The following is a 57,231-nucleotide window of genomic DNA, read 5'->3' as shown; positions in this document are numbered from 1 at the left end:
GTTTTCGATTATGATTGTTATTATAGTCTTGATAGCGTTTAGTTTGTTTACGCTCATAAGTGTCATTAGTTTGATAGCGGTTGTTATTTTTACGTTTATGATTGTTATAACGATTATTATTGTTATAACGGGTCTCTTGTCTACGGTCATAATCATTCTGTTTTTTGTAGCGGCGATCTTGCTGCGTCGTATAATTCTTATTTTGCTGATAACGCGTATTATAGTTACGGTCATACGCGTTATTCTTTTTATAGTTTGTATTAGACTGACGAGAATATTCTCTATAGTCATTTGTATTTCCATTCGTACGAATCGTGACAGGGGATGAGTAAGGGCTGACGTGTTGTTGCTGTGAAGGGATGCAGCCTGTTGTTATTAATAAACAAAAGCTGATCGCGATGAGGTGTTTAATTGTGCGATTCATAGTCGTTTCCAATAAATTACTTAGACACTAAAGAATAACGAAAAAAAACAGAATAAGCTATGAGTTTAGTCTATTTTTCTTTACTTTTTACCCAAGTCCTTATTTTTCTCATTCGTTGCTTGCTGATTGGGGGATTATCTGGCAAAATCTACACCCTTTGTCTGACGTTTTTTTACAGACATTTCCAATTTTCTTCTCGTTATCATTAATAGAGGCTCACAAATGGCAGGTCGTAATCATTTATCTATCCCCGGTCCTACAAACGTTCCCCATGAAATTTTAAGCGCGATGCACGTTCCGATGGAAGATCACCGTTCACCTGATTTTCCTAAGTTATTTAAGCCTGTTTTAGACGCATTAAAACAAGTCTTTAGAACAGAAACAGGACAAGCGTTTGTTTTTCCTGCAACAGGGACTGCAGGCTGGGAAATTGCATTGACCAATACGTTGAATCCCGGTGATAAAGTAATTATTTATCGTTTTGGTCAATTTGGACACTTGTGGATGAGTATGGCGAAACGGTTAGGCTTTGATGTCGAAGTGCATGAAGTTGAATGGGGGAAAGGCATCCCTGTTGACCATTTAGAAGCGCGTTTAAAAGAAGACAGTCAACATGAAATTAAAGCGGTTTTAGCCACCCATAATGAAACTTCAACAGGCGTAACCAGTGATATAGGTGGGGTTCGCCTTGCGATGAATGCCGCTAATCATCCCGCCTTATTATTTGTCGATGGCGTAAGTTCCATTGCCAGTATTGAATTTAAAATGGATGACTGGGGCATTGATGGGGCCATTAGTGGCTCACAAAAAGGCTTTATGCTTCCAGCAGGGGCGGCGATTCTTGCGTTTAGTCAAAAAGCGTTAGCGATGACGAAAACCTCAACCTATCCACGTTGCTTTTTAGATTTAGGCGATCAAATGGCGCAAAATGCTAATGGGTATACGCCTTATACGCCATCAACGCCAATGATTCACGGATTGAAAAAATCATTAGAATTATTATTAGACGAAGGCATGGAAGCGGTTTATGCGCGTCATCATCGTTTAGGGGAAGGCTGTCGTCGAGCGATTGCCGCATGGGGTTTAAAGCTTTGCGCTCATGAGGGTTTTGAATCGGATACAGTTTCAGCCATTGTGGTTCCTGAAGATAAAAATGCCGCCGATGTAATTGGGGTTGCTTATAATAAGTATAATATTTCATTAGGCGCGGGTTTAACGGAAGTCGCTGGAAAAGTTTTTCGGATTGGACATATGGGGGATATGAATGATGTTTCAATGCTAGGAACCATTGCGGGCGTGGAAATGGCGTTATTAGATTGTGGTTACGAGTTGACCGCAGGAAGCGGTGTGGCCGCCGCCCTTGAGTATTATCGTTCAACGGCGGGCTAGTTTTGCGTAGGGTGCATAAGCGATGCGTCATGCACCTTGCTTATAATTTCACTTGATTTTATATAGATACGATATTATTTTTTTTAAAGATCATTAGGTGCATGACGCTTCGCTTATGCACCCTGCAAAATTTCCATTACTAATCCAGTCAAGAGAACCGTGTGAAAAAACGTTTTTATACCCTTTTAATAGCATTACTTCCCTTATCATCAGTTTACGCCGATGATTTAATGACTATTTATCGTCAAGCGTTGTACGCTGACCCCAATTTAAAAACGGCTCAGTTGCAAGTGGGTGTAGGGGAGGCACAGCATTGGCAAGCAGGGGGGGAATTATTACCTCAAGTGAGTGTATCAGCAAACTTATCATTAATTGATCAACGGAATGTTAAAACGAAAGCCGAAGATTCCTTTAAAGGGGAGCGTTATACTTTAAATTTAACCCAGTCTTTAATTGATGTCCCTAAAGTTTTAAACTGGATTCGCTCCAATAAAGTGGTTGACCAGTATAAGCAAGCCAATGTCGAAGCGGAACAAAATTTAATGCTGTTAACGGTTGAGCGTTATTTTGCGGTTTTAGCCGCTCGTGATAATTTAGGGTTAATTGAAAATGAAGTTGCGTTATCAACCCGGCAATTAGAACAATTAACGCGCCAATTTGAAAAGCAGTTGGTTAAAATTACCGATGTGTATGAAATGGAGGCGAAGCTTGATTTATTGGTGGCGGATCAAGTGGATGCGAAGACACAGTTGGATGTTGCACGGCAAGAAGTTTCAGAATTAACAGGCACGGTATTTGATTCATTAGTAGGGTTGCGTGATACGGTTGATTTTGTAGCGTTGTCGGGAACGCTCGATCAACGAATACTCCAAGCACGGGAATTGAACGCGGGCTTAAAAGCTCAAGAAAAAGCGATTGAAGCGGCGGATTATGCGGTTTCTATGGAGCATTCACGGCATTTGCCTGTCGTTGATTTACAATTCAGTTATTTTCGATCCAATACAGGCTTTAATGATACCCAATCGAATGAGACGGATACGAAAGTGGGGTCGATTAATATTAATATTCCTCTTTTTCCGGGGGGGACAACCTTAGCGCGTGCCGATGAGGCCTCTAAGAATCGTGAAATTAGCCGACAAAAGAAAATTGCACTTTTACGGGGGGTTATTAAAGAAACCCGTGAAGCTTTTTTAAGTACGAATGCCAGTGTTCGACGGATTGAAGCGGCTTCTAAAGCAGTCAAATCAGCGATTAAAGCGAATGATGCTATGCAAAAAGGGTTTCGTTACGGGGTTCAAACGATTGGGGATGTTTTGGTCTCTCAGCAACGGGTATTTGAAGCACGCAAAGGGTTATTGGACGTTCGTTATGTGTATATAACCCATTGGATTCGTTTCCAAAAAATAACGGGTGTCATTACGATGGATTCATTAGCGACTATTAATCAATGGTTAGGGAAAAATGTTTTGTGATTAAGCCTACAAAATGCGCTGTTATGTTTTGTTTTGAGGAAGTGCTATGGTATTATTCACTCTAACGATAGCTAACTCTTATGACGGCTTTTTCGTTATTTGATTTTAATTTTTGTTTATTTTTTTATTTTTTTAGGAGTTTACAATGGCTACAACAGCACAGAAAGCAAGTATTTTAGAGATGTACACGGCCTCTTTTGGGCGTGCGGCAGATCCAGTAGGATTTAATTTTTGGGTGGGTCAGTTTGATACCGCATTTCCAACGGCAACGGGGGCAGATGATGCGGCTAAAACAACAGGATTAATTTCATTACTCTCGGTCGCCATTACAGAAGCACCAGAGTACATTGCACTTTATCCTGCTACGCAGTCAAATCTTGAATTTGTTCAAGCGATTTATAAAAACATTCTAAATCGTGTTCTTCCAGCTGATGATGCAGGCGTTGTTTTTTGGTTGGACAAACTTGATACTAACGCGGGAACTAGAGCTGACGCGATTCCTGCTATTCTTGAAGCGGTTAAAGCAGCGAGTACGCCAGAAGGGTTATTAGATAAAGCACTAGTTGAGAATAAAACAACCGTTTCGCAATTTTTTGTTGATAGTTTTTCAGGGCTTTCTGAGGTGGACGCTCTGGCTAAAGCTAAGACTGCATTTGATACAGTAACCTCTGATGTTGCCACCGTTGAAACAGCGAAAACTGCATTGGGTCCGCCTGCAACAGGTACAGCAGGTACTACTTTTGTTTTAACAACGGGTGATGATTCATTCATTGGTACGGCAGATAACGATACATTCGATAGTGCGGATGGTACATTAAAATCAGCAGATTCTTTGATTGATACCACAACAACAGATGCGGATGTTGCAAATCTTACTTCATTAATTTATGACTCAACTGCTGCACCATTAATTAAAAATGTTGAAACGATTAATGTTAATGCGACTACAAACTCTGTAGGCTTAAATTTAAAATCTGTTTCAGGTGCTAAAACGTTAAATTTGAACACAACTGCAACCTCAGGAACAGCGACTGTTATTGAGGCATCTTCAGCAACGGCTGAAATTGTTGCAGGTGATAATATTTCTACGTTAAATGTGACGACTACTGCAACGGGAACAGCTGGATCACTTAGTGTGAAAGCAGGTAAAGCAACATCTGTTACATTAACGGGTGGAGCTAAAGATGACGTAGTGGTTATTGATACACCTGCAGATGTAAAATCACTTTACCTAAAAGGTGGTACTGGGGCAGATGATTTTAAAGTCAACCTAACAGGCACTATAGCAACAGGTGCAGCATTTGAAATTGCAAATGGAACTGCAACTGCAGGTGAAATAGAAGCATTAACACTAAATCTTTCTACAGGACCTTCAGTATTAAACCTTGTAGATGTTGATCAAGTTGTAGGGACTGCAACAGGTGATAAGGTTATTATTTTAGGTGATCAGGATATTACTTTTGTCGGTAATCCTGTTGCTTTTAATGGGACAACAGTCGTTTCTGCGATTGGTGCTAAAACATCTGCTTTTCATGTTGAAACGTCATCAACTGCAAATTTAAGTGCTGCAGCTTTTAATGTGATTGATGTAATTAAACCTATTGTTGTTTCTGCGTTAACAGTTCATAAAGATAGTGTTATTAAATTATCAGTTGCAAATACTAATACTGTTAATTTTGCGGGCGCAGCAACTGATACAATAAAAATTGATTTGGGAGCAAGTCAATCGAATATAACAATAGCAACGGCTACTAAAGTAGCTTTAACTAATGTGACTGCTGATACAACGATTACTACCTATAATCCTATTGCAGCATCTGATACAACCGTCACAGGCGATAAAGCATTAACTATTGGTGGTTCTGCTATTACAGGTAAATTTGATGCATCTGCATTGACGGGCGTGTTAACGGGTACTTTTAGTTCCACAGCAGATGTTATTGGTGGCACTGGTAATGATAAGCTAACAATTACGGGGGCTGGTACGCTTGATGGTGGAGCAGGTGATGATACACTTACAACAATGACAACTGTTGCCACTAAGCTAACAGGTGGAGCGGGTAAAGATATATTTGTTATTAAAAAGACAGGGGCTGTCATTAGTGATTTTGTTGTAGCCGATGATACGGTTCACTTGTCTGTGACGGAATTAATTGCTGCGTCTTCTAAAATAATAGATGGTGGGGCTGTAGCTATTACTACTACTAATATTACGACAAATATTTTTAAAGTTAAACAAATTACAGCAGCAACAACAATTGCTGCAGGTGATGCTATTGTTGGCTTATCTGGAGAGTTTGCAGATAAAGCAGCAATGGAATTGGCTATTGAAGCTTCGGGTACACATGCGCTAACGCTAACTGCACCAACTGCAAGTGATGATATTCTTATCTTATGGAATAAAACAGGTGGGGATGCAATATTGTCAACATACGATGTTACTAATAGTGCTGTTACACCAGTTTCAACTGGAACTTCAACAAATTTCTTAACTTTAACAGGGGTTGATTCTACAACATTAACATCTGCTGATTTTAGTTTTGTTGCATAGTTTTATGCTAACTAAGCCAAGTAGAGGTGGATGATACCAACTTTACTTGGGTTTTACGGCTTAAACAAAACCACCTTTTAGGAAACTGAAAGGTGGTTTTTAACTTAAAGGGGTCAGAACTTAAAGGAAACTAAAGGGGTCAGATACTGTCTTAAAAAGCAACTCTATTTTACTTTTATTTATTAAAAATTAAGCTTATTTTGATTTACTCTTTAAAACCCTAGCTCTTAATTTGGTAATTTATATCAAATGGTTTTTCTGACTTTAAGACACCATAGGACAAAATTAATAATTTTCTCATGACAGCGATTATCGCTACTTTTTTAGGCTTACCATTATTAACTAAACGCTCATAAACAAGCTTCAGCATTGGGTTGTATCGAATAGCGACAAGTGCTGGCATATAAAGCGATTTACGCAATCGTTTATGCCCAAGCTTAGATAAGGATGATTTATCAATGCTTGTACCTGACTGTATGATCTTAGGCGTTAATCCCGCATAACTGGCAATTTGTTTTGAACTTGAAAAGAAATTAATATCACCAATATACGCTAAAATACTCCATGCAGTACGCTCACCAATACCGTTAATGCTTGTTAATAATTTGACTTGCTGACTGAGACATTCGTTTTTTTTAACAATGTCCGCAATGTGTTTTTTAACCCGATCAATTTCATTATTAATCGCTTTTTGTAATCGTTTGATAGAACGCGATGTCTGTTTATTTACACTAGCTTCTAAATGATTATTTTCTTGTGTTTTAGACTTTTCTAATTGGTCACAGCGAGTGACTAAGCGTTGTATTGCTTCATAGTCTTTGCCTTTAGGTTGGTATGATTTCTTTTTGTAATCACCTGTTGAAACAGCATATTCACAATATCTGGCAATAAGCTGAGCATCTGCTTTATCTGTTTTATTACGATTTAATTCCATCTTAAAAAAAGCATGAGTAACCATTGGATTAACAACCATCACGTTTATTTTTTTCTGGGATAAATATTCCGCTAAATGAAAGCTATAAACACCTGTTGCTTCGAGACAGGTATAAATCTTTTCGTTACTTTTATTCACCCATAAAAGAAATGCTTCAAACCCTTTGGTGCTATTAGAAAACTGTTTGTGAAGAGTGCGTGAATTAAGATTATAAGCCGCATCAAAGGTAAGTTTAGAAATATCAATTCCAATAAAAATCATCGTATTATCCCCAGTTAAGTGTAAACTAAAGATTGGATAAAATAACGTCATGGCATTCTTGTAACTATTCGTGCTCTTGCTTAGTTGCAGGCACAAGATACTGTTCGCATTTGAAGGCGTTATTAAAGAGAGGTAGGCACTAATCTGACCCACGATTTTTCTAATCAAGAGTACTTACAGTGTCTCTATCTCTCATCCAACCGTCATTGGATAGTGCCATTTATTTAACTAAATTAACACTGGAATCTAAGATACAAGTGTTAATAAAACTAAAGGGGTCAGTGTCAATTAAGTGTGATTGCTTTTTTATTTCTACACTTAATTGACACTGACCCCTTTAGTTGACCCCTTTAGTTGGACCCCTTTAGTTTCACCCCTTTAGTTTAATGTGGTTAAAGTTTTAGCAAAACCTGTTAAGCAATCGGTATTATTTGGTTTATGTCAACGCATATTCACGCAAACTTTAGATATAAAAACCGTTAAAGAACCTGCTGTGAAAACGGCTGATGATAAACCTTTAGCGAATATTAAAATATTAGTTGCGGAAGATCATGAAATTAATCAAGTCGTGATTGTAAATATGCTTGAAATTTTAGGGGCATCAGTAAAATGTGTTGATAATGGGCTTCAAGTCTTAAACGCATTAGATAAAGAGGACTATGATGTTATTTTAATGGATTGTCACATGCCTAAAATGGATGGTTTTCAAGCCACTACGGCGATTCGTGCGCGTGAGTCTAAAGATGCCCACATACCGATTATTGCTGTGACAGCAGATGCCATGAAAGAGGATCAGCAGAAATGTCTAAAAATAGGAATGGATGCTTATATTCCCAAACCCTTTAAGAGTAAAGATTTATCAACAACCCTATTATCGTTACTTAATAATGAAAATATTTCAACGATAAACGTGCCGTCCGTTGAGAACACAGAAATATCAACGACCATCATTAATCAAGATTTTTTTAATACACAGAAAAAAACAATTGGTAAAAATTTTGATGGCATTGTAGAAAAATATATAAACTCACTTCCTAACTCTATTGGCGAAATAAAACAAGCAGTTGCTGAACGTGACTGGGCGCAAGTCAGACATTATTGTCATAAATTAAGAGGGGCTTCGGGAATATTTGGAGCCGAACCCTTAGTTGAAAATTTAAGATTGATTGGGGAAATGCTTAAAAATAAGCAAATAATTACTCATGATTTAATTATAGAACTGGAACGTATTGCTGAAATAACAACGACGGATTTATTAAACCAATTAAAAATAAAATAATTTGAAAGAGTTTTATTTTAGAAATGAATCGGTCAGTTCATTTTGGGTCTAAGTTTTTAACCAAAGTCATGTTTTCTTGCTAAAAAACAGGCCAGCTATCGGGTATATTCACATCAATTAAGTATTTCATGGGAATATTTTTAAGCCGCAATAGAATGGGTTTACCATTGCATTTTTCAGGGTCTATGCTGATACGATTTGTTAGTGGCTTTGTGACGTTCATCGGGATACCTTATAAAATAGAGTATGGAAGATAGGTAAGCACCTAAGCAAAAGTTATCGTATATTTTTTACCAAAGCTATTTAGTATTTTCAGTACGGACTCTTTTGAAAATTATTAAGTCCTTATCCCTTAAATAACATGCACAACTTGATAATTGGAGTCCAAGAGCTTTAGCTCTTGGACTCCAACATATTCCTAATGATAAAAAAATGGATTTTAAACAACTTTTTCACAGCTTTCAGCTACTTTAGGTGATAAACTTAATTTAAAAACATTGGGCGAAAAAAGTCAGTCACTATTATGGATAATTTTGATAGTGCTGAACGCTTAAACTGAATAAAATCTACTGACGTTAGTCATACTTTACAAAATGAATTACAAAAAAAGAAGTAGGGCGGCGATACCAACCGACGAAAGTAGGTTTTTATAAAAATTACCGACGTGAAAAACAACCTAAATCTATTATTATGAGCATTATTAAAACGATCATTAAAAGTTTCCTATTAATATTTTTTTTAGGACTCGTCGAAATGGCGTGTACCAGTACGCCAACCGTTCCAACATCGGAACCTTTGAAAGTCTCTTCTAAACCACCACTTTCAAAAACGAATACGCCAAAAATACCGAATGTTAAGAAAATTAAGAAACCTCATAAAGTTAAGCCTAATGTTCGATTAAAGGCAGCGTTAACGTATCTTCCTGATGATATTATGGCCTTATTACGTGCAAAAAAAAATAAGCGGTAAAGGGATGAGTGCATATATTCATGCAGTGTCTAATCCCGCGCCTTTATTGACGTTTAATGCTGATATTTCAAGAAACCCCGCATCAGTAATGAAATTAATTACCACTTATGCGGCTTTAGGTGTTTTAGGGGCAAATTATCATTGGCCCATTGAACTTTATAAGACTGGTGTGGTTTCCAAGGGGATTTTACAGGGTGATTTATATTTAAAAGGTTATGGTTATCCTAATTTTAAGCCTAACGATTTGCGGTTATTATTAAGAGGGCTGCGGACACAGGGAATCACAAAAATAACGGGAAATTTAGTACTTGATAATACCTATTTCTCACCTAATACAAAATCGCCGGGGGATTTTGATGGTAAAACGTATGCGAAGTACAACGCGTTACCTGATGCTCTGCTATATAACGAAGGCATTAGTGATATTTTCCTAACGCCAAAATCAAAATCTATTAGCATCATGTCATTGTATCCTGATGACAATGTGACCTTTGTTAATAATGTAAAACTGAAAAATGTAAAGTGTCGAGGCCGTTATGCGAGTCCTGCGATGCGTGTTAAATTGAAGGCGCGAAAAAAAGTAATCCACTTTAATGGTTCACTCTCAAGCCGTTGTGGGCAGCGTCACTATTCCCTTGCTATTTCTAAAGCCGTTAATATGCTGAACGGAAGTTTTAGACGAATATGGACAACGGAGATGGGCGGTATCATTGAAGGGACGAAGTTAGTGGTTGCTGAAACCCCGAAGAATGCTAATTTGATTTACAAAATTAAAGGTAAGGCGGTGAAAGATATATTGCCTTTGGTGAATAAAAAAAGTAATAATGTGATGGCTAGACAGTTATTTTTGAGCGTGGCGGCAAAAGCAGGAACGCCAGCAACGCTTAAACAAGGCGGTCAAAAAATAAGACAGTGGTATCAAAGTCGAGGATTAGATTTTTCAAAACTACAGATTGAGAATGGTTCAGGTCTCAGTCGAACAGGTCGTGTTTCCGCGCGAAATATCGGTGAGTTATTGTTAGATGCTTATAAAAGTCCTAATCGAAGCCATTTATTAGCTTCGTTACCGATTATGGGCGTAGATGGAACGTTAAGACGGAGAATGCGAGGAACGGTTGCCGCTAAGAGTAGTTATATGAAAACGGGGACATTACGCGATGCCCGTGGAATTGCAGGGTATGTCAAAGCCAAAGATGGTCAATTTTATGTGGTCGCTATTTTACATAATGGTAAACATGCGAAAGGAAAAGTATTAGCGATACATAATAAATTAATTGAGTGGACGGCTACGCGGGGGATGAATGCTGAAATTCCTAAAGAAGACACCCAAGTGGCTATTATCAATCAGGCTCATGAGAATTAATGTTTAGGTAACTTCCCAAAGTTTATATTGCGTAGGATGGACTAAGCCCTTCCTACGCAAGTTTTATTATAATTAAGCTTGTAGTTTAGAAATATCGGCAATTTGTAAAAATTGTTGCGCTAATAAATTTAATAAGGCTAAACGATTCGCACGTAGACTTACATCGTCACAATTCACCATGACATTATCAAAGAAATTATCGACAGGCTCTTTGAGTTGCGCTAATCGAGATAAAGCCGCCTCATAATTATGAGTCTCTAATAGAGGCTTAATATCTATGGCAGATTGCTTTGCCACGGTTAATAATGCTAACTCTTGTGTTTCTACCAGTTCACCGACTTCTGATGCAGGTTTTGTTTTCGATTTTTTTAAAATATTGCCAATACGTTTATTCGCCGCAGCAAGACTAGCCGCTTCGGGTAAGGTTCTAAAGCGTTTCACCGCCTGTAAACGATTAATAAAATCTAACGGGTGCGTGGGTTTAATACGCATCACCGCATCAAATTCATCAATTTTAAATCCTTGTTCTAAACAATAGCCTTTTAAACGTTCAAAGACAAAATCAGTGACTAACTGTTGTGTTTTGAGTCGATCAAACTCATGAGAATACTGTTTTAATGCGGTTTTAATGAGTTCAACAATATTCAAGGATAATTTATTTTCGATGATAATTCGTAAAATTCCTAAGCTTGCACGGCGAAGAGCATAAGGATCTTTATCCCCTGTTGGAATTAACCCTGCACTAAAAATACCCGTTAAGGTATCGAGTTTATCGGCTAACGATAAAATCTGCCCTGTAATGGTTTGCGGGGTCGCTGTTCCTGATTGTTTTGGAAAATATTGCTCTTCTAAAGCCTGTGCAACTTCAACAGGTTCGTTATCGGCTAAGGCATAATAACGTCCGACAACCCCTTGCAATGAGGCAAACTCCCCGACCATATCGGTCATTAAATCGGTTTTAGCCAATAAGGCCGCTCGATTTGCCAGTGTTTTATCTGCATTAAGCTCGGTAGCAATCACGTCTGCCAAAGCTTGTAAGCGTTTAGTTTTATCGGCGATTGTGCCTAATTTTTGTTGAAAAATAATTGAATTTAGTGAGTCAACCCGATCACTTAAGGATTTTTTTCGATCTTGATTCCAAAAAAATTCAGCATCGGCTAAACGGGGTAAAATAACTCGCTCATTGCCTTTTTGAATGGACTCAGGACGTGTGCTTTTAATATTGCTAAAGGTAATGAAATGCGCTAATAAATCCCCTGATTCATTAACAATAGGAAAATATTTTTGATTGCTTTGCATGGTGGTGATAAGCACTTCTTTAGGCAAGGCTAAAAAACGTTCATCAAAGTTACCGATAACAGGAACAGGCTGTTCATTGAGGGCGGTGATTTCATTGAGCAAATCCTCTTCAATATGGGCCAGACCGCCTACCTTTTTAGCCGCCTCATGAGCTGCGTTTTTAATCAGGGCTTTACGTTCGTGAAAATCAGCGATGACGTTTCCTTGTGTACGCAAACTTTCTAAATAGGTTGAGGGTGTTTTAATCGTAAAAGGGGCGGGGGCATGAAAACGATGGCCTTGGGTTTGATTACCTGCTTTTAATTCTAAAATAGTCGCGTCTACCGTCTTTTCACCGTAAAGCAAAACCACCCATTTAACGGGGCGTACAAATTCGGTATCAGAATTTCCCCAACGCATTTTTTTAGCAATGGGTAAATCATGAATACTTTTATGGATAATATCAGGCACTAATTCCGTTGAGGTTTTGCCTTTGATGGCTTGTTTAAAAATCAACCATTCGCCTTTGTCGGTTTTCATCCGTTCTAAAGCCTCAAATTCAGCCCCACAACTTTTTGCAAAGCCTAATGCCGCACGACTCGGTGAGCCATCTTCGGCAAAAGCGGCTTTGACCGCAGGACCTCTTTTTTCAACCACTTTATCCGCTTGTGTTGATTTTAAGCCTTTAATTAAGACGGCTAAACGTCTAGGGGTTGCATAGGCTTTGCCCTCTTGATACGTTAACCCCACCTCATCTAATCCGCTTTGTATATTGGCTAATAAGGCATTACTGAGGGTTAATAAATTTTTAGGCGGTAATTCTTCACAGCCTAGTTCAAAAAGTAAATCTTGTTGTTCGGTCACTATATTATTCCTAGAATTTAGAGGCTTTTTTGTTGATTGCACAGATCCTGTAGAGGATTATAAATCTAACCTAAAACGACACAACAAGCAATAGAAAAACAAGTTCAGTATAATACGGAGAAGCAACCGAATTTAATTGATGTAAATAGTGTGAACAGGAGAATTTAGATGGCAGCATTAATAGGTATTATTATGGGCTCAACTTCGGATTGGGAGACAATGAAACATGCCGCACAAACGCTAGAACAGCTTAATATCCCTCATGAAGTTGAGGTTGTTTCAGCGCACCGTACCCCTGATAAGTTATTTCACTACGCTGAAACTGCACGGGGAAAAGGCTTGGAAGTGATTATTGCAGGGGCAGGTGGCGCGGCGCATTTACCAGGAATGGTGGCCGCTAAAACAAGCGTCCCCATTTTAGGTGTTCCTATTCAATCAAAGGCACTTAATGGCATGGATTCATTATTATCTATTGTGCAAATGCCTGCTGGAATTCCTGTGGGAACGTTAGCAATTGGTCGCACAGGGGCGATTAACGCGGCTTTACTCGCGGCGGCGATTATTGGTAATAAGCATTCCAACTATCAAGCTGCGCTTGATACTTATCGTCAAAATCAAACAGAAACCGTTGCTGCCAATGCAGATCCGCGTCAGGTGATTTCATGAAAATAGGAATTTTAGGCGGGGGGCAATTAGCACGAATGCTGGCGTTGGCAGGTTATCCTTTGGGGTTTGAATTTATTATTTTAGATCCGAGTAAGGAGGCTGGCGCGGTAAAGTTGGGTGAGCATTTACACGGGGCGTATGATGATAAGGCGTTATTGACAGAATTGGCTGAAAAAGCCGATGTGGTGACGTATGAGTTTGAAAACGTGCCAGCGGATGTGGCGAGTTTTTTAGATGAGCATACGCACGTTTACCCCAGTCCTAATGCGTTAGCGGTTGCTCAAGATAGGTTGGTTGAAAAGAATTTCTTTCATGAATTAAAGATTCCGACCGCGCCTTTTGCTAATGTGATGGATTTAGCGGGTTTACAACAAGCAATGCCAACTATTGGCTACCCTGCTATTTTAAAAAGTCGTCGTATGGGCTATGACGGGAAAGGGCAGGTAGTTTTAACTTCAGCCGATGAGTTAGCGCACGCATGGGAATCAATTCAAGAGGTTCCTTCTATTGTTGAAGGCTTTGTTAATTTTCAACGGGAAGTTTCTATACTCGCCGCACGTAATCCAGACGGTGACATTGTTTATTATCCGCTTTCAGAAAATAAACATCATCAGGGTATTTTGCGTGTTTCTGAGTGCCGTACCGTGGATGTCTTGCAACAGGAGGCTGAAAAATATGTGCGAATGTTGTTAGAGAAATTAGAGTATGTCGGCTTAATTGCTTTAGAGTTGTTTGATGTTGAAGGGCAATTATTTGCCAATGAATTTGCACCCCGCGTTCATAATTCAGGACACTGGACGATTGAAGGCTCGGAAACCAGTCAATTTGAAAATCATCTTCGTGCGATTTCAGGATTGCCTTTAGGTTCTACCGTATCCGAGGAATTTACGGGGATGGTAAATTTTATTGGAGGGCTTCCTGAATCGAAACAATTACTGGCGATTGAACATGCCCATTTACATCTTTATGATAAAAGTCCTCGTAAAGGTCGAAAGGTTGCTCATGTGGGTATTCGTGCGGATACGAAAGCTGAGTTTACTCACGCATTAGAGGCGGTTATTGAGTTAGCGCAAAAGGGTGATGATTCATAAACTAAGGAATAAGCACGAATTAAATCATGCACGTTTGTATGTTTTGTTGCGTGATATAGTGTTGTATAGTCTATTTTATTATTTTTAACCTCTATCATTAACAGCTTGTTAAATAATGCTTTTATCTCTAAAAATAGCGTATTTATCAATGATAAAAAATCTAAGATATACTCAAAATAATGCAAAATTTTAAACGTGGAAACTCCTAAGGTCAAATTGAGCGTGTGTATTTGCTTGCTGGGTTACGTTTATTGACGATCAACTTTAAAAGGGGACAAGTGAGGTTAAGCCTCGCTCCATAGTGTCCGACCTTAAACTAGTCGATCGTTTATTTGCTCTCGCAAAAAAACGACCCTAGCCTACATTAAAGTGTCGGATACCATGAAACTTTTATTTTTTAGTGACCAAACGATTGTTTCAGTAACTCAGTATCTATTTTTCCCGCATGAAAACTATTGCCAGACTCTACCGCCGTTACAATCACGCGTGCGGGGCTAAATAACATCCCATCGACTTTAAAAAAGTCATAGTCATATTCTTTGAACACCTCTGCAAAGGGTTTTCCATAATCTTTTGAGGTGGAACTAGGTAGTTCGTTGGCTAATTTTTCAGCCTCTTCATCAGAACCACTCACAAATAAATGCACTTGACCTGCAAATAAAATGGCATCATTGGTACGCCCCATCGCTTTTACAAAATCAGGGTGAGGTGGGCAAAGAGGCGCGCTGCCACTTCCATCAATAATATTTTCTAATGGGAAGTGTAACTCATGGGCTTTGTGCATAGCGACTTCTAAAACCCGTCCCACGACTTGAACACAGCCTGCAATACTACGGGTCGGTGTAACAATAATCGTTAAATCTTCGGCATCCACATCACAGGCTTTAATGATTTTTTCGATGATTTCCATTGGGGGAATCTTATCATTTTCAATCACTAAAACGGTTTCTTCGCCATTATCTTGATAGCCTAATTCATTATAAATGGCCTCAATCGGTTCATCTTCGCCCTCTTTCGTTTTTGTCGCCATTGCGCGTGCAGGGCCTGAGCCTAATGCATAATATTTATCATGCGCTAAACTCCATCCTGCATATTGGCTACCTAAGCAGGCTAAAACAGGGTTGCTGCTATGAACATTAATGGTTAATGGCCAGTTTTCGATCGCAGGGCTATGATTAATGCTCACCGTTCCTAAGCCGCCTAGGCAAATTTCAGTAATAATTCGACCCGCTTCTAAGCCACCTGGGGCCTCGATACCTGCATCAATGATAATGCAACCATTATCTAACGTGTGTATATCAAGTCTTAATTTATCCGCATTATCAAGTAATTCTTGAACTAAGGGGCGGCTAAGTTTATTGACACTCGCGTTGTATTCAATCATGTTATTTCGCTTATTTGTGTGAAAAGAAGGAGTTGTTTATCGTTTAAATCATCCAGTAATCGTTTTGGATTTTTCCCGCTGATAATCATACTGCAAATAGGCTCTCCTTTGCCAATAATCATCCCCGCAGCGGGTAAATTACAACAATAATCAGCCCATTTAAAATAGGGGGGGATTTGTAGTTTAACGTGACTGTAGATAATTTGATAAACACGATAAAGTGGATCTTTAATGATCAGCGTTTTGTCGAGTTGTCCTTGGCACGCTAAGAGATGTATGTTTAATAAATTTTTGGGGTATAACGCCATACTAGCAGGGGGTCTAGGGTTAATTTCTAAAACATAACAATGATGACGATAAAAAATAAAATCCAAACTACAAAGACCGCGTAACTGATAACGCTTCGTTAACCGATTAATCCAATGATGAAGTTTATTACGATGTTGGTGAGATAACGTTGTATGATTCATAATGCCCGAAAATACAAATGAATTTGGACAGGACCATTGTTGATTAAAACCCATAATCAGTGCGTGTTGACCATTCGCCGCAAATAAAGCCGACATGGCTTGCCCCGCTATTTTTTTTTGATAATAATAATTTAAAATTGTTAGAGGATTTACGTTGTAAGTTGTCGCGGAATGAATATTCATTCCCCCCACATTATTATGCGGTTTTATTAAATAGGGTTGAGTCTTAAATTTGGGCTGTAATTTATTTTTTGTCGGAAAAAAAACGGGCGGAAATAAAATAGTTAGGGCCTGTAATCGCTTAAAAAATTGATGTTTATTTTGTAACGCGTTAAAAATTCGCGATGAGTTTCCAATTAATTTAAACCGTGTTTCTAAAAAAATCAAACTTTCTGGGTAGAGTTCAAAACCACTGCCATAAAGGCATTCGTTGAATTTATTTTCAAGCCTGTCAATACAGTTTTTTAGGGCATTAATGGCTAAGGAATCGACACGGTAACTTTGTACCGCTAATGCTTGAGTATCTTGATCGGCAAAGCAATCAATCGTAATGACGTTTAGACCGATATGACAGGCGGCTTGTGCGAGCATTTGGGCGGATTGAGCAATGATAATCAAAGGTTTCATTAGGATCTGAATGAATTAAACATCCATAAAAAACATGGGGATACCATAGGTTAAAACAAAATAACTGGTGGCCAAGATAATGCTTTCTCGAAGCGCGAAGGTAAAAAACTGGCGTAAAATATAAGCCACAATCAACAAATACCACACCACTAAAAAAATGCCTAACCCGATTGCTATTTCTTCTCGGTAAACCACATGGGTCATGACCATATAAACATCTAACCCTTCGACCGCGGTTGCAAGGGTCATAATGAAATTCTCACACACAAAGATAGAGGTAAATAAGGGGTTAAAGAAGCTCCATTTTTTAGTAATAACTAAAAAAATTGCAAGAGTTGAAAACGCCATAATCATGCGTAAGACGACTTCTAAAAAACCTTCGGCAGGATCGGCAATAAGACCTTCAACTAACCATCCTGATAAAAAGTAAAAGATAATTACTTTTTGCATGAACGACTTGGTGGGAATTAATTGGGTGGGATTATTTTTGAACCAGCAGAGTGCCAGATATTGTATTAACAGCTTCATGATGAAAAATAGAGTCCCAAAAGGTGTGCATTTTAGCGTTATTTAGATAACTATATTTAATTTTATGGCTATAAACTGTGTATTTTTACAATTTCAGTTCTATAAAGTGACGATTTTGGCGGTAAGCTAATTATTGTGTGAAAATAATTAGGGGGATAATAACACCATAACAACGCTTAAAATTTGGAGTACAAAGCCTATTTTGTACCCCAGAATTTTTTAAAGCCTCTAAAAATTTAGACCTAGGAAGGGGGGTTTAATAACATTGAAACTTTTTTGGACGAGTTGAGCGCAGCTTGCACCGACTTTAGGCGACCTAAGTTTTAAAAACTATTAATAGCTCTTTCTTAAAGGGGAGGGGCGAGTGGACTTTTTTCAGGGTTATACTCAAAAAAATAGGGCTTTAAAGAATAAATTTAAGCCACATTTAATTGTATATATTTATCCATTTCACTGATAATTAAACTATCATAATGTCGCTTTAAACTAGCATCTGTTGGGCGAGAGTGAAAATTAGATTCTATTTCGGCCTGTAAATTGGCTAAAAAATGTCGTTTAAGCATAGAATCTTCAGGGATTTTTATAGATTTATCGGCCTTTTTTACAACAGGTGTGTTTAAAGAATTACTTGTCGTTGGTGCTACATAGACTGCAATTATCATTGCGATAACGACCGAAAGTAATATGATCATTTCTATCATTGTTTGTTCCTAATAAATTGTCAGTGATTAGTCTAACTAAAATTATAGAATTGTGCAATAAACATGCCAGTAATTAATCGATTGTTTTACTCGGCATACAAGCAGGTTAGAAAATGAAATTATCTTTTATAGGGACTCATTTTGACAAACAGCGCACCCAAATGAATCAAGAAGGGCGTGATCGTTCAGATTTAAAGTGAGATTTGTCGTTATTATGAGAGTATTAATTACCCATAGTAAGGTATTTTTTCATCTGTTGATAACGCCTGTATTTTCTTTGTGAGGGTGTTGAAATCCGGCCTCTACTTGCTGTCTTCTAATCTGTTACAATATTTATTGTTTTTATCGTCAGAACTTGGATTAAAATTATGCCTTCAACGCTTCACGGTTATCGCTTAATAGCGGCGCTTTTACTCTATTTATTTATATCCCCCATAATTAGTGCAAGTGACGAGGCTATTTTAATGCCATCACCTCCTGTTGTTATCGGTTCAAGTTATATTTTAGAGGATTTTAATAGTCATAAGGTTATTGTTGAAAAAAATTCTGACAAAACACTTTCACCTGCAAGTTTAACTAAAATTATGACGGCCTACGTTGTTTTTAGTGAAATAAAAAAAGGAAAATTAAGTTTAACTGATAAAGTTACCGTGTCTGAGAATGCGTGGAAAATGCCAGGCTCACGGATGTTTATTGAAGTAGGTACGCAGGTGATGGTTGAGGACTTATTGAAAGGTCTTATTATTCAATCAGGGAATGATGCGAGTGTGGCGTTAGCAGAACATATTGCAGGGAATGAAGCGAATTTTGTTTTATTGATGAATGAGCAAGCCCAACGATTAAAATTAATTAATACCCATTTTCAAAATAGTATGGGACTGCCTACGGAGAACCATCACACGACAGCGAAAGATTTAATTTTATTAACCCGCGCCTTAATTACAGATTTTCCTGAATATTATGTTTGGGAGTCACAAAAAGAATTTACCTATAATAATATCAAGCAACGGAATCGTAACCGATTATTATGGAAAGACAGTTCCGTTGATGGGGTTAAAACAGGTCATACGAATGAGGCGGGTTATTGCATGGTGGCTTCGGCAAAACGTGATAATATGCGTTTAATTTCCGTGGTGATGGGAGCAAAAAGTGAATCGGCCCGTACGGCTGAATCGCAAGGGTTATTGAATTATGGTTTTCGGTTTTATGAAACCCATCGACTTTATCAGGCACAACAGTCATTAAAAAAAGTTAGAATATGGAAAGGCGAGCGTAAAGAGCTAAAATTAGGGGTCGAAAAAGATCTTTATATTACTATTGCAAAACGCTATTATGAAAATTTAAAAATTGAAACTAAAACAGATAAAAAAATTATTGCGCCCGTTATTAAGGGGCAAGTTTATGGCGCGGTGACTATTACACTTAAAGGCGAACTAATTAAAAGAGTTCCTTTGATCGCGCTTGAAGATATTGCGATTGGTAGCATTTTTCAGCGTTTTTATGATCATTTACTACAATTAATAGAATAATGGAAAATATGACGGTCTATTTAAATGGAGATTACCTCCCTTTAAATGAAGCAAAAATTTCGGTATTAGATCGAGGTTTTTTATTTGGTGATGGGGTTTATGAAGTGATTCCGTGTTATCAGGGGCATTTATTTGAGTTCAATGCGCATATGCAGCGGCTAGAAAAAAGTCTGGCAGGAATACAGCTCGTTTATCACCGTCCCCTAGAAGAATGGCGACAAATAGTACAGCCCTTGATTGATTCCGCACGTAATCAATATATTTATCTTCATTTAACACGTGGCGTAGCGACAAAAAGAGATCATGCGTTTCCTGCAAATACTGCCCCAACGGTATTTGCAATGTGTAGTGATATTATTCCTGTTACAGCACGGGAACACGGTTTCAAAGGGGTTACGTTTAATGATAATCGTTGGCATTTATGTCATATTAAATCCACGGCGTTATTAGCAAATGTATTACTGAAACAACAAGCGATTGAAACAAATCAAAGTGAAGCTATTTTAATTAAAAAAGGTTATGTAACCGAAGGGGCTTCAAGTAATTTGTTTGCCTTAATTAACGGTGTTTTAACGACACCGCCTTTAACCAATGATATTTTGCCTGGTATTACGCGTGAGGTTATTTTAAAAATTGCAAAGGTGAATCAAATTAAAACCGCTGAACAGCCTATTTCTGAAGACGCGTTAAGAAATGCGGATGAAATCTGGCTAGTGAGTTCAACCCGTGAAATATTACCCGTGATTGAATTAGATGGTTGTAAGGTTGCTGAAGGTAAAGTAGGCAATTTATGGCGCACCGTTAATACACTTTTTCAAAACTATAAAAACCTATCTCATGAGTGAAGAAGACCGTCCGAGTGTTTTTGATTTTCCTTGTCAATTTCCAATTAAAGCCATGGGGAAAACTGATATTGAGTTTGACCTATTAGTGGTTGATATTATAAATCAACATGTTAATGCGCTAGCGACTGATGCTATAAAAATACGACCGAGCAAAAACGGTAAATTTGTTTCAGTCACAATTACGATTGAAGCCATGAGTCAACGTCAATTAGATACGATTTATCAACAATTAAATGATCATCCACGCGTATTGATGACGTTATAACGGTGGAATTATCTTGAATCCTGTTTGATGTATTTACGCTAAATTGATAGATTGCGCCCTCCTGAATTTAGGCTACCAACTTAGATGGAACAGTATGGCGCGAGGCTTAACCTCAACTTGTCTCGTCTTAAGTTAGTAGCCTGAATTTCTATAATAAGGAATAAGCTTAAACAGGAGAGCGGTAAATTTAACGGTTACCATTGATGTAGACGTGCGACGTATCGTGTTTCTGGCCTTTGAGTATTTATAACACGGTCTAAGCAGCATCCTGTCGTGTTTGTTTTATGAAGTCGTTCGATAAAGGAGTCATGAGTTGAATTCGCCCCTTATTTTTGGTTTACATGCCAATCCCCCCAAATACGTTAAACGTCTCATCATGTTATTGCCGTTTATACTCCTAATAGGCTGTTATCTCTATGCGTCGCATTTACGTTTGACGGATAATCCCCACGATAAATTATTACCCAGCTTATCCTCGATGATTAAAGCCATTAATCAGCTGGCTTTTGAAGAAGATAAACGTTCTGGTGATATTTTATTGTGGAAAGATACGTTTTCAAGCCTAACACGTCTTTTTTATGGAATCAGTCTTGCTTTAATAACGGCGTTATTATTAGGGCTTTATATGGGCTTATATCGAGGCATTGACGCGCTGTTTTCGGCGTTTATTGTTTTTATTTCAATGATTCCTCCCTTGGCTATTTTACCTATTTTGTTTGTTAGTTTAGGGGGTCGGTGAGGTTGCAAAAGTGGCCCTTATTTTTATCGGAACCTTTCCACTTTTAACCCGTGATATTTTTTTAGCGGTTAAAGAAATTCCACCGCAACAAATTGTTAAAGCCTTAACCTTGGGAGCCTCATCAGGGGCTATTATTTACCGTATAATTTTACCGCAAATTTTCCCACGAGCAATTAATTCTGTGCGTCTTGTGCTGGGCAGTGGATGGTTGTTTTTAATTGCTTCCGAGGCAATAGCATCAACAGATGGGTTAGGTTATCGTATCTTTTTAGTTAGACGCTATTTGGCGATGGATATTATCATTCCTTATGTGTTGTGGATTACCTTACTTGGGTTTAGTTTTGATTTTTTATTACGACAATTAAAACAAAGGGTATCCCCTTGGTATGAGGCTAAATCGATATGACCGTTACCGCAAAAAAACATAAAATTCACTTAGAAGATATAGAAAAACACTATGGTGAAAAAAGAGTTTTAGATAATATAGATTTATCCGTTTCATCGGGCGAATTATGCGCGCTTGTCGGCCCTAGTGGCTGTGGTAAATCAACGTTACTCCGTTTGATTTTAGGGCAAGAACAACCAACAGCAGGGAATATTTTTATAGAAGGGAAGGCGGTTGGCTTCCCACAACCTAACCGAGGCATTGTTTTTCAACGCTACTCATTATTTCCTCATTTGAGCGTTTTAGATAACGTATTATTGGGGAAACGATTATTTGAAGGACGTTGGTGGTTACCTTGGGCAGCGCATAAAAACTGGCTAGATGAAGGCTATGGATTATTTGGAGCGTGTCAGACTTACGGATGCGGTTCATAAATACCCACATGAGCTATCAGGTGGAATGCAGCAACGCGCCGCGATTGCCCAAGCATTAATTATGAAACCCCCTGTTTTATTAATGGATGAGCCTTTTGGTGCATTAGATCCTGATACACGTGAAGATTTACAATTATTTTTATTGAGTTTATGGGAAACCGAAAAATTAACGGTTTTTTTTATTACCCATGATTTGGAAGAAGCCTGTTTTGTTGGGAGTCGATTATTAGTTTTATCACAATATTACAGTGATGACCGAGGTGAAGACAGCAAAGCTAATCGAGGGGGAAAAATTGTTGCCGACTATCAATTAAATGCGGTGGGAAACTCGACTGAAATAAAACAAAGTGCTGACTTTAAAGCCTTTATTGAGACGGTTAGAGCCGAAGGGTTTAACCCTAAAATACGTCAACATGTTAGAAATTTTAACTTACATCATCCTGATTCGTTCCAAACCTTGACGGCGGAAGAAAATAGAGTACATATTATGAAATGAGATTATTAAATATATTCTTGCGTTCACGTTATAAACTTACAGTTCACCATGCAACTTTCAATATACATTTTTGTCCTAATTCAACATAGAATATATAGGTTTTAAAAATGAAAAAGTTGACTTGAATTCAGGCGTTTAATAAAACAATCAGATGAAAAAGCGAGTGAAGAAATCAGAGGGAAGTATGAAAAAATTAGATAAACTTGCCGCTGGGGAGCCGCCCCAGCTAGAACTCATCCTCTTTTATCTAATCGTTTACTATCAGCTATCCAGAAGGTTACGGTAGGCTACCGTATCGGCAAGTCTATAGACATAACTATAAACTCCATTCTCAAAAATAACAACTCAATACGACCTCCAAAGGGAACTCAATGGCATTTTTCAATAAATCAAAAACACCTAAAGAAATTAAATATCCAGGTATTCGCATGGCGATGGATGGAAACGCAGCGGTCGTGATGTGTGAGCGAGAATCCAGCGATGCGGCGGGTGCTTTTCCCATTACTCCCTCAACCGATATGGGGGAATATTGGGCAGAAGAGAAAAGTAAAGGGCATCTTAATATTTCAGGTCGTCCGTTAATTTTTGTTGAACCGGAAGGTGAACACGCCGCCGCTGCGATTACAGCGGGGATGTCAATGTCGGGTTTACGCGCCACTAATTTTAGTTCGTCACAAGGCATTGCTTATATGCACGAGTCCTTGTATACCGCTGTCGGCAAGCGATTACCCTATGTCTTAAATATTGCTTGTCGTGCCATCACTAAAGCGACGTTAAATGTTCATTGCGGTCATGATGATTACCACTGTATTGATGATACGGGGTTTATTCAAATTTTTGCCAAAAATAACCAAGAAGTCGCTGATTTAAACGTTATTTCTCGAAAAGTGGCGGAATTGGCTTTAAATCCTGCGGCTGTCGGGCAAGATGGTTTTTTAACCTCGCATTTGATTGAAGCTTTAAATTTACCTGAACGTGAATTGATTAAAGAATTTTTAGGTAAACCTGAAGATATTATTAATTGCCCAACCCCTGCACAACGTATTTTATATGGGGCAAGTCGTCGTCGTGTCCCGGAACTTTGGAATGTTGATAAACCGATGATGTCAGGGGTGGTGCAAAATCAAGAATCCTATATGCAATCGGTTGCCGCGCAACGTCCGTATTTTTTTGACCACATAGAAACGTTCATTGATGAAAGTATGGATGAATGGTTTGAACTCACGGGGAGACGTTATCATCGCATTGGTGAATACCGTTGTGAGGATGCGGATTATTTAATTATTGCTCAAGGGAGTGTAATTCATACCGCAGAAGCCGTGGCTGATTATTTACGCGAGACTAGAGCGATTAAACTCGGCGTAGTCAATATGACTGTGTTTCGTCCTTTTCCTGGTGATTTAATTTCCAACATCTGTAAAGGACGTAAAGGAATCACCATCATGGAACGAACCGATCAACCTTTAGCGGAAGATTTACCGTTGATTTGTGAAATTCGCACCGCCATGACGAAAGGGTTTGAAAATGGTCATTCAAAAGCCACCCCCTTTCCTAAGTATGCCTCTTATACACAAACTACGGACAGCTCACCGTTATATTCGGCTTGCTTTGGTTTAGGAAGTCGTGATTTGCAACCCGAAGGCATTATTGCCACGGTTGAAAATATGTTAGCTGAGGGGAAGCATAAAAAATTCTTTTATTTAGGCATTGAATTTACGCGTGAAACCGCTTACAGCCCTAAGCAAGAAATTCAACAACAATCCATCGCCGACGCTTATCCTGGTATTCGTGATTTAGCCTTAAAAGGCTCTGAAAACCCGAACCTTATGCCAAAGGATGCGGTTACGGTTAGAATGCATTCTGTCGGGGGCTGGGGCGCGATCACGACGGGAAAAAATTTAGCGATGACCTTATTTGATTTGCTGGATTACAATATTAAAGCCAATCCTAAATACGGTTCTGAGAAAAAAGGCCAGCCCACAACGTATTATTTATCCGCCTCTTCGGAACCGATTCGTATTGCGTGTGAATATGCCCATGTTGATGTGGTGATTTCCCCTGATCCCAATGTTTTTACGCATTCAAACCCACTCGCAGGACTCAGTGAAAATGGCGTTTTTATTATCCAAAGCAAATTAGAATCGCCTGAAAAAGTATGGCGTACCTTTCCACGCTTTGCTCAACAATATATTTTTGATAAAAAAATTAAAGTCTCGTACATCGACGGGTTTAAAATTGCGCGAGAAGAAACCCAACATGCCGATTTGCAATTTAGAATGCAAGGGATCGCTTTCCAAGGAGCTTTTTTTGAATCATCGCCTATCGCTAAAAATGCAGGTAAAACCAAAGAAGAAATTCTGCAAGCGATTCACGATACCATCAGCAAGAAATTTGCGAGCAAAGGCGAGCAAGTTATTGAGGATAATTTTAGAACCGTGCAACGGGGTTTTAGCGAAACCAAGCATTTAGACGTGTCCGCAATGACGGTGGGGGATGTGGAATCATGGATAGAGCGTGTTGAAGCCACCGCGCCTTTAATGTTGTTACAGAAACCCGCTAATGATGAGCCGTTGTCTGATATTCACCGTTTCTTTGAGCAAACAGGCAGTAACTATATTAATGGTCGAGCCGATAATTTAGCCGATCCTTTCTTGGCCACCAGTATTATTCCTGCGGCCACTGGCATTTATCGGGATATGACTCAAATTCGTTTTGAACATCCTGAATGGATTGCTGAAAATTGTACCGCCTGTGGGGATTGTTATGCCATGTGTCCTGACAGCGCGATTCCTGGGTTAATTAATACTGTTAATGAAGTCTTTGAAACCAATATTAAACGGGTTGAAAAAACAGGAAAAACGGTTAAACATTTACGCCGTGCGATTCGTGTTGTTGAGAAAAAATATCATGCGTTAACGGCCGATAAATCCGAGGGGACTAATTTACAACCCGTCTTTGCACGAGCCGTCGGTGAAACGATTAAGGAATACCCAGAAACGGAACGTGAAGAAGTCACTTTAGAGTTTGATTGGTTTAAAGAGGCGATGGGGGAGTTTAAATTTGCATTAACCAAACCTTATCATGATGCGATTAATAAACGCACCCCGAATCAAGGCGGTTTATTTTCAATCACCATCAATCCAATGACCTGTAAAGGCTGTATGGAATGCGTTGAAGTTTGTGATGATGATGCCTTAAAACCTGTTGAGCAAACCCGTGATAGCATTAAAACCTTGCGTAATGATTGGGAGTATTGGAATGATTTACCGACCTCGAACCCAAAATATAAACGGATTGATGATTTAGATGAAAAAATTGGCGCGTTAGATACGTTATTGCTGGATAAGAAAAATTATCATTCGATGAATTGTGGTGATGGCGCGTGTTTAGGTTGTGGTGAAAAAACGGTCATTCATTTATTTACCAGCACAGTCACTGCGCTAATGCAGTCCCGTGTTAAAAAACATTTGGTTCATCTTGATTCACTCATTGTGGGGATGGAAAAACATATTCGTCTCAAACTCGCTGAAAATTTAAATATCACCGATATAGAAACGGTTGAAGCGGCGATTGAGGCCAATAAAAATGTTGATTTAACCTTATCTAAATTAAGCACAGCTTTAGATGAGGGCAAGCCTAGCCAACCGATTGATAGCGAATGGTTAAAATGGGCCTCACAAATTGTCGCTAAATTAAAGCATTTAAAATGGCAATATACCCAAGGTTTAACAGGCAATGGTCGTGCAGAAATGGGGATTACCAATAGCACAGGCTGTACCTCAGTTTGGGGATCAACTTATCCTTTTAATCCTTACCCATTTCCATGGGCCAATAATTTATTTCAAGATGCCCCGTCGTTAGCGATGGGAATTTTTGAAGGCCACATGGTTAAAATGGCGGAAGGATTTAAAGCCATTCGGATGGCAGAATTAGAAATTGCAGGAAAATATAACAAGGAAGAGTCCGATCACTTTTTTACGTATTTTGATTGGCATCACTTTAGTGAAGAAGAGTATTTACTTTCACCGCCCGTGGTTTGCATTGGTGGCGATGGGGCGATGTATGATATTGGTTTCCAAAATTTATCCCGTTGCATTATGTCAGGGATGCCGATTAAAGTTTTAATTTTAGATACGCAAGTTTATTCTAATACAGGCGGACAAGCGTGTACTTCTGACTTTATTGGACAAGTGTCTGACATGGCACCTTATGGCAAAGAGTGGAAAGGGAAGACCGAACGTCGTAAAGAAATGGGGTTAATTTCTATGGCCCATCGAACCGCTTTTACCTTGCAAAGTTCAATTGCTCACACCAATCATTTACTGGAAGGTTATATTGATGGGTTAAATTATCGAGGGCCTGCGGTATTTAATATTTATGCGGTCTGTCAACCTGAACATGGGGTTGCTGATGATGCGGCTGAAATGCAAAGTAAATTAGCGGTAGAGGCGCGTGCGTATCCGTTGATGTCATTTGATCCACGATTAGGGGATAACTGGGATACCAGTATGTCGTTACAAGGCAACCCTGATTTAGATAAAGATTGGACAACTTACACCTTAAACTATGTTGATGAATACGGCATGGAAGGGTCAATGGAAATGCCCTTAACCTTTGCTGACTGGGCGTTAACGGAAGGGCGTTTTCGTAAACATTTCAAAATTGTTCCCCCGTCAAAATGGAATGATGATATGGTTGAAATTGCCGATTTTATTGATTTAACGCATGAGGAAAAGGCCGAACATATTGCTTTTCTTTATGCCGTGCATCCTGAAACCAATACATTAATTCGAGTGGTGATTGATTCTGAAATCGTGCATTCAACAATTGAGCGTCGTGATTTTTGGCGTACCTTGAAAGGGATTGCAGGGTTGAATCGAGAAACTGTTGATCCAGCTGCGATTGCGGCCCAAGCAAAAGCGGAAGTGGCACAAAGTTTAGCGGCCAGTTTAATGAATTTGGCAGGGGGCGATGGTCAAGCTTTGACGGATTTTATTACAGCAACGCCGACGATTGCTACTGCGTCTATGAGTACGCCAACAGCTCCCTCCGTCGGTCAATCAACAACGGCGACTCCTGAACCCAAAGCCGCAGGCGGGCATGATGCGGTTTGGATAGAAACGCCTGATTGTACAACCTGTGATGAATGTGTCGAGATTGCCCCTGCTATGTTTAAATATAATGAAGATAAAAAAGCAATCGTCATTGACCCAACCGCAGGAACGTATGAGCAAATTGTTAAAGCGGCAGAAAAGTGTACCGCCGTGATTATTCATCCAGGAACGCCTTGGAATTCTGATGAGAAAAATTTAGAGAAATTAATTAAACGGGCTGAAAAATTTCAATAAATTAACGAGTGTGATGGGATCGTGTGAGGAATAAACTTTTCATTCGTAGCCACATGAATATAGAGACGCGATGATTCGCGTCTCGGGTATTTTTAGACTCAATTTACGTAACGAATTTAGAAACTATCAGGGCTGAAATCGACCGACTCTGCGAGTACCGCTTGTAAGCCTCGTTGTAATTCTTCGGCGTTACTGGCTGCGGTATAAACCGTTAATCCAGGTTGATTTAAGCTATGTTGTTCATCCAGACAGAACCCTATACTATGAACAACAACAGGCGATTGTTGATGAAGGGTGCTTAATATTTCTTGAGGTTTTTCCGCAGTGGATGCAATTCCATCCGTCACCACCACTAAGTGATATTCACCATAGCCTAGTTGTTTTGCGGCTTGCTGTGTTAATTGTTGATAGCCATAACGAATAGCGGTTGCCAAGGGGGTTCCGCCTCCTGTTTCAATACGGTTTATTTGTTCAAAAAAAGCATCACGATTCCCCATCGTCAAATTAACACGCTCACTTGTCGCTTTACCATCAAAAGCATACAACGCTAAATTTGCATCCGCTGGAATTTTTTTGGCAAATTGCGTGACCGCTGTTTTAGCCACCGCCATTTTTGTAGAGCCTTCCGCACATTGCATTCCATCCATTGAACCACTCCAATCCAGTACAATATAATAGTTTGTGGTTAATAGATTTTCACTTAATGATTTTTCATCAACATCATGAGGCCAGTTATCATCAATAGGACGTAACGCATATAAAGGATTTTCTGAGGGAGCCTGTTTTTTTAGTTCAGTCTTAACCGCCGTTGTTGCTTGCGGTGTTGTTTCTGGAGCAGGTTCGCCCTCACAAGCAGAAACAGATAAGACGAATAAGGCCGTCGTGAAATACGATAAATAATTCATACATCCTCCTCTATAACGGTTGAAATACAGAGTCTTCTGCTTCAATTTGAATAATCCGAAATTCAACGCGCATATTCGCTCGCCAATCTTTTTCAGTTTTAGGGGCGCAGGGTAAATTGCCACAAACGCCTGATTTGGGCGATGAGATTCCATGACCAATAATCGCAAATTGCGAGGCATCTAATAAAACCCCTTTGCTCGATGCATATTGAATAATGTTATCTCGAACGGCTTGTGAGCGGCCCAAACTTAGGTTTTTCGCACTTTGTTTAATTTGCCCTAAAACCAAAGCTTGCTCACCTGCTTTATGTTTGCGTAAATAGCCCATAGGATCAGAGTGACCTTCCACCGTAATCACGGCTCCGCCATAAGTTGAGGCTAAATTAATTACTTTTTCAAACGCATCTTTATAAAAATCAATGGAGAAGTTTTTTTGATTCGGGGCGAAATAAATTTCAAATTTAAATAATTCACCTTGATCTAAGGCCCCCTGTTGCTGACGTTGGTTAATAACCGAGGCGACTTTTGCAGGGTTAAATTTAGGGGATAGTTTTTGGTTGGTGTTTGTTAAGCCCGTTTGTAATAAGGCATAATCCCAGTTGGCTTTAGTAAATAAGACATCGCCTTTGACTAAACCTAATTCGGCAAGCCCTTTTTGAATTTCTTTATTTAAAACCCGCATCATATAATCAACATGAGGGCCATAGGCTTGTAAAACGATGGTTTTACCTTTTAAATCTTTTGCACTATGGATGCCTTTTTTTACGACTAACGCATCGCCTCCGGCTGACCACGTTGATTGGTAAATAATGACAGGGCGAGTCCGTGGATCTTTATTGATTACATCAGCGGCTTGGTTAAGCATACCTAATGTGCCACGAAGATACGGAGTTTCACCCGCTAGATAACGTTCAATTTGTTTGGAAAATATATCTTGTCGTAGTAAGCGGTTTTTAAGGCCCGATTTTCCTAAAATGCTGGTATCGGTTGACATTGCAGAGTCGCCATTCCCATGAAGGGTTGCGATGTCGCCGCCCCAGGTAATGATAGGAATAGTCAGTACGTCGGCGGATTTAACGTCAGCGACCGAACCTTTTACGATTTAAGTCATGGGGGCTATTTTAATGTAATCAATAGCTTGCACGCTTAAGGATAACCCCATGCCGACTATTAATAGTATGGATTTTTTATACATTTAATTCTCCTAGTCATACCGAATTTAAGGCGTTATATAATCAATGCCTATGTCCATGACAAAAATTTAATTGAAGGAGGGAGGGGCTTATACCCCTTGCCGTATTTTGTCGTGTACAGTGAAGAAATGCAATAGCTTATTAAGACGGTTAAAGAAAACAACGGTTTTCTTTAAATAAAATGGTTTGCCGACGATTTATTACGCAATTCAGAGTCTATTGAGTTATTTTTGACGTGTCCTTTTTGGACGACCAACTTAAGACGGGATAGTATGGAACGAGGCTTAACCGTTCGTATTGAGTCCAGATGGTTAAGCCGTTCGTGTTGAGTTTGTCGAAGTATGAACGACTTTTATGGGCGTTACTATTTATGGAGAACGTCAGGGAAGATTGGTTGTTTTCGACCGCTTTAAGTGAGTTACCATCAATTTAATTGAGGTAATCATGGCATGATATGAGGCGTAAAATTTAGGTATTGCGTTGGGAGTCGGTTCTTGATAGGAAAGTCAAAAATATATTATGAGAGTTTATGCAGGGAGGCTTTGTTATATGGGTTACTAGAAGGTTATTTCTATATAATCACATTCTATGTTTACAGGTGTTATACGAGTTCAATTAATTGATCCGCAAATTCATCAAATAAAGCGAGAACAGCATCATCCCCTCCGTAAATGCTGTTTTTATGGTCAATAATTAGCCCATTTTTAAGCTAGGCTGCGTAGTTACATTTGATCATTATTTATGAAATAGGAGGATCTAACGTAAACAATTTATCAAAATTAGCAATTTTAAGAATTTTTCTAACTTCTTCCGTTGAGTTTTTTATGATAATAGCTTCTTTGTTTTCGTTCACTTTATCACGTAAAACCAATAACATTCCTAAAGCAGAGCTATCCATATAATCCGTTTCACTCAAATCAATTGCAATCACCTTCACACTCGCGCCTGTTTGTTGTGTGATTTTGCGAAAATTTTGGTGAATACTAAAATCAAATCGCCCAGAAATACTGACTTCTAAAGTTTGTGTTTCCGTATTTAAATTTGTTTCTACAGCCATTGGTCAATTCCTGTTAATGAAGATAAGCTATTCATAATTATATTTTGATCGAGGATAAACACTTAATTTTTTTAACATATTTATTACCCAAAAGGTTTATAACGCCTAATCAGGAATGAAAACATAATAATTTTCAAAACTTACGCTGCGTAGAGTGGGCAAAGTTTTACCCTACGTAGGTGGCACTATAAATGCGACAAAAAGGTTCGAGTATTATTAGTACCTGCCTTCCTTAGTGTTCAGGATATAAAATATGTCCATTGATTCCTGTTATTTACGCTGTATCTCATTTGTTCAACAGTTTCAAAATTCATAGAAGTTCTTACATATCCCTTGCGGCCAATAGTATAACAGACAAGGGCTATTTTGCTATGAAATATCCATAAAAATAAGATCACTATGGGTCACTTAACTTAAAAAAATTAACAGGAAGTTTAAAGTAATATCTTAAGTATTATTTCTTTTTAATTCTATAATCAAAAAATAGTTGTCAAGTTATCAAAAATAGTAGGTTGAGTACTTTTTTAGTCTATCAAACTTTAAGACCCTATACCTGAGCATAAATTTTAAGAGACCTAACCTTTATGATGAATAGTGACGTGCCAAGCCTGTTTGGTGCGCCAAGAGACTTAAAAATACTGTGAATATTAATGCCATCATGAACGGGTCTTTCAACCTTAATGTAGTATAGACTACAAATAATATTCATCGTAACTTAAATTTGATTGATTTTTCTTAAGATCAAATTTAAAAATCAATGTTAACTATTATCGAATTTTTCGATTAAGGTGTAAATATTAAATTTAATTACTTTATGTAAAGTGTGACCTATATTATTCTTAACGACGCTCCTTTGTGAAGGTAATTACGCGAATTTAAGTTATAAGTCCAATTCATTTTTCAACACTTCGGACAGTTTTAATGCGAGATAACCCCGAAGCTACAAAGCTCCTCGTATTGAGAAGAGCATTTTATTAAACTCAGGTCTACCCCAGAGTTTAATAAAATACGTTCAATCGATAACTCATTGAAAAATCTAGTCTTCCAGCTACCGATTGAAATTGGTTTTCGTTTAGGACTTAAAAGTCGGTCATGCCATTTGATCAAATTTAGCGCAGTAAAACGTGCCTTAAAATGGCTGTGTAAAGCAGGTTCAGAACGTGCTTGGCAATCACAAAGTCCTGTAAATTGTTTAGCATCACGAAATAGAAATTCAATCTGAAACCGTGCCTTGTAATAATTATAAAGTGTCATTGCATTTATCTCTGTATCTGTTGAGAACAACAAGGCATAACGTGTACCTTGTGACGTTGTTTTAACTAAATAAGCGATGCGAATATTACATTTCAATGAGACAGAATTAACGATTGCTGTATAAATCTTAACACCACCCTGTTTACCTGCTAATTCTAATTTTCTCGTCTCACCCACAATCCACTTACTGTCATAACATTTATGGCGACCTTTTTCTTTTTGCACACCTTCGTAGAGTAAACGTAAATTAGCATCACAACGTAATTTTCCAATTTGATGGTAACCTTTAGCGATCACGCCATGGGTAAACTTTTGTTTAGAATCCCAAAACTTAGCTAAACCGTAAGTTTTTTCACCACTTTTGTTAACAAAGCTACACTCTAAAGCCGCTATTTTTTGTCCCGACGTTGAAAGAATTTCATTATTACCTACCTGATTAAATTTAAGAAAATCTAACTTTTTATTAAACCATCGACGATAGGTTTTTTCTGATAACTCATTGTAACGGTGGTTTAGAACCACTAGACATTTTTTCTAAAATCGTTTCTATTAGTTGCATGGAAATCTTCTTTTCAGGAAATTGTTGCTTTAGAAACTACATTTTCCTATGAATTGAAGATTTCCTCTACTTTTAAAACTGTCCGAAGTATTGAGTAAAATAGAGTTGCTTTTTAAGACAGTATCTGACCCCTTTATTCCGCTTTATTCTTCTTTATTCTAAGAAGACGGCGAATCAATTAAGTTTAAGTTTACCGCAAGTACGCATTGGTTGGATTCATGGGCGGATGAAATCAGGCGAAAAAAATAAATTAATGCAGCGATTTAAAGCCCATGAATTAGATTTATTAGTGACAACAACGATTATCGACATCGGTGTTGAGGTCGCAAATGCAAATTTAATGATTATTGAAAATTCTGAGCAATTAGGTTTATCACAATTACATCAGTTACGAGGGCGAGTAGGACTCAGCTCCTGCGAGAGTTATTGTTTATTGCTTTATCAACCTCCTTTAACGCCAATAGCGCAACAGCGACTAAGGATAATTAGGGCAACGAATGATGGTTTTAAAATTGCCGAGAAAGATTTACATTTATGTGGTGCAGGTGCGTTGATGGGGACACGACAAACAGGCTCACGGCAATTTAAAATAGCCAATCCTGATAAAGATGGTGAATTATTAGAACTGGCTCAACAAACTGCGTATCATTTTTTACAGTATTATCCAATGTTAGTTGATCCCTTAATTAAACACTGGTTAGGGGCTGCGACAGATTATACCTTACCTGATTTAGTGACAACAACCTCATCGGCTGCAATCAAATAAACTTTGATTGCCCTTGATACCGATAAACTGGTTAATTAACAGCCACCGTAATTTTGCCCAGTCTAGTTCTTCTTTAAAAAACGTTGAACAGTACGATATACCCATTACACTTGAAGATGCAGGTTTGCATCCTTCAATGTCGATCTTTCAAGCAATTTTATTCTGCAACTTGAAGTCGTTTTGTTATAGTTAAGAAACACCCCCACGGTCGTGGGGAAGACACCTTATGACCCGCCAGACCCAGCTCAGGGACAGAAACACCCCCACGGTCGTGGGGAAGACACACTTCTAAAACTGCCAGCAATACATTGGCAAGAAACACCCCCACGGTCGTGGGGAAGACCCAATAAATTTGTCTACTGAGACTTTAAAAGATATATGGCACATATTTATATTACCTGTATTTTGGTTTTTTATCAGGGATGACGTGGGATATAGCGGGTTTTGGTAGTTTTTTTTGATTTAACCGATATTTGGCACACTTTTGAATAAAGCGGCGTTTTTTCTGTTTTGTTTGGCACAACTTTTTAGGTTGTTATTTTTATCGTTCAAAAATGATAACACGGTCACATAAAATTAACCGCGTTATCGCTGGCTTTGCGGCTCTATCTATTCAGTAAATTTTATGTATTCCAATACTTCGGACAGTTTTAAAAGTAGAGGAAATCTTCAATTCATAGGAAAATGTAGTTTCTAAAGCAACAATTTCCTGAAAAGAAGATTTCCATGCAACTAATAGAAACGATTTTAGAAAAAATGTCTAGTGGTTCTAAACCACAAAAAAATTTTATCTAGCCTATTAAGTAATTTGATAAGCTTTAGAGGTAAGGCTAACTATACAAATCTCAGCCGTTACAATGAGTTATCAGAAAAAACCTATCGTCGCTGGTTTAATAAAAAGTTAGATTTTCTTAAATTTAATCAGGTAGGTAATAATGAAATTCTTTCAACGTCGGGACAAAAAATAGCGGCTTTAGATTGTAGCTTTGTTAACAAAAGTGGTGAAAAAACTTACGGTTTAGCTAAGTTTTGGGATTCTAAACAACAATAGTTCGGACAGTTTTTGTAACCCATTGATTTAAAAAAGAATTTACCAACACACCTCGTAAATATAAAACCCTTTAAAATCAATTGCTTATAGAATTAAGACCGCTATCTTTTTTAAAACTGTCCGAAGTACTGAAAATAGAGAATATCATGAAATTGCATTATGTAAAAACCAGCAACCATAAATTATTTACGGGGGCAGTAGCGAAAGTTCAGAACGGCGCGGCACGTGAGGCGCAAATTGTTTTATTGGCAGGCGATCCGGGTACAGGGAAAAGTCGCTGTGTTGACCATTATGGCGCACTTAATAACGCCTTATATATAGAAGGGTTGCCAGAAATGACGTTGAGCTACATCAAAGACCTTATCGCTTATGAGCTGGGTGTCACGGGGTTACGGGGGTTTTCCTTGCAAAAAGCAATCAATGAAGCAATGGCTAGCCGCCGTCAAGCGATAATTTTAGATGAGGCACAGCATGGGCTAGACCGCAGGGCAACTGTGATTGAGTATTTACGCCGCTTATGCGAACAGGCAGGCACAATGCTTGTTTTAGTTTGCCACAACTCAGAGCGTCATCGTTTTGCAGAGCATAAACTCGCGCATATTTCAACGCGCATTAGTGCTTTAGTAGAGTTTAAAAAAGCATCCTTGGAGGATACCACGCTTTATTTATCGCAATTATGCGACGTGAATATTGATGCGACGGTAGCCGCGCAAGCTCATAAAGAATCGGCAGGACGCTATCGTTTATTAAGTAGTGCTTGTCGAACTATAGAGGTACTGGCAAAGCAGCTCAAAAAAGAAAGCCTAACCGCAAGTGATACACAATCTATTCGTCTTTGTGAAGATGCCATGCGTTCATTAAGCAAAAGAGGGCGTTAAACAATGCAGAAAGGACAGCGCGCCCCACGCACTAAAACAGTAGGCTTACGCGCACAAGCTTGGTGGGTTATTCGTAAACACAAAAGCACCACCTTAACCGAATTAATGCTAACAGTCTGCACAGGTGAGGAAAAAAATGCAGAGACTAATTTAAGAGGATGGCTAAACCGCCTAACCCATGCGGGGTTATTAACTCGACAACGTATAAAAGATGGAAAACTGACTAGCAATGGCACGTTTCAATACAGCTTAAGTAATGATATTGGCTCACTTGCTCCGGTGGTTCGTAAAAATGGCGTTTATGATCCTAATTCAAAAACGATGGTGAATGTATGAGTTTTATTAAAGCTTTGCAAGCTAAACGCGATGAGGTGGGTACTCATCAACTTTCTCACGCTTTAGGCTTGTCTGAGTCAACCATTCGCGTGATTTGCAATGGGCATTACAAAGGCAGTTTAGAGGTGATTACTGGCATATTCAACCAGATTTATAACAATGACTGTATTTGTGAGTTCACGCAAGAAATTATTGACCGCACTGACTGTTCTCGCCGTGCATCAGCACCACGACCATTTGGCGGTGCAACTAAACAAGCTTGGTGGGAAACCTGCCAGAGCTGTGAACTTAACAAAGGTAACTAACATGAGCATTATTAAAGAAATTACTCCCGAAGATTCGGAAACGGGAACTAGTCACGCACTGACGCTGAAAGATAACAAGCCTATTGTGACAAAGTTGGAGCGTCTCGCAGGTGAAATTAACGCAGATTTTCAAACACTAGAAAACATGCAGGTCAATCTGCTGGTTATTGCTGCAAAGCTTGGGGAAAAAATAGCGATTGCAAGAGATGTTTGTGGTAAAAATTTTAATTTTTGGTTGAACGAAAACTGCTCGGTAAAAAGGTCTCAAGCTTACAATTACATGCGTATAGCAAAAGAAATGCCTGAGCTATTAGATGATTCCGTCCATTCAAGTGGACAGAAAAAATTAGAGCTTACTCAAGCGATAGTATTGCTCAATGCCCCTGATGAGGTGAAAGAATCAGTTGCTGAGCGAGTTGAGGCGGGTGAAAACGTAACTGTTGCGGAAATCAATTATTTGAAAAAAGAAGCGAAAGAAGCGAAAGACGCGGAGATGACTTATAAAAGAACCGTTGGCTTATTAAAGAGTGAGCTTAAGAAGGTTGATGCTGAAAATTTAAAAGTTTCTGATGATCTGGCTGATCTAAAAAATCAACAGCAAGCCAATATTGATGAGGCAATTAATTCAAAAATGGAGGCTGAAAAAGCAGTTATGCAACAAGAAGTCGATAAGTTGGTGGCTCAGGTCTCTAGTGATTATGAAGACAAAATCAACCATCAAACTGACAAAATCAGCGAACTGCGTAATCAATTGGCCAACCCTGATGCCGAAAAATTAGACGCGATTAGTCAGCAAATTGCAGCGGCAGAGATGCAGTTGTTGGAGATCGAACAAAATCGACTTCATGATGATTATGATGATATTTTCTGCGGTCATTTAAAAAGATTAATGGCGGCTTATTTAGAGGTCTCTACAGCACTATTAAGCCGACCGCAGCAACATAATTACCATTCCGAAACTCAGCAATTCATTAAACGATCACATGATAACTTGAAAAGTCTGGCAGTAGAACTAAAAAATCAACTGGAGATAAAAGATGCCTAAATCGAATCATAAAAACCATTTAGCCTTATACGATTATTCAAAATTATTGAAAAATGCGGTCACTGCATTAAAGCATAGGGGCATTGGTCGCATTCATGTAAATAAAGTCGAATCCAGTCAGCAAGAAAATGTTTTAGATGTTCATATCGACTATTTTAAGGGGCTGAATGTATTAAATGCAGAGCAGTTTAGGTTTTTCAATGAGATAGGGGTTTATAGAATCTCAATCACAAATCACGTTAATTTAATTTGGAGTAAAAGAAAATGAGTACAGAAAAGATAGTAGTTCCAGAAGGATATATGGAAAATGCAGTGGGGCATTTAGTCCCTAAGTCGAAAATTTCTGAATTGGATATTTTGCGCCATGAAATGGTCGGAGATATTTTTGAAAAAGCACAAGCTCTGCAAGATCAAATGAGTGATTTTAAGGCGGGTGTGTTAGGTGATGTGGCTGCCTTTATGCAAATGTCCGCCGATGAATACAACGTCAAGCTAGGCGGTAAAAAGGGCAACGTTTCCTTAGTCACCTTTGATGGTCGCCATAAAGTTTCTTTTACTGTGGCTGAGATCTTAACCTTTGATGAAAAAATCCATGCCGCGAAAGCCATTATTGATGAGTGCCTGCACAAATGGACTGAGAGCAGTGACGACAATATTAAAGCCTTGATTGATTTAGCTTTTAGTGCTGATAAGTCGGGCAATATTAAAACGCAAGCGGTGATGGGGCTGTTTAAGCTCAAGATTACCGACCCGCGCTGGCAGCAAGCAATGACAGCGTTAAAAGATTCAATCATCGTATCGGGGTCTAAATCTTACATGCGTTTTTATAGTCGAGTCGGTGAAGAAAGCAATTGGCAACCGCTTAGCCTTGATATGGCAGGTATCTGATGTGTGGTCAACAAATAAATCGAAATATCATTAGCAAGCTCTCGTTTTTATCGTTTATTGAAAACGCTAATGTGGAGGGTATTGAGGCGAGAGAATGGCTGGAGAATGCATTGTTGAATAAGCATGAGCCACCATATCCATTTACACATGTTTTTTGCCAATCAACGGAAAATGATTTCAAAATTAAATTTGAACAGGATCATGGCATGGCGGGTAAATATTGCCCTTTTTGCAAAAGAGGAAAATTAGGGTGAGCAGGGCTTTAGTTTAACCGTAGGGTGGGCATTATTGCCCGCCCTACATCCATATTTCTAATGAGACTTTACTAAGGTTTCATTATAAATATTCTTAAACTCAAAAAGGAATACTGATGTCTAAAAAAGGCAATCGTTCAAAAGAACTAGCGAGAATTCATGTTTTAAAAAAACAAGTAGGCTTAACTGATGAAGGCAGTTATCGCGACATGCTTGAGGCGCAAACGGGTAAGCGAAGTGCGGGGGATATGACTTTAAGCGAACGCCATAAGGTTATTAAGCATTTACAAAAAAGCGTTAAGCCGACTAAAGACCCTTATGGCAAGCCGCCTAAGAATTTTGAGACTAGTCCCCAATGGCAAAAGGTCGGTGCGTTATTGGCTGAACAGGAAAAGCCGTGGGGCTATGCGCGTGCTATTGTTAAGCAGATGTTTAAAAAAGAGGATTTAGAGTTTTCAACCAATAAAGAGCTAACGGCGGTGATTACGGCGTTGGTTAAAAGATCAGCATGGATAAGTTGACGTTTGTGCAAAATATCGTGATTCGCAGTATGCCAGAGCCTGGCAAGCTTGCCGCTGCAATTACCTATGCGGAAGCCGCATGGCAACAACTTAGTGAACGGGGGTATGGCGAGAAAAAAAACGCTATTTCAAATCCTAAAGCCGATAGCTACCACGCGTTAAGCGAACGGCAGCGTTTTTTCTTTGATGAATTTTGGAGGGCATTTGATTATAAAAAAGACCGTGCAAACGCGGTTAAACGCTTCGCGCAGTTGGGCGATTTAGATGATTTGCATTATCAGCAAATTATCGAAGCTGCTAGAAAAGAAGCGGCGCGTGATTTTGGAAACCTAAGCCGCAAGATGGCGCAAGGGTGGTTAGCGGATAAAAGATACTTGGATGACTACAGTAATGGCAATGCAACACATCAATATCAACCTAGAAAATTATCAGCCGTCGAACGAGTCAAGCAAGCCAACGGCTTCTAATAATAATGAGCGTATTATGGGGCTATTTTGGTTGCGAATGACAGAGATGTACGGGCATTTGTGGGTCAGTGCTTACGGCGATGTGCCGAGCGAGCTATGGGCTAAAGCCGTGGCTAGATTGTCAAATGACCAAATTAAAAGGGGCTTAGAAGCCTGTTTAGATCGTGATGATAGTTATCCGCCGAATTTGCCCACGTTTTTAAAATTATGTAAGCCTGTTTATATACCGCTCTGTTACAGACCCTTTAAGAAATTATCTAAGTCTGAGTGCGATCCCAAAGTAGCAAAATCTAATTTAGAAGCAATGCGGCAAGCATTGAAAGGAGTATAGAAATGAGTATAGAAATGAGTATGGAGATGGGTGATGATGAGTCTAAATATCCAGAGGTTCTAGTTGATCTTAGAGAGAGTCTAGAAGCTGCATTGATGAAAAAGGGGATTAAGACCGCCGTTGCTTTGCAATGCGCCCATGAAGCAGCAGAAACTATCCGCAAAGAGTGGGGTGGCACGTCAGTTTATATCTGTAAAGGTCTAGATTATGAATTAAGCCAGCGTGATCTCGAAATATGGAATAATTTCAGTGGACATAATCATCGCCAACTCTGCAAAAAATATAATATCACTAACGTCTGGCTGTATAAAATCATTAAAAAACAACACTCTGAGATGATTAAAAAGGCACAGAGTGATTTGTTTGAACCTAAAAAATAGGCATAAACAAAAAAATTGACAGTGGGGTGAGTAATGCCCATCCTACCGGCCAACAAGCAGTAATTAAAAATAAATTTGCGCTTTATATAGTATTATGCTATAATTGTACGCACTATAAATAACTACACACTGGGAGGGGATATTATGACAAGATCGAATCTATTTAAATCAGCGCATAAATTAGCTCGCTCATTTGAAGGTAATTATTTAGCGTGTTTTACTCTAGCGTTAAACCAAATTTTAGACGGTGTTGATGTTGATGTTGATGTTGATGCTGATGTTAATGATGTTGACGGTGCTGATGTTAATGATGCTGATGCTGATGCTGCTGATGATGCTGATGATGCTGATGCTGATGTTAATGATGTTGTTTTATTTAGCAACCCGCATTATAAATTTATTTTTAACATTGATAGACGATATTATTTGGAGCAACTGGAATGAAATTAAGTGGAATGAAATTAAGAGAATACATTTATAGTAACTATAAAACGCAATCTGAATTTGCTAATAAACAAGGAGTTCAAGCAGCCCAGATCACTCAATGGCTAAAAAAAGATATTGTGGTGGTGGATGGAAAAATGTATAGTTTTCGACGTGAGTTAAAATGTAGCAAAGTAGATTCATAAATTGGTAAAAAAATCCTTTATTTTTCTTAGATAAGGGATTTTTTATGGATCGTCTATCAATGTTAAAAATAAATTTATAATGCGGGTTGCTAAATAAAACACCACCATCAACACCGTCAACATCAACAACAACATCATCATCACCGTCAACATCAGCATCATCAACATCAACATCAACACCGTCAACACCATCTAAAATTTGGTTTAACGCTAGAGTAAAACACGCTAAATAATTACCTTCAAATGAGCGAGCTAATTTATGCGCTGATTTAAATAGATTCGATCTTGTCATAATATCCCCTCCCAGTGTGTAGTTATTTATAGTGTGTACATTATATCATAATACTATATAAAGCGCAAATTTATTTTTAATTACTATTTATTATAATGATTCTAAACCGCTTTATTTATCTAAACCCCCACCTTCCCTTATTCTACTTGTCATCACTAAACACTAAATACTAAGCAGGAGTCGCTATGTTTAAAAAGCTAATTTTAGCCGTTTCCCTTCTTTTTCTTTCAGGGTGCATGAGTTCAAAATTAATAGAAACATCGAAAGGCGAGCCTTATGCGTTTGTCGTTACTTTTGGGGGATTAGCACAGGAAAATTTACTTGAGCTAACGACTGAATGTAAAAATCCAGCAGATAAAGATGACCTATCTACCTCATTAGCAACCGCACTTAAAAACCGATGGAAATAGAAATAGAGCTTTGGCATTTAATCACGTTATTACTAACGTTCATTGGGTTTTTGATTAGTCTCGGAAAATTTTTTTTATCGCAAATCAATCGGCAATTTAAAGAACAAGAGCTATTGCGTCAGCGGCATACAGATCATATAGAGAAACGCTTTCATAAGCTGGAGAGTAAATCCTCAGAGAACATGGAGCGTGCATTATCTGTTGAGCGAGAGTTTTTACAGCACAAGGGAACTCTCGCCTCGGAGTATGTTCGTCGAGACGATTGGGCCAGGAATCAATCAATTATTGAAAGCAAGCTAGATTCACTGGCTCTGCGATTAGATAATTTTTTCAAGCGAGGTGAAAAATAGATGAGTATTGATGAAGTAAAAATACGCCGTGAAGCGGTGCGATGGATTCTTTTGTTAGCATTAAATAATACGCGACCGATCGGCGCATATTTAGAACTACTCCTTCCTATTGCTCAGGCGGTTTATCCAGATTTTACAGTAAAGGAATTGCAGCGCGAACTGGGGTATCTGAGCGAGCGTTCATTAATTAAAGTTGATAGGCAACCCTGCGGTAGATGGCATAGCGAATTAACTCACTATGGCGTTGATATTGCAGAATATACTATTGATTGTAGACCTGGTATCGCCCGCCCTGAGAAATATTGGTAACCAATATGCCAAAGCGTTCACGAATAAAAAGCGAAATACCAGAAGAGTTGCGATTGCAGCTTGAAGATAAAATAATTGATAACGGATTTAGTGATTATGCTGGCTTAGAAGCTTGGTTGTCAGAGCAAGGATTTTTAATTGGCCGCTCGTCAATTCAACGGCATGGTAAAGAAGTCGAAGAGCGTATCAGGATGATCAAGGTTGCCACAGAGGCTGCAACTCAAATCGACAAAGCTGCAAAAGATGACGAGGATTCACGATCAGGCGCGGTCATCGGCTTAATTCAGACTGATATTTTTAACATCATGCTGAAATTAAAAGCCGCTGAAGGTGAAGAGGATTCGGCAGAGCGGATGAAGCTTCTCGCCGACGTTGCTAAGGCAATGGCGCAATTATCACGTGCCTCAATTAACCAAAAGCAACATGCCGCTAAAATTCGCCAACAAGAACGTGCTAAGGCCGCCGATGATGTCAGTACCGCTTTAAAACAAAACGGAATCAGCGAAGAGGTTGAAGAGTCCATTCGCCGTGTCTTGCTGGGTCGGTCGTAATGAATGACTTAAAAGAGCTAAACATCACCGATAATTTTCCCAAAGGTGAAGCGATATTATTACCCTATCAAGCCAAATGGTTTGCGGATGAGTCCGAGGTAAAGATTGCGGAGAAATGCCGTCGTTCGGGGATAACGTGGGCAGAAGCCGCCGCCAATGTGGTGACGGCTTCCAAGTCTAAAGAGCGCGGAGGGCGTAATGTCTTTTATGTCGGTTCGCGTCAAGAAATGGCTTTGGAATATATCGCCGCTGTTAGCTTGTTTGCCAAAGCTTTTAACCAATTGGCTTTGGAAGTTGAGCAGGGTATTTTTAAAGACGAAGATGGCAGTAAAGAAATTCTTAGCTACACAGTACGCTTTCCACAGACAGGTTTTAAAATCTCCGCCCTTTCCTCCCGCCCTTCAAATTTAAGGGGGATGCAAGGCGATGTAGTCATAGATGAAGCTGCTTTCCATGACTCCTTACATGAGTTATTAAAAGCAGCAATGGCATTAACCATGTGGGGCGCGAGAGTGCGAATTATCAGCACCCATAATGGTGTGGATAATGAATATAACCATTATATAGAAGATGCTAGAGCAGGACGAAAACCGTACAGTGTCCACCGTATTACCTTGGATGATGCCCTAGAAGATGGTTTGTTTAAAAGAATATGCTTTGTCACAGGTCAGCAGTGGAGCGAGAAAGCAGAACAAGCATGGCGAACTAAAACCATTGCCAATGCACCGACTAAAGACGCTTCAGACGAGGAATATTTTTGTATTCCCTCACAATCAGGCGGTGCGTACTTATCGCGCTTAATGATTGAAAAAGCAATGGTGGAAGCTCCTATTGTTCGCTTTAAAGGTGATGAGGCATTTAACGCCATGCCTGAACGCTTGCGTATTTCTGAAATAGAGTATTGGTGCGAGCAAAATCTAAAGCCGTTATTGGAAAAACTTGATACAAAATTACAACATTGTTTAGGAGAGGATTTTGCGCGGAGTGGCGATTTAACGGTACTCGCACCGCTGGCAATTGAGCAAAACCTCAGCCGAACCGCCCCTTTTTTAGTCGAACTTAAAAACGCCCCCTTCAAAAATCAAGAACAAATTCTTTATTATATTATTGACCGTCTGCCAAAGTTTAGCGGGGCGGCATTAGATGCACGAGGCAATGGGCAATATTTAGCCGAACAAGCAGGGTATCGCTATGGGGAATGTATAGAGCAAGTGATGCTAACCCAAGGTTTTTATCTTGAAAATATGCCCAAACTCAAGGCCGCTTTTGAAGACGAGCAGCTAAAAATACCCAAAGATGCTGATGTGCTGAATGATCTGCGAGCAATTCAATTAGTCAACGGCATTCCTAAAGTTCCCGATATAAAAACAGGCGATAACAAAGATCGTCACGGTGACGCGGCGATTGCTTTTCTAATGGCATGGTTCGCAAGTTTGATGGACTATAAAGAATATCGTTATATTCCTGTAAAAGTGAACACTAAAAAAGATGCGGACAGGCGCGAACGTCCGATTAACACCACAGGTGGTTTTGCCAGTTCAAAAGGAAGTTGGTAATGAAAATACTAGATCAATACGGAAAGCCCATTAAAAAACAAAGTTTGGGGAAAGAGCTGGCTAGACCGAGCCTAACAGGTGTTAGGCAAGTTTGGGGGTCGGCATCAGTAAGCAACGGCTTAACGCCAGAACGTCTAGCCACTATTTTTCAACAAGCTGAAAATGGCGATCATCAAGCGTATCTATCTCTAGCTGAAGAAATGGAAGAGCGCGATGCGCATTATGGCTCTGTCCTAAGAACCCGTAAGCTTGCCATCTCGGGCTTAGAGCTTATCGTCGAATCGGCTAGCGATGAATCAAAAGATTTAGACCTCGCCCAAGCAATCCGCGAACAAGTTAAACGCCCCTGCTTTCAAGAGGATTGTCTTGATGATTTATTAGATGCTTTAGGGAAAGGCTTCTCGGTGGTAGAAATGGTTTGGCAACGCGGTGAGTTTTGGCAGCCTGATTTTATTTGGCGTGATCCGCATTGGTTTACATGGGATAGAGAGGCAGGGGCAGAATTACGCTTATTGGATGAAAATAATTTAGTTGACGGAATAGCATTAGAACCACATCGTTTTATCACCCATAAACCAAAGATAAAATCTGGATTAACTGTTCGTTCAGGTTTAGCCCGCATGGCCGCCATTGCTTATATGTGTAAAACGTGGACATTAAAGGATTGGATGGCGTTTGCTGACGTTTTTGGCCTACCTCTGCGTGTGGGAAAATTCGGACGCGGTGCAACCGATGATGAAATAGATACTCTAATCACAGCTATTAGCAATATTGCCAGCGATGCCGGGGCGGTAATCCCCGAATCTATGGCAATAGATTTTGTGGAGTCCTCCAAAGGTGCAGGTGGTGGGGCTGGCATGTTTAAAGAGCTGGCTGAATATTTGGATAGTCAGCTATCAAAAGCGGTTTTAGGTCAAACCATGACCGCAGATAATGGCAGCTCGCAAGCGCAAGCTAAAGTGCATAATGAAGTACGGATTGATATTTTAAAAGCCGATGCCAAACGCTTATCGAATACTTTAAACCGTGATTTTGTAAAATCGTTTATTGATCTGAACTATGGCGAGCAAGCGCATTATCCGCAAATTTGCGTGTACGTGCCTGACAATGAAGATCTTGAATTATTAGCTTCTACCTTAGAAAAACTTGTGCCTTTGGGCTTAGAGGTTGAGCAGTCGGTGATTCGTGACAAGTTTGGCTTGCCTGACCCCGAGCAAGACAGCAAAGGTGATTTTGTCGGTAAGTTGCTGGGCGTTCAAACTGCCACCGCGCCCAATCATGCGAAGGCGTTTAATATGCGCCAAGCTCAAGTTCCTGATGCTATGGATTTGCTGGAAAATGAGGTCTTGGAAGATTGGGAGCAAGTGCTAGAGCCTGTGATTAATCCGATTGAAACCTTAGTCAATAAAGCCGAAAGTTATCAGGAGTTTTTAGACTCGCTGCCTAAGTTACTAGAAACCATGCAGCCTAATGAGTTAATAGAGTCCTTAGCCCTTGCTACGTTTAAAGCACGGGGTTTGGGTGATGGGGCGAAATAATGACAGGTGAAGTTTTTAAAAAGCCCGTCCCTAAAGAAGCTCTGGATTATTTCAACAGCAAAGATTTAAAGATAGGCTTTGATTATCGGGACGTCTGGCGAGCTGAACACGCTTATAGCTTCACAGTCGCTAAAGCCATGACCGTTGATATTTTAGAGGATATTCAGGGCGCGGTGTCTAAAGCTATAAAAGAAGGTAAAACCTTTCATCAATTCCAAAAAGAATTAAAACCAATATTACAACAAAAAGGCTGGTGGGGGCGTAAAGATATGCGCGACCCCTTAACAGGCGAAATTAAAGACGTGCAGTTAGGCAGCCCTAGGCGTTTAAAAACCATTTACCGTGCCAATATGCGTACTGCCAGAGGGGCTGGAAAATGGGAGCGAATCCAACGTACTAAAGCAGCATTACCTTATCTACTGTATCAATTGGGCCCCTCTGAACATCATCGACCTGAACACGTCGCTTGGGATGGCATCATGCTTCCAGCGGATGACCCTTTTTTGGCAAACGCATTTCACACCCAATGGATGGGGCTGTAAATGCTGGATTAGGCAAATTAGTAAGAAAGAATACGATAGGCTTAATAAAACGGGTAAATATTTAACCAAATCACCACCAATACATTATGAAAACTGGACAAATAAACGCACAGGTTTAATTGAACGCGTACCCAAGGGCATTCACCCAGGCTGGGATACAAACCCTGCATTTGTTCGGCAAATTAGGGAGCTAGAAAATGGCAATCTATCTAATTTATTTATTGCCTCATCAACGATTAAAGAAGCTGAAAAATATTTAATAGATAATGATATAGTAGGTGCTGTTGATTTTGGTAATATACGAGATATAGATTTAGTTAATGATTGGAACAAAGCTCTGTATGAAACCATTAAAGAATTTCCTGAGCTAAGAAAAAATCAATATTTTACAGGTTCGTCTCAAGTACAAGTTCAATTATTTCGTAAAAGAGAGATAGAAAAGCTGACTCAAAAGTTCACCGCAATGGGGCTTACCCCTGATGAGGTGACAAGGCGAGTTAAAAAGTACAAGCCGAGATTAAAAAAAGTAAGGGGTTTTGCTCAATCAATGGCTGAAGCCGGTATTGGTGGAATTGCTTTTAATGAAGCTTATGAGAAAAGTGCAGCAGAGATTGTGCGAGACGTTGCTGACTCAGGTTATTGGGCAAAAGGTTCAGGGTCTATGAAATATGTAGTAGATCATGAGCTAGGGCATCAATTAGATAATTTACTACTCATTCGAGAAAATAAAGATATTAAAAGGCTTTTCAGAAAATTAAAAAAAGAAAAGCTGCTTAAAACAGAGGTCTCAATTTATGCCGAAGAAAACGCAACCAACATTAAAGAGTTTATCGCCGAAAGCTGGGCAGAATACAGAAACTCGCCCATCCCAAGGGGATCCGCCAAAAAAGTTGGCGACCTTATCGTCAAGCAATATGGAGATAGATTTAGATAAAGCAATACAAGATGACTTGCAAAAAATTGAGGATTCTTTGGAGGAGAAAATAAGCATTTTTCCTTTACCACCTGAATATCAAATTAACGAGGATTAAGTGATGGCAAATATAGAATTATTCGATGAGTTTGTGGCAACCATTCTTAGTTACCTTTATATTAAATTTCCGCTAGAGTCTGCCTTAGATGCTAGAGAATTAAGCGGTGATAAAGAAACAGATGAGTATGGGACAGTGCTTGATAATAATAAAGTACGCTCAATGCGTTTTACTATTTGCCTTGCCACTATGGAATGGCTCATTGAAACGGGTTATATCCGCATAAAAGATAAAGGGCAATATGGTTATGGACGGGCGGTATTAACTTCTAAAGGATTGGAGGTGTTAAAAAGCACTCCAGAGAGTATCAGCAAAAATGAATCTATTGGTGATAAGCTGGTTAAGCTAATGAATGAAGGCTCACTGCAAATGGCAAAAGAAGTTGCAAAAGCGGCAGTCTCATTCGGTATTAAAATATTTTAACAAATACCAATTAACTAAAATTAACCAAAACGCGCTCTAAGCGCGTTTTTTTATTGTCTATCTATCAAGCTCCCAAAAAAACAAAATCAACCGCTAAAGGTGCGTTAGAACCGCGTTAGATTTTAAGTCTCTTATAAAGATAAGGCATTATTTACAACCTATCTTCTGCTCCCTCTTTTCCACCCTCCATTAAATTTTAAATCACTTTATTATTCAGTTACGCTAGAAATTAGTAATCTAGCGACATGAAAACATTATTACTCACCTCACTTTGCGCTGAACTTAAAACCGATAACGGCAACGTGCCGTCATGGGTAGAGCTTATTCCCGCAGGCTTGCAAGTGAAAGGCGTAGATGGCCGCCAATGGATTAATGACCAGCCGCAAACGGTACTGAACCGCTTTACCGCTTTAAAAGAACAGGGGCTTAAGTTGGTGTTTGACTTTGAGCATTCGTCAGAACATAAGGCTCCTAAAGGTGATCCTGCCCCAGCTACGGGCTGGGGTGTGGAAATGCAGGCAAGAGAGAACAGCTCTATTTGGGTAAAAGTAGACTGGACAGAACACGGTAGAAACGCGGTTGAAAAGCGTGAGTATCGCTATTTATCCCCTGTTTTAATTTATGAGAAAAACACACGCCGCATTGTCGGTATTCAAAGTGTCGGATTAACGAATAGTCCTAATCTATTAAATACCGCCCTAAATCAACAAAGTAAACATTCTAAAACGGAGATACTAATGGAATTGCCCAAAGCAATTGCCTCAGCCCTTGGGTTGGATGCTGAGGATAGCGTTGAATCCGCTGTGACAGCAATTAAAAAATTAAAAGGCGATGTCGCCACCGCAAACAACCGTGCAACTAATCCTGCGCTAGATAAGTTTGTACCACGTGCTGATTATGACGTTGCTTTAAACCAAACCAAAGAAGCAAATGAAAAGTTGGTGACTATTGAAAAGCAGGGTCGCGATAGTGAAATTGAAACCGCAATTAATCAAGCTCTAAAAGACGGTAAGATCACCCCAGCGACTAAAGATTATCATGTTGCTAATTGTCAGCAAGAGGGAGGCTTAAAACGCTTTAAAGAATTTGTTGCCGCCGCCCCAGAAATCGTAGCGGCAAGTAATCTTGACGGCAAAAAACCACCTAAACAAGACACCGCTTTAAACGCTGAACAAAAATCAGTAGCGGATATGTTCGGAAACTCCGCAGAAGACATTGCCAAATATGGCACTAAGGTAGCTTAATCATGGCTTTAACAGAAGACAGGAATACCCCGCATCAAGACGGCGAAATTTTAAACGTTCCTATTGCAGCGGGCGTTATCTGTTTTGCAGGCGGGATAGCGTGTATTAATGCAGCAGGATTTGCAGTACCTGGTACTGCAACAACAGGGTTGACTTACATAGGTCGGTTTGAAGAGCGCGTAGATAATCATCTAGGTGATGACGCTGCAATTACCATCAAAATTCGCCGCAAGAAAGCGTTTTTGTGGGCAAACTCTAGCACGGATGCCGTTACTCAATCAGCACTCGGTAAAGTTTGCTATATCGAAGATGGTGAAACTGTTTCGCTGACCGACGGTAGTAGCTCACGCTCTGCGGCAGGAATGGTAATCGGACTGGACGCTGATGGCGTTTGGGTTGAAAGTTAATTAGGATTAAAACAGATGATTGTAAACAAAGCGTCCCTTAGCAATATTTTTGTTAATTTAAGCACCATATTTAATAAGCAACTTGCGCTAACCGAAGCAACGCCGTGGCAGAAAATTGCAATGGTTGTTCCTTCAAATACCAGCCAAAATGATTACAAGTGGCTGTCTCAGTTTCCAAGAATGAAGCGCTGGGTCGGTGAGAAACACGTTAAATCATTGGAAGCTAATAATTATGTTATTGCAAATGATGACTGGGAAACCACCATTGAAGTTGATCGCAATGATATTGAAGATGATACGTTGGGGATTTATGCGCCACTGGCACAAAGCGCAGGTGAATCAGCGCGGCTTTTACCCAGTGAAATTGTCTCTGAGTTGGTCAATGGTATTTTTAAAAAACCTTGCTTTGATGGTCAGTATATGTGCGACACAGACCACCAAGTCGCTGGAAAATCAATTTCTAATAAAGGCACAGCGGTTTTATCTTGTGCAACATTAGCAGCCGCACAAGCAAGCTACGGCATGGCACGTACTGCGATGCGTAAGTTCAAAGATGATGACGGGCGCACATTAAATACCCGCCCCAATATTTTATTTGTCCCGCCCGCGCTGGAAGATACGGCTAATTTATTAATGACCACTGAGCGGTTTGAAGATGGGAAGCCTAATCCCTATAGAAAAACAGCCGAGGTTGTTGTTGATGACGGTATGGACTCCGATACAGTTTGGTTTTTGCTGGATACGACTAAAGCTGTTAAACCGTTTATTTACCAAGACCGTAAAAAACCTGTGTTTGTTTCACAAACCGATATGCAGGCAGACGATGTTTTTATGCGTAAAAAGTTTAAATTTGGCGCAGAAGCAAGAGCGGCTGGCGGCTATGGATTTTGGCAGCTTTGCTGGGGATCAACGGGAACAGGGGGGTAAATCATGGCTGTAAAAACAAAAAAAGAAACTGAAGGCGAGGCGCAAGTATTAAAGCCTTTAGCCATTCGCACCACGGGCGCAATACGATTTTGCCGTGCGGGTCGTAAATTTGGTAAAGAGCCTGTATTGGTTACTCGGTATACGCCAGAGCAATTAGCGGCATGGCAAGCTGAACCCATATTAATCGTTAAATAAACCGTCCACTTGAATGGACAGGATAAAAAATGTACGCAACGGCTCAGGATATTATCGAACGCTACACATTAGATGAGCTAATAGTCATCTCAAATAGCGATAATGATACCAGTGATGACTATGATGTAACTCAGGTTAGTCGTGCGCTGGAGGATGCCAGCTCAGAGATTGACGGCTGGCTAAGACACTGTTATGACACACCTGTTTCTATGCCGTTGGTTGGTAAATTTAGTCAGTTGACCGCTATTTGCGTTGATATTGCAGTCTGTAGACTGGGCTTCAGTATGCAGGTGGCAACGGATGAAAAGGATCAGCGATATGATAAGGCGATAAAAAGATTGGGGCTATTGTGTCCCAAAGCTAAGCAGGTCATGAGCGGCAAAGTAGAAAACTTAGGGGCAACGGGTAAGGCTAGATTAATGGGGGGCAAGCGCATGTTTAGCCGTCAATCACAGCGTGAATTACTCTAATGCCTGTTGGTCTTGATATTCAGGTTGATGCAGGCTCTATACAGCGTTTGCAAGAACGCCTACGGGCAATTCAGCATTTACCCCTGCATAGTTTGCGAGAAGATCTTGCCGCCGAGGTGGTTAGTCAAACCCAACGCCGCATCAGCGATGAAAAAACAGACTCAGAGGGTAACGTATGGGCGGAATGGTCGGAAGATTATGCTGCCAAGCGGCACTCGGATCACTCCTTATTAATGAGTGAAGGCGATTTAGTTGATGATATTCATTTTCAAGTTGAAGGTAGTCAGGTGGTTGTTGGTTCTGGTTTGATTTATGCAGCTACCCATCAAATGGGTGATGACTCACGGAACATTAAGGGGAGACCTTTTTTAGGTATATCTACTGATAACGAAAATGATTTGATACAAATTTTAGACCAATGGGCAGATAGAAATATATGAGTATTACAGATGTTTTAGACGCTATTCAAACTAAAGTTGATGAGGCTTTACCTGCGCTTAGGCGCTGTGAAGTTCATGGTGGACGATTTGATTTAAAGGAATTGCGACGAGTCGCTACTAAAACGCCTGCTGTTTTTATTTCGTTATTAGCTGCTCCTGAGATTAAGATTGTTGCAACGGGAGAGCGTGACATAACGCTGTTAATTGGTGTTCATATAGTTACATCGGATAAACCGAGATTACCGCGTAATGTGTCAGTAATCAATATTTTGCAAGCATTGCTATTATTGATACCTATTAATGATTGGGGATTAAAAAAGATTGATCCACCTGAATCAATCAACGCGCAAAATTTGTATTCAGGAGATGTTGATAAGCATGGTATTGCCATGTGGGCGATTAGTTTTAAGCAAACAGTTAGATTAGGATGCGATCTTTATCTTGAAGACGGCGTAATTCCTACGGAAATTTATTGGAGTGAATCCCCTAAGATTGGTGTGGATCATAAAGATGATTATGAGCAAATTGTATGAGTGATCAATTTAATATAACTGAAGGCGATAGACGTACCAGTAATATACTTCGGTTCGGAAAAATTGAGGAGGTTGATTACGACAAAGCTTTATTGAAAGTTCGCATAGGCGACCTTTTGAGCGCGTGGCTACCGTGGGTAGTACATCGTGCGAACAATAATGTCACCTGGCACGCATTAGAGAAAGATGAGCAAGTTATTGTTTTATGCCCGTCGGGGGAAGTTAATCAAGGGGTGGTTCTAGGATCACTATATCAAGATTCGTTTCCCAACCCGACTGAAGATAATACCGAAGATCATCACAGGATGACTTATAAAGATGGCTGTGTCGTTGAGTATGATCGCAAAAAGCATCATTTAAAAGCGATTTTGCCTAAGGATGGGACAGTTGAAATTGTCGCGGATGGTGGCATTAGTATTGCCGGTGATGTAACTGTGACTGGAAAAATTACCGCCACTGATAACATAAAATCCGAAGGGCATGTATCGGATAAAAAACGCTCAATGCAAGCTGACCGTGAAATTTATAACGGGCATGTGCACGGCGGAACACCTAAGCCAACTCCGCAAAAATAAGCAAAAATAATGAGTAGAATTGGATTTGAAAAAACAACAGGCAAGAAAATAACGGGTATAGATCATCTGCGTCAATCTATCGCCGATATTTTAACGACGCCGATTGGGACGCGAGTCATGCGGCGCGATTACGGTTCGGGTGTTCAAGATTTAGTTGATGCGCCAATGAATGAAGATACAATTATTAAAATTTTTTCAGCGACTGCTATTGCGTTAGATAAGTGGGAACCTCGGTTTAAGCTAGGTCAGTTAAAAGCAACAGAAATTACCGAAAATGGACGACTTAGTTTGACGCTTGACGGTGAGTATTTAGGTGATTTGATTAGTATTGATGGGGTAATTCTATGAGTTCTCAAGATATTTTTTTACCTGACCTGCCTGTGCCTGATGTTGTTCAAATATTAGATTATGAGGCAATCTTATCAGAGCTAAAAACGCAATTTAATGCTATTCAGCCCAACTTAATTGACGAAAATAGTCACGCCATTGTTAAATCGGCTGATTTAGTTGAATCAACTAACGGGGAGAGGTATTGGAAAATTCCTGTCGATAAAGAATCGGGGCTTTTTTATCTTGATTTAGAGAGTGACCCCGTTGTTCGATTATTAGAAGTTTCAGCTTATAGGGAGCTATTATTAAGACAGCGTATCAATGACGCCGCTTTAGCTGTGATGCCAGCTTACTGTAAAGGTAGCGATCAAGATGAGCTATTTAAAATATTTGGCTTAGAGCGTCTAATGATAAAAGAGGCTACTGATACCGAAGTCGCGATTTATGAGTCGGACGAAGCTTTTAGGCGGCGATATGCTTTGGCTTTAGATCAGTTTACAACGGCAGGTAGCGAGGAATCTTATTTGTATCACGCGCTATCAGCGGACGGTCGAGTAAAAGATGCGTCGGGTTACTCGCCCAATGCCTCAGAAGTAATTATTACAATTTTAGGGCATGATGATTCAGGCATTGCCCCAAGCTCATTATTGGCGATTGTTTCAGAAGCTCTGAATGATAAGAAAAAGCGGCCGATTGCTGATCAGCTAATTATTCAGTCAGCAGAAATCATCAGGTATTCAATTAATGTTCGCCTAATCCTTAATTACGGCCCCTCGCCAGAACCTGTGCTTGAGTTGGCACGAAAAAATTTAAACGCATTTGTTCAGTCTCATCACAAATTGGGGGCGGATATTGAATTAACTGCGATAGCTGCAAAAACGCATTTGACCGGCGTTCATAGGGTTGAGTTTGATATGAGTCTACCTATCCGTTGCGAGAAGTGGCAAGCCCCGTTTTGTACGGGTATAAACGTCACTTTTGGTGGACGTGATGCCTGAATTTAAAACAATTTTACCGTCTAACAGCACTCTACTTGAGCAAGATATTGAGCGCGTAAATCATGATGAAATTAGCGCGCTTCCTGTTCCCTTACGTGAGTTGTGGCGTGTTGATAGTTGTCCCGCTGAATTATTGCCGTGGCTGGCTTGGGCGTTATCAGTTGATGTTTGGAGTGATACCTGGACTAATGAAATAAAACGTAACGTCATTGGAAATAGCGTTGAAATTCATAAGTACAAAGGCACGTTGTACGCTGTTGAATTAGCTATTAAAAGCCTCGGCATTGATGCGGCGGTTAGTGAGTGGAGCGATGATAGCGAAAAAATAGGGCGTGGGCGTTTTAAAGTTGATATTAATAATGATTTAAAAAATATTGCTACCAACTCAAGCCAAATTGCACTGAAAAAATTTATAGATCGATCTAAACGATTGTCAGCGCATTATGCAGTTAGCATTAATAGCAATGCTGATTCAATGATAAAAATCAGGGCGGCGACAGTAGGCGTTGCCAATGATTTGCGTGAGTTAAGAATTGATGAGAAATCAACCGCAGCGCGATTTAATCAAATTTCAGGGCTTTACACTATTAATGATGACTCATTGCCTGCATTAGATGTTAATACCCTTAGCAGTATGGGGGCAGGTTTTTTCTCACTTAATTACAGTGAGCAAAATAAAAAAAAATCTCTGGTTAATATTGTCTCAAACTGGACAGCTCAGGAAATCGAAAATTTAAGTAAAGATTTATTTGTGCATCAGCATGTTACCGCTGGTGGTATGAGTATGATTTATCACGATAACGAGATTACTGTTGATGATGATTTGACAGTTGAAAGTTCTGTAAGCGTCAATGCGTTTATTAATGTTAATGATGATGCGAAGCCTATTGTTTACTCATCAAGTTTATCAGGTTTTGGCGGTCAAATCTTAATGCTTAATTATGCTGAGAAACCGCATATTGAGCCAATGACAACGATCTTTTCAAATCAATCAATCACCCATGAAAGTATTGCAAGCAGTGTCGTCTCGGCAGGCGTAGTCGGCATTGTAGAGGACAATGGAGATGACGTTGTTAGTGTGCTGGGTCATTTAAATGTTTCAGCAGGATTTATGGTTTTACAAAATTTTTAAAGGGGGGAGTAATGGCAATAGGATCAATATTAAACATCACTGATGAGGGGATTAATGCTGAAACTCAATCGTTAAGTACGGGTGTGATGCCGATCATCAAAGATTTCGTGATTGACGGGGGAGCAGCGTATGACGGCTATGATGCAAGGCACTTAATTTCTGAGGTTTACTCGCTACCCATCTTGGCAAAAAATGACTCTCAAGCTGGCCTAACTGAGTTTAAAATTTCAATTCCGCCCGAGGTTGAGTTTGATTTAAGAGGATTTGCGCTAAGGCTGGATGACGGGACTATTTATGCTTACTCGCGCTACGTACCGCAGACGGATGGCATTTATAAATCAAGGGGGATGGGTTTGCAGTTTCATTTAGTTCTAGCGCGTAAATCTGATGTTACTTTTGATTTTACTTACTCCCCATTGGATATTGGTCAGATGGCAACGGAGCTAACAACTAAAGCTCGCGAGGCTCTTGATCTCTATCTTGAAGGTGATTTTCTCGGTTTTTTACAATTAATCGACGGTGTAAGACGAACTCAAAACGATTAGCAATTTCAAATTAACGCGATTAAAAAACATTTAAAAATAGGTGAAAAATAATGGCTATTACACTAGCAACAGTAATTGAGAGTTTAGATAAAACGGGGCGCATCACAAGCGAAGTTCTGAAAAAGTTACCGATGCTTTTAACTGAGGAAGGCGATGTTCCTTTTGACCTAGGCGGCGTTGACCCAACAATCGTCCCGTCTATTTTGAAGCTACAAGCGGCGATGGAGACTGGTGGGCTTGGGGAGTTGCGAGGGCGCACAGAAAGCCTTGACGCAACAATAAGAGGAATCATTTTGCAGCTGGGTCGAGTTGCATCAAAAGTCGGCATCTCACCAAACACACCCTTTGCTACTAACCTAGATATGACCCTCGAAAACAAAGATTCAAATTCGGGTGATCCCTTGTATCGTGCGTCTGTTGATGACGGTGTGCATTTTCCGTTTGACGCTAGAATTAATAATAAGGTTGTCAGACAGTTATCGTCAGAAGGAGTAGAGATTGGGGGGCATTTAATGCCAAAATTTACTCCCGTTATCGATAAGCGTTGGACGTTAGCATCATCCTATGTTGATGTTTCAAGTTACGCCGCTTTTTATCGTTACGTAACAAGAACGGTCTGGTATTACTACCGAAATTATTATGGATACTATTGGTATTGGAGATATTATTATAGTGGATATTATCCATACACATATACGTATAAAGTAGCAGGAAAACCGTTGGAAGGAAGTATGGTAGCGCAGACTTTTCAAGTAGATAAACCTCGTGTTGTTATTGGATTTGATTTTAAAGTCGCCTACCCCGGGAGAGATAGAGTGGCAGCAAAACCCTCTTTAATTTTAGTTGAGACAGCTTATGGAATGCCGGATTTAGATAATGTTATTTGCGAAGGCGTTTTTCGCGAAGATGCGGCATTATCGAATACCGGGATTTTGGAGGGTGTTCATGTTGATTTAGAGCATCCCGTATTGCTAGAAGCAAATAAATCTTATGCTTTTATTATAAAGTCATCTGCAAAATGGCTTCAATGTTATTCTCTTAATCAAGACTCTCGGGGCGGAACTTTTTACACGCAAGACGGAAAATTTTGGACATCTGATTTAAAAAAAGATTTGGCTTATTCTTTTGTTTTTGCAGATTTTGGCAGTAATTCATCTCATGTTATAAAATTAAATAACTTATCTGTCCCTGGTGGGATCGCATCAGTATCTATCAAAAAATTAATTCAAGAGTCAAGCGAAACTAATTTTAAAATTGAGATTCTTTTGGGTGAAGTTTGGCAAGAAATAAGTATTCTCAATGAGCTATCTAATTTGCCAGCT

65 protein-coding genes and 1 CRISPR repeat array (2 of these 66 running past the window's edge) are annotated in these 57,231 nt (G+C 39.4%); of the genes, 52 read left to right on the top strand and 13 right to left on the bottom strand.

What is annotated here, in order from left to right; translation table 11 throughout:
* A protein-coding gene (locus Q9M50_14465; GenBank protein MDQ7091816.1) for a hypothetical protein crosses the window boundary here: on the bottom strand, positions 1 to 424 show its 5' portion. The gene continues 209 nt to the left of window position 1, outside the view; the window shows 424 of its 633 coding nt (coding positions 1–424); its start codon is at positions 422 to 424; the stop codon falls past the left edge of the window.
* A gap of 222 nt (positions 425 to 646) precedes the next feature.
* Between Q9M50_14465 and Q9M50_14460 the strand changes: the two genes are divergently transcribed.
* The 3 genes from Q9M50_14460 to Q9M50_14450 all read left to right on the top strand — a co-directional run bounded on the left by Q9M50_14460 (position 647) and on the right by Q9M50_14450 (position 5,836).
* Positions 647 to 1,813, top strand: coding sequence for an aminotransferase class V-fold PLP-dependent enzyme (locus tag Q9M50_14460; GenBank protein ID MDQ7091815.1), 1,167 nt, complete (start codon positions 647 to 649; stop codon positions 1,811 to 1,813).
* 161 nt (positions 1,814 to 1,974) lie between these two features.
* Positions 1,975 to 3,285, top strand: a complete 1,311-nt coding sequence (locus tag Q9M50_14455) for a TolC family outer membrane protein (GenBank protein ID MDQ7091814.1) — start codon at positions 1,975 to 1,977, stop codon at positions 3,283 to 3,285.
* A 145-nt stretch (positions 3,286 to 3,430) separates the two neighbouring features.
* A complete protein-coding gene (locus Q9M50_14450) occupies positions 3,431 to 5,836 on the top strand; it encodes a DUF4214 domain-containing protein (protein ID MDQ7091813.1) in 2,406 nt (801 codons plus the stop codon).
* A gap of 220 nt (positions 5,837 to 6,056) precedes the next feature.
* On the opposite strand, the gene Q9M50_14445 is transcribed toward Q9M50_14450, so the two are convergent.
* On the bottom strand, positions 6,057 to 7,031 hold the full coding sequence (locus Q9M50_14445; GenBank protein MDQ7091812.1) for an IS110 family transposase: 975 nt from the start codon (positions 7,029 to 7,031) through the stop codon (positions 6,057 to 6,059).
* A gap of 388 nt (positions 7,032 to 7,419) precedes the next feature.
* On the opposite strand from Q9M50_14445, the gene Q9M50_14440 reads away from it, so the two are divergent.
* Positions 7,420 to 8,310 (top strand): response regulator, encoded by an 891-nt coding sequence (locus Q9M50_14440; protein ID MDQ7091811.1) that lies wholly within the window; start codon positions 7,420 to 7,422, stop codon positions 8,308 to 8,310.
* A gap of 79 nt (positions 8,311 to 8,389) precedes the next feature.
* Here the strand turns inward: Q9M50_14440 and Q9M50_14435 are convergent, their stop codons facing one another.
* Positions 8,390 to 8,533 (bottom strand): hypothetical protein, encoded by a 144-nt coding sequence (locus tag Q9M50_14435; protein ID MDQ7091810.1) that lies wholly within the window; start codon positions 8,531 to 8,533, stop codon positions 8,390 to 8,392.
* A 467-nt stretch (positions 8,534 to 9,000) separates the two neighbouring features.
* Between Q9M50_14435 and Q9M50_14430 the strand changes: the two genes are divergently transcribed.
* Positions 9,001 to 9,279, top strand: a complete 279-nt coding sequence (locus Q9M50_14430) for a hypothetical protein (protein ID MDQ7091809.1) — start codon at positions 9,001 to 9,003, stop codon at positions 9,277 to 9,279.
* 4 nt (positions 9,280 to 9,283) lie between these two features.
* The gene (gene dacB, locus Q9M50_14425; protein MDQ7091808.1) at positions 9,284 to 10,642 is read left to right on the top strand and encodes a D-alanyl-D-alanine carboxypeptidase/D-alanyl-D-alanine-endopeptidase; all 1,359 of its coding nucleotides are present in this window, start codon (positions 9,284 to 9,286) and stop codon (positions 10,640 to 10,642) included.
* A 72-nt stretch (positions 10,643 to 10,714) separates the two neighbouring features.
* On the opposite strand, the gene glyS is transcribed toward dacB, so the two are convergent.
* A complete protein-coding gene (gene glyS, locus Q9M50_14420; protein ID MDQ7091807.1) occupies positions 10,715 to 12,784 on the bottom strand; it encodes a glycine--tRNA ligase subunit beta in 2,070 nt (689 codons plus the stop codon).
* 168 nt (positions 12,785 to 12,952) lie between these two features.
* On the opposite strand from glyS, the gene purE reads away from it, so the two are divergent.
* Both purE and Q9M50_14410 read left to right on the top strand, forming a co-directional pair.
* On the top strand, positions 12,953 to 13,450 hold the full coding sequence (purE, locus tag Q9M50_14415; GenBank protein MDQ7091806.1) for a 5-(carboxyamino)imidazole ribonucleotide mutase: 498 nt from the start codon (positions 12,953 to 12,955) through the stop codon (positions 13,448 to 13,450).
* Positions 13,447 to 14,541 (top strand): 5-(carboxyamino)imidazole ribonucleotide synthase, encoded by a 1,095-nt coding sequence (locus tag Q9M50_14410; GenBank protein MDQ7091805.1) that lies wholly within the window; start codon positions 13,447 to 13,449, stop codon positions 14,539 to 14,541. The genes purE and Q9M50_14410 overlap by 4 nt, the downstream gene beginning before the upstream one ends.
* A 397-nt stretch (positions 14,542 to 14,938) precedes the next feature.
* Here Q9M50_14410 and mch read toward each other — a convergent pair whose 3' ends face one another.
* The 4 genes from mch to Q9M50_14390 all read right to left on the bottom strand — a co-directional run bounded on the left by mch (position 14,939) and on the right by Q9M50_14390 (position 18,251).
* Entirely contained in the window at positions 14,939 to 15,922 is a 984-nt protein-coding gene (gene mch / locus Q9M50_14405) for a methenyltetrahydromethanopterin cyclohydrolase (GenBank protein ID MDQ7091804.1), read from the bottom strand.
* Positions 15,922 to 17,022, bottom strand: coding sequence for an ATP-grasp domain-containing protein (locus Q9M50_14400; protein MDQ7091803.1), 1,101 nt, complete (start codon positions 17,020 to 17,022; stop codon positions 15,922 to 15,924). The genes mch and Q9M50_14400 overlap by 1 nt, the downstream gene beginning before the upstream one ends.
* Positions 17,023 to 17,037: 15 nt before the next feature.
* Positions 17,038 to 17,472, bottom strand: a complete 435-nt coding sequence (locus Q9M50_14395) for a hypothetical protein (GenBank protein MDQ7091802.1) — start codon at positions 17,470 to 17,472, stop codon at positions 17,038 to 17,040.
* Between the two features lie 494 nt (positions 17,473 to 17,966).
* A complete protein-coding gene (locus Q9M50_14390; protein ID MDQ7091801.1) occupies positions 17,967 to 18,251 on the bottom strand; it encodes a hypothetical protein in 285 nt (94 codons plus the stop codon).
* Between the two features lie 368 nt (positions 18,252 to 18,619).
* On the opposite strand from Q9M50_14390, the gene Q9M50_14385 reads away from it, so the two are divergent.
* The 8 genes from Q9M50_14385 (at position 18,620) to Q9M50_14350 (ending at position 28,292) form a co-directional block, all read left to right on the top strand.
* Positions 18,620 to 19,780: a D-alanyl-D-alanine carboxypeptidase family protein gene (locus tag Q9M50_14385; GenBank protein ID MDQ7091800.1), complete on the top strand. Its 1,161-nt coding sequence runs from the start codon at positions 18,620 to 18,622 to the stop codon at positions 19,778 to 19,780.
* On the top strand, positions 19,780 to 20,625 hold the full coding sequence (locus Q9M50_14380; protein MDQ7091799.1) for an aminotransferase class IV: 846 nt from the start codon (positions 19,780 to 19,782) through the stop codon (positions 20,623 to 20,625). The genes Q9M50_14385 and Q9M50_14380 overlap by 1 nt, the downstream gene beginning before the upstream one ends.
* Positions 20,618 to 20,890 (top strand): DUF493 domain-containing protein, encoded by a 273-nt coding sequence (locus Q9M50_14375; protein ID MDQ7091798.1) that lies wholly within the window; start codon positions 20,618 to 20,620, stop codon positions 20,888 to 20,890. Before Q9M50_14380 ends, Q9M50_14375 begins: the two co-directional genes overlap by 8 nt.
* A gap of 313 nt (positions 20,891 to 21,203) precedes the next feature.
* Positions 21,204 to 21,629 (top strand): hypothetical protein, encoded by a 426-nt coding sequence (locus tag Q9M50_14370; protein MDQ7091797.1) that lies wholly within the window; start codon positions 21,204 to 21,206, stop codon positions 21,627 to 21,629.
* 10 nt (positions 21,630 to 21,639) lie between these two features.
* Positions 21,640 to 22,035, top strand: coding sequence for an ABC transporter permease subunit (locus Q9M50_14365; GenBank protein ID MDQ7091796.1), 396 nt, complete (start codon positions 21,640 to 21,642; stop codon positions 22,033 to 22,035).
* Positions 22,032 to 22,448 (top strand): ATP-binding cassette domain-containing protein, encoded by a 417-nt coding sequence (locus Q9M50_14360; protein ID MDQ7091795.1) that lies wholly within the window; start codon positions 22,032 to 22,034, stop codon positions 22,446 to 22,448. The genes Q9M50_14365 and Q9M50_14360 overlap by 4 nt, the downstream gene beginning before the upstream one ends.
* On the top strand, positions 22,414 to 22,944 hold the full coding sequence (locus Q9M50_14355; GenBank protein MDQ7091794.1) for an ATP-binding cassette domain-containing protein: 531 nt from the start codon (positions 22,414 to 22,416) through the stop codon (positions 22,942 to 22,944). The genes Q9M50_14360 and Q9M50_14355 overlap by 35 nt, the downstream gene beginning before the upstream one ends.
* Before the next feature lie 371 nt (positions 22,945 to 23,315).
* Positions 23,316 to 28,292 carry a 2-oxoacid:acceptor oxidoreductase family protein gene (locus Q9M50_14350; protein ID MDQ7091793.1) on the top strand — a complete coding sequence of 1,659 codons (4,977 nt, stop codon included), beginning with the start codon at positions 23,316 to 23,318 and terminating at the stop codon, positions 28,290 to 28,292.
* Positions 28,293 to 28,408: 116 nt separating this feature from the next.
* On the opposite strand, the gene Q9M50_14345 is transcribed toward Q9M50_14350, so the two are convergent.
* The 4 genes from Q9M50_14345 to Q9M50_14330 form a co-directional block, all read right to left on the bottom strand.
* Positions 28,409 to 29,197, bottom strand: coding sequence for a vWA domain-containing protein (locus tag Q9M50_14345; GenBank protein MDQ7091792.1), 789 nt, complete (start codon positions 29,195 to 29,197; stop codon positions 28,409 to 28,411).
* A 10-nt stretch (positions 29,198 to 29,207) separates the two neighbouring features.
* Complete coding sequence (locus Q9M50_14340; protein ID MDQ7091791.1) at positions 29,208 to 30,191, bottom strand: hypothetical protein; 984 nt, start codon at positions 30,189 to 30,191, stop codon at positions 29,208 to 29,210.
* A gap of 938 nt (positions 30,192 to 31,129) precedes the next feature.
* Positions 31,130 to 31,447 carry an STAS domain-containing protein gene (locus Q9M50_14335; GenBank protein MDQ7091790.1) on the bottom strand — a complete coding sequence of 106 codons (318 nt, stop codon included), beginning with the start codon at positions 31,445 to 31,447 and terminating at the stop codon, positions 31,130 to 31,132.
* Positions 31,448 to 32,365: 918 nt separating this feature from the next.
* On the bottom strand, positions 32,366 to 33,223 hold the full coding sequence (locus Q9M50_14330; protein ID MDQ7091789.1) for a transposase: 858 nt from the start codon (positions 33,221 to 33,223) through the stop codon (positions 32,366 to 32,368).
* A gap of 182 nt (positions 33,224 to 33,405) precedes the next feature.
* On the opposite strand from Q9M50_14330, the gene Q9M50_14325 reads away from it, so the two are divergent.
* The 14 genes from Q9M50_14325 to Q9M50_14260 all read left to right on the top strand — a co-directional run bounded on the left by Q9M50_14325 (position 33,406) and on the right by Q9M50_14260 (position 40,926).
* Positions 33,406 to 34,026, top strand: coding sequence for a helicase-related protein (locus tag Q9M50_14325; protein MDQ7091788.1), 621 nt, complete (start codon positions 33,406 to 33,408; stop codon positions 34,024 to 34,026).
* A gap of 191 nt (positions 34,027 to 34,217) precedes the next feature.
* Positions 34,218 to 34,375: direct repeats of the CRISPR family, unit length 29 nt; unit sequence AGAAACACCCCCACGGTCGTGGGGAAGAC.
* Between the two features lie 459 nt (positions 34,376 to 34,834).
* Entirely contained in the window at positions 34,835 to 35,077 is a 243-nt protein-coding gene (locus Q9M50_14320) for a hypothetical protein (protein ID MDQ7091787.1), read from the top strand.
* 80 nt (positions 35,078 to 35,157) lie between these two features.
* Positions 35,158 to 35,955, top strand: coding sequence for an ATP-binding protein (locus Q9M50_14315; GenBank protein MDQ7091786.1), 798 nt, complete (start codon positions 35,158 to 35,160; stop codon positions 35,953 to 35,955).
* A 3-nt stretch (positions 35,956 to 35,958) separates the two neighbouring features.
* On the top strand, positions 35,959 to 36,291 hold the full coding sequence (locus Q9M50_14310) for a hypothetical protein (GenBank protein ID MDQ7091785.1): 333 nt from the start codon (positions 35,959 to 35,961) through the stop codon (positions 36,289 to 36,291).
* Positions 36,288 to 36,596 carry a hypothetical protein gene (locus Q9M50_14305; GenBank protein MDQ7091784.1) on the top strand — a complete coding sequence of 103 codons (309 nt, stop codon included), beginning with the start codon at positions 36,288 to 36,290 and terminating at the stop codon, positions 36,594 to 36,596. Before Q9M50_14310 ends, Q9M50_14305 begins: the two co-directional genes overlap by 4 nt.
* 1 nt (position 36,597) lies before the next feature.
* Positions 36,598 to 37,641: a DUF3102 domain-containing protein gene (locus Q9M50_14300; GenBank protein ID MDQ7091783.1), complete on the top strand. Its 1,044-nt coding sequence runs from the start codon at positions 36,598 to 36,600 to the stop codon at positions 37,639 to 37,641.
* On the top strand, positions 37,634 to 37,909 hold the full coding sequence (locus Q9M50_14295) for a hypothetical protein (protein MDQ7091782.1): 276 nt from the start codon (positions 37,634 to 37,636) through the stop codon (positions 37,907 to 37,909). The genes Q9M50_14300 and Q9M50_14295 overlap by 8 nt, the downstream gene beginning before the upstream one ends.
* Before the next feature lie 32 nt (positions 37,910 to 37,941).
* A complete protein-coding gene (locus Q9M50_14290) occupies positions 37,942 to 38,529 on the top strand; it encodes a DUF3164 family protein (protein MDQ7091781.1) in 588 nt (195 codons plus the stop codon).
* The gene (locus Q9M50_14285) at positions 38,529 to 38,783 is read left to right on the top strand and encodes a hypothetical protein (protein MDQ7091780.1); all 255 of its coding nucleotides are present in this window, start codon (positions 38,529 to 38,531) and stop codon (positions 38,781 to 38,783) included. Before Q9M50_14290 ends, Q9M50_14285 begins: the two co-directional genes overlap by 1 nt.
* Positions 38,784 to 38,899: 116 nt before the next feature.
* Positions 38,900 to 39,304, top strand: a complete 405-nt coding sequence (locus Q9M50_14280) for a regulatory protein GemA (GenBank protein ID MDQ7091779.1) — start codon at positions 38,900 to 38,902, stop codon at positions 39,302 to 39,304.
* Positions 39,292 to 39,771 (top strand): hypothetical protein, encoded by a 480-nt coding sequence (locus Q9M50_14275; protein ID MDQ7091778.1) that lies wholly within the window; start codon positions 39,292 to 39,294, stop codon positions 39,769 to 39,771. The genes Q9M50_14280 and Q9M50_14275 overlap by 13 nt, the downstream gene beginning before the upstream one ends.
* 37 nt (positions 39,772 to 39,808) lie before the next feature.
* Complete coding sequence (locus tag Q9M50_14270; protein ID MDQ7091777.1) at positions 39,809 to 40,102, top strand: hypothetical protein; 294 nt, start codon at positions 39,809 to 39,811, stop codon at positions 40,100 to 40,102.
* Positions 40,103 to 40,104: 2 nt separating this feature from the next.
* Positions 40,105 to 40,482, top strand: a complete 378-nt coding sequence (locus Q9M50_14265) for a Mor transcription activator family protein (protein ID MDQ7091776.1) — start codon at positions 40,105 to 40,107, stop codon at positions 40,480 to 40,482.
* 144 nt (positions 40,483 to 40,626) lie between these two features.
* Positions 40,627 to 40,926, top strand: coding sequence for a hypothetical protein (locus tag Q9M50_14260; GenBank protein MDQ7091775.1), 300 nt, complete (start codon positions 40,627 to 40,629; stop codon positions 40,924 to 40,926).
* Positions 40,927 to 41,019: 93 nt separating this feature from the next.
* Here the strand turns inward: Q9M50_14260 and Q9M50_14255 are convergent, their stop codons facing one another.
* On the bottom strand, positions 41,020 to 41,403 hold the full coding sequence (locus Q9M50_14255; GenBank protein MDQ7091774.1) for a hypothetical protein: 384 nt from the start codon (positions 41,401 to 41,403) through the stop codon (positions 41,020 to 41,022).
* 185 nt (positions 41,404 to 41,588) lie between these two features.
* Between Q9M50_14255 and Q9M50_14250 the strand changes: the two genes are divergently transcribed.
* The 22 genes from Q9M50_14250 to Q9M50_14145 all read left to right on the top strand — a co-directional run.
* The gene (locus tag Q9M50_14250; GenBank protein ID MDQ7091773.1) at positions 41,589 to 41,813 is read left to right on the top strand and encodes a hypothetical protein; all 225 of its coding nucleotides are present in this window, start codon (positions 41,589 to 41,591) and stop codon (positions 41,811 to 41,813) included.
* Positions 41,804 to 42,163 carry a hypothetical protein gene (locus Q9M50_14245; GenBank protein ID MDQ7091772.1) on the top strand — a complete coding sequence of 120 codons (360 nt, stop codon included), beginning with the start codon at positions 41,804 to 41,806 and terminating at the stop codon, positions 42,161 to 42,163. The genes Q9M50_14250 and Q9M50_14245 overlap by 10 nt, the downstream gene beginning before the upstream one ends.
* A complete protein-coding gene (locus Q9M50_14240) occupies positions 42,164 to 42,472 on the top strand; it encodes a hypothetical protein (GenBank protein ID MDQ7091771.1) in 309 nt (102 codons plus the stop codon). It begins immediately after the preceding gene.
* A gap of 5 nt (positions 42,473 to 42,477) precedes the next feature.
* The gene (locus Q9M50_14235) at positions 42,478 to 43,023 is read left to right on the top strand and encodes a DUF3486 family protein (GenBank protein ID MDQ7091770.1); all 546 of its coding nucleotides are present in this window, start codon (positions 42,478 to 42,480) and stop codon (positions 43,021 to 43,023) included.
* Positions 43,023 to 44,579 (top strand): hypothetical protein, encoded by a 1,557-nt coding sequence (locus Q9M50_14230; protein ID MDQ7091769.1) that lies wholly within the window; start codon positions 43,023 to 43,025, stop codon positions 44,577 to 44,579. The genes Q9M50_14235 and Q9M50_14230 overlap by 1 nt, the downstream gene beginning before the upstream one ends.
* Positions 44,579 to 46,117: a DUF935 domain-containing protein gene (locus Q9M50_14225; protein ID MDQ7091768.1), complete on the top strand. Its 1,539-nt coding sequence runs from the start codon at positions 44,579 to 44,581 to the stop codon at positions 46,115 to 46,117. Before Q9M50_14230 ends, Q9M50_14225 begins: the two co-directional genes overlap by 1 nt.
* Positions 46,117 to 46,659, top strand: a complete 543-nt coding sequence (locus Q9M50_14220; GenBank protein ID MDQ7091767.1) for a phage minor head protein — start codon at positions 46,117 to 46,119, stop codon at positions 46,657 to 46,659. The genes Q9M50_14225 and Q9M50_14220 overlap by 1 nt, the downstream gene beginning before the upstream one ends.
* Entirely contained in the window at positions 46,610 to 47,593 is a 984-nt protein-coding gene (locus Q9M50_14215) for a hypothetical protein (protein MDQ7091766.1), read from the top strand. The genes Q9M50_14220 and Q9M50_14215 overlap by 50 nt, the downstream gene beginning before the upstream one ends.
* Before the next feature lie 100 nt (positions 47,594 to 47,693).
* Positions 47,694 to 48,113, top strand: coding sequence for a hypothetical protein (locus tag Q9M50_14210; GenBank protein MDQ7091765.1), 420 nt, complete (start codon positions 47,694 to 47,696; stop codon positions 48,111 to 48,113).
* Between the two features lie 245 nt (positions 48,114 to 48,358).
* A complete protein-coding gene (locus Q9M50_14205) occupies positions 48,359 to 49,357 on the top strand; it encodes a phage protease (protein ID MDQ7091764.1) in 999 nt (332 codons plus the stop codon).
* 2 nt (positions 49,358 to 49,359) lie between these two features.
* Entirely contained in the window at positions 49,360 to 49,764 is a 405-nt protein-coding gene (locus Q9M50_14200; GenBank protein MDQ7091763.1) for a hypothetical protein, read from the top strand.
* A 15-nt stretch (positions 49,765 to 49,779) separates the two neighbouring features.
* Entirely contained in the window at positions 49,780 to 50,691 is a 912-nt protein-coding gene (locus Q9M50_14195) for a Mu-like prophage major head subunit gpT family protein (protein MDQ7091762.1), read from the top strand.
* A gap of 3 nt (positions 50,692 to 50,694) precedes the next feature.
* Positions 50,695 to 50,886 (top strand): hypothetical protein, encoded by a 192-nt coding sequence (locus tag Q9M50_14190; protein ID MDQ7091761.1) that lies wholly within the window; start codon positions 50,695 to 50,697, stop codon positions 50,884 to 50,886.
* Between the two features lie 29 nt (positions 50,887 to 50,915).
* The gene (locus Q9M50_14185) at positions 50,916 to 51,356 is read left to right on the top strand and encodes a DUF1320 domain-containing protein (GenBank protein MDQ7091760.1); all 441 of its coding nucleotides are present in this window, start codon (positions 50,916 to 50,918) and stop codon (positions 51,354 to 51,356) included.
* Positions 51,356 to 51,796 carry a phage virion morphogenesis protein gene (locus tag Q9M50_14180; GenBank protein MDQ7091759.1) on the top strand — a complete coding sequence of 147 codons (441 nt, stop codon included), beginning with the start codon at positions 51,356 to 51,358 and terminating at the stop codon, positions 51,794 to 51,796. The genes Q9M50_14185 and Q9M50_14180 overlap by 1 nt, the downstream gene beginning before the upstream one ends.
* Complete coding sequence (locus Q9M50_14175; protein MDQ7091758.1) at positions 51,793 to 52,329, top strand: DUF1834 family protein; 537 nt, start codon at positions 51,793 to 51,795, stop codon at positions 52,327 to 52,329. The genes Q9M50_14180 and Q9M50_14175 overlap by 4 nt, the downstream gene beginning before the upstream one ends.
* Positions 52,326 to 52,904, top strand: a complete 579-nt coding sequence (locus tag Q9M50_14170; GenBank protein MDQ7091757.1) for a phage baseplate assembly protein V — start codon at positions 52,326 to 52,328, stop codon at positions 52,902 to 52,904. Before Q9M50_14175 ends, Q9M50_14170 begins: the two co-directional genes overlap by 4 nt.
* A 9-nt stretch (positions 52,905 to 52,913) precedes the next feature.
* Positions 52,914 to 53,252: a GPW/gp25 family protein gene (locus tag Q9M50_14165; GenBank protein ID MDQ7091756.1), complete on the top strand. Its 339-nt coding sequence runs from the start codon at positions 52,914 to 52,916 to the stop codon at positions 53,250 to 53,252.
* A complete protein-coding gene (locus Q9M50_14160; GenBank protein ID MDQ7091755.1) occupies positions 53,249 to 54,232 on the top strand; it encodes a baseplate J/gp47 family protein in 984 nt (327 codons plus the stop codon). Before Q9M50_14165 ends, Q9M50_14160 begins: the two co-directional genes overlap by 4 nt.
* Positions 54,225 to 55,364, top strand: coding sequence for a phage tail protein I (locus Q9M50_14155; protein MDQ7091754.1), 1,140 nt, complete (start codon positions 54,225 to 54,227; stop codon positions 55,362 to 55,364). The genes Q9M50_14160 and Q9M50_14155 overlap by 8 nt, the downstream gene beginning before the upstream one ends.
* Before the next feature lie 11 nt (positions 55,365 to 55,375).
* On the top strand, positions 55,376 to 55,909 hold the full coding sequence (locus Q9M50_14150) for a hypothetical protein (GenBank protein MDQ7091753.1): 534 nt from the start codon (positions 55,376 to 55,378) through the stop codon (positions 55,907 to 55,909).
* A gap of 50 nt (positions 55,910 to 55,959) precedes the next feature.
* Positions 55,960 to 57,231: the 5' portion of a hypothetical protein gene (locus Q9M50_14145; protein ID MDQ7091752.1), read on the top strand. The gene runs 396 nt beyond the window's last position; 1,272 of the gene's 1,668 nt are visible here — the first part of the coding sequence; its start codon is at positions 55,960 to 55,962; its stop codon lies beyond the right edge, outside the window.

The organism is Methylococcales bacterium (assembly GCA_030949405.1).
Lineage (GTDB): Bacteria > Pseudomonadota > Gammaproteobacteria > Methylococcales > Methylomonadaceae > WTBX01.
This window is presented reverse-complemented; position numbering and strand designations above follow the sequence as displayed.

Coding starts and splice junctions, on each gene's coding strand:
- Q9M50_14460 (MDQ7091815.1), top strand. CDS start 647: ATGGCAGGTCGTAATCATTTATCTATCCCCGGTCCTACAAACGTTCCC.
- Q9M50_14450 (MDQ7091813.1), top strand. CDS start 3,431: ATGGCTACAACAGCACAGAAAGCAAGTATTTTAGAGATGTACACGGCC.
- Q9M50_14445 (MDQ7091812.1), bottom strand. CDS start 7,031: ATGATTTTTATTGGAATTGATATTTCTAAACTTACCTTTGATGCGGCT.
- Q9M50_14435 (MDQ7091810.1), bottom strand. CDS start 8,533: ATGAACGTCACAAAGCCACTAACAAATCGTATCAGCATAGACCCTGAA.
- Q9M50_14430 (MDQ7091809.1), top strand. CDS start 9,001: ATGAGCATTATTAAAACGATCATTAAAAGTTTCCTATTAATATTTTTT.
- dacB (MDQ7091808.1), top strand. CDS start 9,284: ATGAGTGCATATATTCATGCAGTGTCTAATCCCGCGCCTTTATTGACG.
- purE (MDQ7091806.1), top strand. CDS start 12,953: ATGGCAGCATTAATAGGTATTATTATGGGCTCAACTTCGGATTGGGAG.
- Q9M50_14410 (MDQ7091805.1), top strand. CDS start 13,447: ATGAAAATAGGAATTTTAGGCGGGGGGCAATTAGCACGAATGCTGGCG.
- Q9M50_14400 (MDQ7091803.1), bottom strand. CDS start 17,022: ATGAAACCTTTGATTATCATTGCTCAATCCGCCCAAATGCTCGCACAA.
- Q9M50_14395 (MDQ7091802.1), bottom strand. CDS start 17,472: ATGCAAAAAGTAATTATCTTTTACTTTTTATCAGGATGGTTAGTTGAA.
- Q9M50_14390 (MDQ7091801.1), bottom strand. CDS start 18,251: ATGATAGAAATGATCATATTACTTTCGGTCGTTATCGCAATGATAATT.
- Q9M50_14385 (MDQ7091800.1), top strand. CDS start 18,620: ATGCCTTCAACGCTTCACGGTTATCGCTTAATAGCGGCGCTTTTACTC.
- Q9M50_14380 (MDQ7091799.1), top strand. CDS start 19,780: ATGGAAAATATGACGGTCTATTTAAATGGAGATTACCTCCCTTTAAAT.
- Q9M50_14375 (MDQ7091798.1), top strand. CDS start 20,618: ATGAGTGAAGAAGACCGTCCGAGTGTTTTTGATTTTCCTTGTCAATTT.
- Q9M50_14360 (MDQ7091795.1), top strand. CDS start 22,032: ATGACCGTTACCGCAAAAAAACATAAAATTCACTTAGAAGATATAGAA.
- Q9M50_14350 (MDQ7091793.1), top strand. CDS start 23,316: ATGGCATTTTTCAATAAATCAAAAACACCTAAAGAAATTAAATATCCA.
- Q9M50_14345 (MDQ7091792.1), bottom strand. CDS start 29,197: ATGAATTATTTATCGTATTTCACGACGGCCTTATTCGTCTTATCTGTT.
- Q9M50_14340 (MDQ7091791.1), bottom strand. CDS start 30,191: ATGTCAACCGATACCAGCATTTTAGGAAAATCGGGCCTTAAAAACCGC.
- Q9M50_14335 (MDQ7091790.1), bottom strand. CDS start 31,447: ATGGCTGTAGAAACAAATTTAAATACGGAAACACAAACTTTAGAAGTC.
- Q9M50_14310 (MDQ7091785.1), top strand. CDS start 35,959: ATGCAGAAAGGACAGCGCGCCCCACGCACTAAAACAGTAGGCTTACGC.
- Q9M50_14305 (MDQ7091784.1), top strand. CDS start 36,288: ATGAGTTTTATTAAAGCTTTGCAAGCTAAACGCGATGAGGTGGGTACT.
- Q9M50_14300 (MDQ7091783.1), top strand. CDS start 36,598: ATGAGCATTATTAAAGAAATTACTCCCGAAGATTCGGAAACGGGAACT.
- Q9M50_14295 (MDQ7091782.1), top strand. CDS start 37,634: ATGCCTAAATCGAATCATAAAAACCATTTAGCCTTATACGATTATTCA.
- Q9M50_14290 (MDQ7091781.1), top strand. CDS start 37,942: ATGGAAAATGCAGTGGGGCATTTAGTCCCTAAGTCGAAAATTTCTGAA.
- Q9M50_14285 (MDQ7091780.1), top strand. CDS start 38,529: ATGTGTGGTCAACAAATAAATCGAAATATCATTAGCAAGCTCTCGTTT.
- Q9M50_14280 (MDQ7091779.1), top strand. CDS start 38,900: ATGTCTAAAAAAGGCAATCGTTCAAAAGAACTAGCGAGAATTCATGTT.
- Q9M50_14275 (MDQ7091778.1), top strand. CDS start 39,292: ATGGATAAGTTGACGTTTGTGCAAAATATCGTGATTCGCAGTATGCCA.
- Q9M50_14270 (MDQ7091777.1), top strand. CDS start 39,809: ATGACAGAGATGTACGGGCATTTGTGGGTCAGTGCTTACGGCGATGTG.
- Q9M50_14265 (MDQ7091776.1), top strand. CDS start 40,105: ATGAGTATAGAAATGAGTATGGAGATGGGTGATGATGAGTCTAAATAT.
- Q9M50_14260 (MDQ7091775.1), top strand. CDS start 40,627: ATGACAAGATCGAATCTATTTAAATCAGCGCATAAATTAGCTCGCTCA.
- Q9M50_14255 (MDQ7091774.1), bottom strand. CDS start 41,403: ATGACAAGATCGAATCTATTTAAATCAGCGCATAAATTAGCTCGCTCA.
- Q9M50_14250 (MDQ7091773.1), top strand. CDS start 41,589: ATGTTTAAAAAGCTAATTTTAGCCGTTTCCCTTCTTTTTCTTTCAGGG.
- Q9M50_14245 (MDQ7091772.1), top strand. CDS start 41,804: ATGGAAATAGAAATAGAGCTTTGGCATTTAATCACGTTATTACTAACG.
- Q9M50_14240 (MDQ7091771.1), top strand. CDS start 42,164: ATGAGTATTGATGAAGTAAAAATACGCCGTGAAGCGGTGCGATGGATT.
- Q9M50_14235 (MDQ7091770.1), top strand. CDS start 42,478: ATGCCAAAGCGTTCACGAATAAAAAGCGAAATACCAGAAGAGTTGCGA.
- Q9M50_14230 (MDQ7091769.1), top strand. CDS start 43,023: ATGAATGACTTAAAAGAGCTAAACATCACCGATAATTTTCCCAAAGGT.
- Q9M50_14225 (MDQ7091768.1), top strand. CDS start 44,579: ATGAAAATACTAGATCAATACGGAAAGCCCATTAAAAAACAAAGTTTG.
- Q9M50_14220 (MDQ7091767.1), top strand. CDS start 46,117: ATGACAGGTGAAGTTTTTAAAAAGCCCGTCCCTAAAGAAGCTCTGGAT.
- Q9M50_14215 (MDQ7091766.1), top strand. CDS start 46,610: ATGACCCTTTTTTGGCAAACGCATTTCACACCCAATGGATGGGGCTGT.
- Q9M50_14210 (MDQ7091765.1), top strand. CDS start 47,694: ATGGCAAATATAGAATTATTCGATGAGTTTGTGGCAACCATTCTTAGT.
- Q9M50_14205 (MDQ7091764.1), top strand. CDS start 48,359: ATGAAAACATTATTACTCACCTCACTTTGCGCTGAACTTAAAACCGAT.
- Q9M50_14200 (MDQ7091763.1), top strand. CDS start 49,360: ATGGCTTTAACAGAAGACAGGAATACCCCGCATCAAGACGGCGAAATT.
- Q9M50_14195 (MDQ7091762.1), top strand. CDS start 49,780: ATGATTGTAAACAAAGCGTCCCTTAGCAATATTTTTGTTAATTTAAGC.
- Q9M50_14190 (MDQ7091761.1), top strand. CDS start 50,695: ATGGCTGTAAAAACAAAAAAAGAAACTGAAGGCGAGGCGCAAGTATTA.
- Q9M50_14185 (MDQ7091760.1), top strand. CDS start 50,916: ATGTACGCAACGGCTCAGGATATTATCGAACGCTACACATTAGATGAG.
- Q9M50_14180 (MDQ7091759.1), top strand. CDS start 51,356: ATGCCTGTTGGTCTTGATATTCAGGTTGATGCAGGCTCTATACAGCGT.
- Q9M50_14175 (MDQ7091758.1), top strand. CDS start 51,793: ATGAGTATTACAGATGTTTTAGACGCTATTCAAACTAAAGTTGATGAG.
- Q9M50_14170 (MDQ7091757.1), top strand. CDS start 52,326: ATGAGTGATCAATTTAATATAACTGAAGGCGATAGACGTACCAGTAAT.
- Q9M50_14165 (MDQ7091756.1), top strand. CDS start 52,914: ATGAGTAGAATTGGATTTGAAAAAACAACAGGCAAGAAAATAACGGGT.
- Q9M50_14160 (MDQ7091755.1), top strand. CDS start 53,249: ATGAGTTCTCAAGATATTTTTTTACCTGACCTGCCTGTGCCTGATGTT.
- Q9M50_14155 (MDQ7091754.1), top strand. CDS start 54,225: ATGCCTGAATTTAAAACAATTTTACCGTCTAACAGCACTCTACTTGAG.
- Q9M50_14150 (MDQ7091753.1), top strand. CDS start 55,376: ATGGCAATAGGATCAATATTAAACATCACTGATGAGGGGATTAATGCT.